This window comes from Pseudomonas sp. JH-2 (assembly GCF_036231725.1).
GTDB classification, from domain to species: domain Bacteria; phylum Pseudomonadota; class Gammaproteobacteria; order Pseudomonadales; family Pseudomonadaceae; genus Pseudomonas; species Pseudomonas delhiensis.
In genome coordinates this window covers 1-57671 of sequence record NZ_JAZAQP010000024.1, presented here as the reverse complement: position 1 = coordinate 57671, position 57671 = coordinate 1, and the positions used below count along the sequence as shown (strand labels likewise).

General features: G+C 56.6%; 49 protein-coding genes and 1 pseudogene (1 of these 50 running past the window's edge). 36 read left to right on the top strand and 14 right to left on the bottom strand.

Annotated features, from left to right (window positions below; all coding sequences use genetic code 11):
- Both VV867_RS17500 and VV867_RS17495 read left to right on the top strand, forming a co-directional pair.
- On the top strand, nt 1–975 hold the 3' portion of the coding sequence (locus VV867_RS17500; RefSeq protein WP_328567125.1) for a DEAD/DEAH box helicase. The gene continues 909 nt to the left of window position 1, outside the view; 975 of the gene's 1884 nt are visible here — the last part of the coding sequence; its start codon lies beyond the left edge, outside the window; the stop codon is at nt 973–975.
- Nucleotides 976–1007: 32 nt separating this feature from the next.
- A complete protein-coding gene (locus VV867_RS17495; RefSeq protein WP_328567124.1) occupies nt 1008–2351 on the top strand; it encodes a hypothetical protein in 1344 nt (447 codons plus the stop codon).
- 302 nt (nt 2352–2653) lie between these two features.
- Here VV867_RS17495 and VV867_RS17490 read toward each other — a convergent pair whose 3' ends face one another.
- Both VV867_RS17490 and VV867_RS17485 read right to left on the bottom strand, forming a co-directional pair.
- A complete protein-coding gene (locus VV867_RS17490) occupies nt 2654–2851 on the bottom strand; it encodes a hypothetical protein (protein WP_328567123.1) in 198 nt (65 codons plus the stop codon).
- A 302-nt stretch (nt 2852–3153) separates the two neighbouring features.
- Complete coding sequence (locus VV867_RS17485) at nt 3154–4026, bottom strand: helix-turn-helix transcriptional regulator (RefSeq protein WP_328567122.1); 873 nt, start codon at nt 4024–4026, stop codon at nt 3154–3156.
- A gap of 208 nt (nt 4027–4234) precedes the next feature.
- On the opposite strand from VV867_RS17485, the gene VV867_RS17480 reads away from it, so the two are divergent.
- The 21 genes and pseudogenes from VV867_RS17480 to VV867_RS17380 all read left to right on the top strand — a co-directional run.
- On the top strand, nt 4235–7972 hold the full coding sequence (locus tag VV867_RS17480) for an ATP-binding protein (RefSeq protein ID WP_328567121.1): 3738 nt from the start codon (nt 4235–4237) through the stop codon (nt 7970–7972).
- Entirely contained in the window at nt 7963–8625 is a 663-nt protein-coding gene (locus tag VV867_RS17475) for a hypothetical protein (protein WP_328567120.1), read from the top strand. The genes VV867_RS17480 and VV867_RS17475 overlap by 10 nt, the downstream gene beginning before the upstream one ends.
- Nucleotides 8622–9896, top strand: coding sequence for a hypothetical protein (locus tag VV867_RS17470; RefSeq protein ID WP_328567119.1), 1275 nt, complete (start codon nt 8622–8624; stop codon nt 9894–9896). The genes VV867_RS17475 and VV867_RS17470 overlap by 4 nt, the downstream gene beginning before the upstream one ends.
- A 37-nt stretch (nt 9897–9933) precedes the next feature.
- Entirely contained in the window at nt 9934–10767 is an 834-nt protein-coding gene (locus tag VV867_RS17465) for a DUF7281 domain-containing protein (protein ID WP_328567118.1), read from the top strand.
- A 230-nt stretch (nt 10768–10997) separates the two neighbouring features.
- Nucleotides 10998–11246 (top strand): hypothetical protein, encoded by a 249-nt coding sequence (locus tag VV867_RS17460; RefSeq protein WP_328567117.1) that lies wholly within the window; start codon nt 10998–11000, stop codon nt 11244–11246.
- Nucleotides 11243–12091, top strand: a complete 849-nt coding sequence (locus tag VV867_RS17455; protein ID WP_328567116.1) for a DUF1819 family protein — start codon at nt 11243–11245, stop codon at nt 12089–12091. The genes VV867_RS17460 and VV867_RS17455 overlap by 4 nt, the downstream gene beginning before the upstream one ends.
- A complete protein-coding gene (locus VV867_RS17450; protein ID WP_328567115.1) occupies nt 12082–12660 on the top strand; it encodes a DUF1788 domain-containing protein in 579 nt (192 codons plus the stop codon). The genes VV867_RS17455 and VV867_RS17450 overlap by 10 nt, the downstream gene beginning before the upstream one ends.
- Before the next feature lie 14 nt (nt 12661–12674).
- On the top strand, nt 12675–16337 hold the full coding sequence (gene brxC / locus VV867_RS17445; RefSeq protein ID WP_328567114.1) for a BREX system P-loop protein BrxC: 3663 nt from the start codon (nt 12675–12677) through the stop codon (nt 16335–16337).
- A 9-nt stretch (nt 16338–16346) separates the two neighbouring features.
- Nucleotides 16347–18083 carry a DUF262 domain-containing protein gene (locus tag VV867_RS17440; protein ID WP_328567113.1) on the top strand — a complete coding sequence of 579 codons (1737 nt, stop codon included), beginning with the start codon at nt 16347–16349 and terminating at the stop codon, nt 18081–18083.
- A gap of 24 nt (nt 18084–18107) precedes the next feature.
- Nucleotides 18108–18737 (top strand): hypothetical protein, encoded by a 630-nt coding sequence (locus VV867_RS17435; protein ID WP_328567112.1) that lies wholly within the window; start codon nt 18108–18110, stop codon nt 18735–18737.
- On the top strand, nt 18734–22330 hold the full coding sequence (pglX, locus tag VV867_RS17430; protein ID WP_328567111.1) for a BREX-1 system adenine-specific DNA-methyltransferase PglX: 3597 nt from the start codon (nt 18734–18736) through the stop codon (nt 22328–22330). Before VV867_RS17435 ends, pglX begins: the two co-directional genes overlap by 4 nt.
- Nucleotides 22331–22360: 30 nt before the next feature.
- Nucleotides 22361–22924, top strand: coding sequence for a hypothetical protein (locus VV867_RS17425; protein WP_328567110.1), 564 nt, complete (start codon nt 22361–22363; stop codon nt 22922–22924).
- A gap of 5 nt (nt 22925–22929) precedes the next feature.
- Nucleotides 22930–24330 carry a hypothetical protein gene (locus VV867_RS17420; protein ID WP_328567109.1) on the top strand — a complete coding sequence of 467 codons (1401 nt, stop codon included), beginning with the start codon at nt 22930–22932 and terminating at the stop codon, nt 24328–24330.
- A 1082-nt stretch (nt 24331–25412) separates the two neighbouring features.
- The gene (locus VV867_RS17415) at nt 25413–25988 is read left to right on the top strand and encodes a Pycsar system effector family protein (RefSeq protein WP_328567108.1); all 576 of its coding nucleotides are present in this window, start codon (nt 25413–25415) and stop codon (nt 25986–25988) included.
- Complete coding sequence (locus VV867_RS17410) at nt 25985–27346, top strand: nucleotide-binding domain-containing protein (RefSeq protein WP_328567107.1); 1362 nt, start codon at nt 25985–25987, stop codon at nt 27344–27346. The genes VV867_RS17415 and VV867_RS17410 overlap by 4 nt, the downstream gene beginning before the upstream one ends.
- A gap of 208 nt (nt 27347–27554) precedes the next feature.
- Nucleotides 27555–27962 carry a DUF6088 family protein gene (locus VV867_RS17405; protein ID WP_328567106.1) on the top strand — a complete coding sequence of 136 codons (408 nt, stop codon included), beginning with the start codon at nt 27555–27557 and terminating at the stop codon, nt 27960–27962.
- Nucleotides 27943–28905, top strand: coding sequence for a nucleotidyl transferase AbiEii/AbiGii toxin family protein (locus VV867_RS17400; RefSeq protein WP_328567105.1), 963 nt, complete (start codon nt 27943–27945; stop codon nt 28903–28905). Before VV867_RS17405 ends, VV867_RS17400 begins: the two co-directional genes overlap by 20 nt.
- A gap of 96 nt (nt 28906–29001) precedes the next feature.
- Nucleotides 29002–31623, top strand: a complete 2622-nt coding sequence (gene pglZ / locus VV867_RS17395; RefSeq protein WP_328567104.1) for a BREX-1 system phosphatase PglZ type A — start codon at nt 29002–29004, stop codon at nt 31621–31623.
- Nucleotides 31607–33661 (top strand): protease Lon-related BREX system protein BrxL, encoded by a 2055-nt coding sequence (brxL, locus tag VV867_RS17390; RefSeq protein ID WP_328567103.1) that lies wholly within the window; start codon nt 31607–31609, stop codon nt 33659–33661. The genes pglZ and brxL overlap by 17 nt, the downstream gene beginning before the upstream one ends.
- A gap of 422 nt (nt 33662–34083) precedes the next feature.
- Nucleotides 34084–34290: an IS66 family insertion sequence element accessory protein TnpB gene (gene tnpB, locus VV867_RS17385; protein WP_328567102.1), complete on the top strand. Its 207-nt coding sequence runs from the start codon at nt 34084–34086 to the stop codon at nt 34288–34290.
- Between the two features lie 195 nt (nt 34291–34485).
- A pseudogene (locus VV867_RS17380) lies at nt 34486–35046 on the top strand (transposase); the annotation flags it as partial.
- A 462-nt stretch (nt 35047–35508) separates the two neighbouring features.
- Here the strand turns inward: VV867_RS17380 and VV867_RS17375 are convergent.
- Nucleotides 35509–36873, bottom strand: coding sequence for an NAD(P)/FAD-dependent oxidoreductase (locus tag VV867_RS17375; RefSeq protein ID WP_328567101.1), 1365 nt, complete (start codon nt 36871–36873; stop codon nt 35509–35511).
- Between the two features lie 206 nt (nt 36874–37079).
- On the bottom strand, nt 37080–38054 hold the full coding sequence (qhpR, locus tag VV867_RS17370) for an AraC-like transcriptional regulator QhpR (protein ID WP_328567100.1): 975 nt from the start codon (nt 38052–38054) through the stop codon (nt 37080–37082).
- A 523-nt stretch (nt 38055–38577) separates the two neighbouring features.
- On the opposite strand from qhpR, the gene VV867_RS17365 reads away from it, so the two are divergent.
- The 13 genes from VV867_RS17365 to VV867_RS17305 all read left to right on the top strand — a co-directional run bounded on the left by VV867_RS17365 (nt 38578) and on the right by VV867_RS17305 (nt 51644).
- On the top strand, nt 38578–39885 hold the full coding sequence (locus VV867_RS17365) for an amine dehydrogenase large subunit (protein WP_328567099.1): 1308 nt from the start codon (nt 38578–38580) through the stop codon (nt 39883–39885).
- Nucleotides 39879–40439 carry a MauE/DoxX family redox-associated membrane protein gene (locus VV867_RS17360; RefSeq protein WP_109933373.1) on the top strand — a complete coding sequence of 187 codons (561 nt, stop codon included), beginning with the start codon at nt 39879–39881 and terminating at the stop codon, nt 40437–40439. Before VV867_RS17365 ends, VV867_RS17360 begins: the two co-directional genes overlap by 7 nt.
- 5 nt (nt 40440–40444) lie before the next feature.
- Nucleotides 40445–41068, top strand: coding sequence for a methylamine dehydrogenase accessory protein MauD (gene mauD, locus VV867_RS17355; protein WP_109933955.1), 624 nt, complete (start codon nt 40445–40447; stop codon nt 41066–41068).
- Nucleotides 41069–41076: 8 nt separating this feature from the next.
- Nucleotides 41077–41598 (top strand): methylamine dehydrogenase light chain, encoded by a 522-nt coding sequence (locus tag VV867_RS17350; protein WP_371921126.1) that lies wholly within the window; start codon nt 41077–41079, stop codon nt 41596–41598.
- A gap of 4 nt (nt 41599–41602) precedes the next feature.
- Complete coding sequence (locus VV867_RS17345) at nt 41603–42052, top strand: c-type cytochrome (protein ID WP_109933375.1); 450 nt, start codon at nt 41603–41605, stop codon at nt 42050–42052.
- Between the two features lie 4 nt (nt 42053–42056).
- Nucleotides 42057–42692, top strand: a complete 636-nt coding sequence (locus VV867_RS17340; protein WP_328567098.1) for a c-type cytochrome — start codon at nt 42057–42059, stop codon at nt 42690–42692.
- A gap of 268 nt (nt 42693–42960) precedes the next feature.
- Entirely contained in the window at nt 42961–44322 is a 1362-nt protein-coding gene (locus VV867_RS17335; RefSeq protein WP_328567097.1) for a DUF1329 domain-containing protein, read from the top strand.
- Nucleotides 44323–44340: 18 nt separating this feature from the next.
- Complete coding sequence (locus tag VV867_RS17330; protein WP_109933378.1) at nt 44341–46188, top strand: DUF1302 domain-containing protein; 1848 nt, start codon at nt 44341–44343, stop codon at nt 46186–46188.
- Nucleotides 46189–46258: 70 nt separating this feature from the next.
- A complete protein-coding gene (locus VV867_RS17325) occupies nt 46259–48619 on the top strand; it encodes an efflux RND transporter permease subunit (protein ID WP_275629635.1) in 2361 nt (786 codons plus the stop codon).
- Between the two features lie 15 nt (nt 48620–48634).
- Complete coding sequence (locus VV867_RS17320) at nt 48635–49576, top strand: WD40/YVTN/BNR-like repeat-containing protein (RefSeq protein WP_109933380.1); 942 nt, start codon at nt 48635–48637, stop codon at nt 49574–49576.
- A gap of 85 nt (nt 49577–49661) precedes the next feature.
- The gene (locus tag VV867_RS17315; protein WP_109933381.1) at nt 49662–50378 is read left to right on the top strand and encodes an NAD(P)H-dependent oxidoreductase; all 717 of its coding nucleotides are present in this window, start codon (nt 49662–49664) and stop codon (nt 50376–50378) included.
- A complete protein-coding gene (locus tag VV867_RS17310) occupies nt 50338–50967 on the top strand; it encodes a hypothetical protein (protein WP_256595830.1) in 630 nt (209 codons plus the stop codon). The genes VV867_RS17315 and VV867_RS17310 overlap by 41 nt, the downstream gene beginning before the upstream one ends.
- Before the next feature lie 134 nt (nt 50968–51101).
- Nucleotides 51102–51644 (top strand): flavin reductase family protein, encoded by a 543-nt coding sequence (locus tag VV867_RS17305; RefSeq protein ID WP_109933382.1) that lies wholly within the window; start codon nt 51102–51104, stop codon nt 51642–51644.
- Between the two features lie 57 nt (nt 51645–51701).
- Here the strand turns inward: VV867_RS17305 and VV867_RS17300 are convergent, their stop codons facing one another.
- The 10 genes from VV867_RS17300 to VV867_RS17255 all read right to left on the bottom strand — a co-directional run.
- The gene (locus VV867_RS17300) at nt 51702–52421 is read right to left on the bottom strand and encodes a hypothetical protein (RefSeq protein WP_328567096.1); all 720 of its coding nucleotides are present in this window, start codon (nt 52419–52421) and stop codon (nt 51702–51704) included.
- A 41-nt stretch (nt 52422–52462) separates the two neighbouring features.
- Nucleotides 52463–53146 (bottom strand): hypothetical protein, encoded by a 684-nt coding sequence (locus VV867_RS17295; protein ID WP_328567095.1) that lies wholly within the window; start codon nt 53144–53146, stop codon nt 52463–52465.
- Nucleotides 53147–53339: 193 nt separating this feature from the next.
- A complete protein-coding gene (locus VV867_RS17290; protein WP_328567094.1) occupies nt 53340–53762 on the bottom strand; it encodes an NTF2 fold immunity protein in 423 nt (140 codons plus the stop codon).
- 9 nt (nt 53763–53771) lie between these two features.
- Nucleotides 53772–54101 carry an RHS repeat-associated core domain-containing protein gene (locus tag VV867_RS17285; RefSeq protein WP_442965038.1) on the bottom strand — a complete coding sequence of 110 codons (330 nt, stop codon included), beginning with the start codon at nt 54099–54101 and terminating at the stop codon, nt 53772–53774.
- 216 nt (nt 54102–54317) lie between these two features.
- Nucleotides 54318–54857, bottom strand: a complete 540-nt coding sequence (locus VV867_RS17280; protein ID WP_328567093.1) for a hypothetical protein — start codon at nt 54855–54857, stop codon at nt 54318–54320.
- Between the two features lie 138 nt (nt 54858–54995).
- Nucleotides 54996–55412, bottom strand: coding sequence for a hypothetical protein (locus tag VV867_RS17275; protein ID WP_328567092.1), 417 nt, complete (start codon nt 55410–55412; stop codon nt 54996–54998).
- 273 nt (nt 55413–55685) lie between these two features.
- Nucleotides 55686–56117 (bottom strand): DUF2628 domain-containing protein, encoded by a 432-nt coding sequence (locus VV867_RS17270; protein ID WP_109933388.1) that lies wholly within the window; start codon nt 56115–56117, stop codon nt 55686–55688.
- Nucleotides 56118–56157: 40 nt separating this feature from the next.
- Nucleotides 56158–56427 carry a hypothetical protein gene (locus VV867_RS17265; RefSeq protein ID WP_141137700.1) on the bottom strand — a complete coding sequence of 90 codons (270 nt, stop codon included), beginning with the start codon at nt 56425–56427 and terminating at the stop codon, nt 56158–56160.
- A gap of 48 nt (nt 56428–56475) precedes the next feature.
- Nucleotides 56476–57105: an Imm43 family immunity protein gene (locus VV867_RS17260; RefSeq protein ID WP_146219586.1), complete on the bottom strand. Its 630-nt coding sequence runs from the start codon at nt 57103–57105 to the stop codon at nt 56476–56478.
- The coding region (locus VV867_RS17255) for an RHS repeat-associated core domain-containing protein (RefSeq protein ID WP_328567091.1) at nt 57102–57671 on the bottom strand (570 nt) is incomplete at its 5' end. The genes VV867_RS17260 and VV867_RS17255, both read right to left, overlap by 4 nt.

Sequence of the window (57671 nt, the reverse complement as noted above, 5' to 3'; positions counted from 1 at the left end):
CGTGACACACAGCTTGTGGATGGGAAGGTCATCTTCAATTACCCCTTGGGGGCTGCGCAGCGTGATGGCTACTTCAAGCCAATTCACTTTGAGCCTGTGCAGGTCGGTCCGCTAGAGGCTGATCGGGCCATTGCCGAGGCGGCTGTGAGGCAGCTCAGAAACGATCTGGATGAAGGGCTTGACCACCTTCTGATGGCGCGCTGTTCTAGCATCGCGCGGGCCGCCATTGTCGCAGAGATTTATCAATCGATAGCCGGTGATTTAAGTCCTGTTCTGATCCATTCCGAATCCGATGAAGCACAAGTGCGGCTTGCTGCGCTGAAAAACCGGGAAGCGAAGATCGTCATCTGTGTAGGTATGCTCGGTGAGGGTTTTGATCTGCCGCAGTTGAAGGTTGCTGCTGTACATGACATGCACCGAAGCCTGGCGATCCTGCTGCAATTTGTAGGGCGTTTTACACGTGTGGCTGGTGAGAGGGTTGGCGATGCAACCGTGGTTGCCAATATTGGCGACAAGAGCGTTTCTGATGCCTTGGAGCGTCTGTATAGTGAAGATGCGGACTGGAACTTCATACTCTCCGAAATGAGCTCAGCAGCTGCTCGGGATCACGCGGAGTTGGTTGCTTTCCTGCACACCTCCAGGCGCCTCGACGATGATGACCCATCCGACTCGATAGTACTGTCACCTCATTTGCTCAAGCCCAAATTCAGTACTGCCGTTTACCGGGCCACTGCGTTCACTGGAGAGCGTTTCCATTCCGGCCTCCCGGCCAACCTCAAGTTACAGGCTGTATGGCAACACGAACAAAGCCCGACCGTGTATTTCGTTACTAGGGCCGAGTCCCGTGTCCGGTGGACAAACACCAAGGGTGTCCTGGATTGCGAGTGGGCACTATTCGTTCTGCACCATGACGTGGAGCGGGGTCTTCCTCAACCAATCATGACTCGCTGTTCCCCGAGCTTGCCGAAGCCGTAGCCGGCGAAGCGGTATTGATCAAGGGGGAGCAGATGTTCCGCAGCCTGGGACATATAAACCGCCTGATGCTGCAAAATATCGGAGTCAAAAAGCATGGACGTCGCAATCTTAGCTTTGCTATGTACACAGGAGGAGATGTCGACGAGGCGCTGGGTCTGACTGAACGGCATAACTCGGTCAAAAACAACGTCAGCGGAACGGGCTGGGAAGAGGGCGCACGTGTATCGATCGGGTGCTCTGTTAAGGGCCGAGTGTGGTCAAGAGATCAGGGCTCTATTCCCGCACTGCTGGCCTGGTGTCAGCGGGTCGGTAGCAAGCTTCTGGATGACACGATCAACATCGAAAACATCATCGCGAACGTGCTTCTGCCGTCTGAGGTTGAAGAGTTTCCGGCAGACAAGATCGTCTTGGCGATCGAGTGGCCCGCCGAGCTTTTGGGGATATCGGAAGACCGGATTGCACTCAGTCCGACGGCCCAAGAAGATTCGCAGCCGTTATACATGTTCGAGCTTTTGTTCGATTCGCTTACAGCGGGATCGCTTCAGTTTGCCTTGGTCGTTGAGGAAGACACCAGGGTTGGGGGATTCGAGCTTCGACTCGACGCTCAACTTGGTTTCAAGGTGCAACAGACTAGCGGAGATCCGCTGACCATCACCATTGGAAAACGCAGCTGCCGGCTTGATGAGTATTTCTGTAGTTACCCCCCATTGGTTCGCTTCATCGACCTCAGTGAGCTTGATGGCAACCTGCTGATACAGCCGAGAAATCCTCGTGAGCTGACCCTCGATGCTGCCCAATTCGAGCCCTGGGATTGGACGGGTTTTGATCTGACCAAGGAGAGCTATTGGAAGGACGGTGTGGGTCGGGAAGACTCGATCCAATGGAAGGTAGCTCAGGCTTACATGAACGGAAACTTTGACATCGTCTTCGATGATGACTCGGCCGGCGAGGCGGCTGATCTTGTGTGCCTGAAGGAGGATGGAGATGTGATTCGGCTGGCCATGATCCACTGTAAATTCTCTGGCGCGGCGACGGCGGGGGAGCGCATCAAGGATGCCGTTGAGGTCTGCTCCCAGGCTGTGCGTTCCGCTAAATGGAAATGGAGGTTCGCAGATCTCTGTCGTCACCTGCTTGGACGGGAAGAGCGTTTGAAATCGTTTGCACGTCCCACCCGCTTCCTCCAGGGGGATGCGGCCAGGCTGGCCGAGTTGCTGAGGCAGAGTCGATTCAAGTCCATCATCGCGGAAGTGCTCATTGCTCAACCGGGAATATCCTCAGCTATCCGCAGCGAAGACCAGGATATGGTCATCGCTGCGGCCATGGTTTACCTGAAAGAAACTATCGGATGCAATTTGCAGATTATCTGTAGTCCCTAGCGGCGAACTGCTATGTTGGTTTAAAGCAGCAGATATTGGAGCAACTCGAAAATGTGAGAGACAATTCCTACAAGGTAAGAAGAAAACTGCCTATGGCTGGCCATTTTTTCAAGCAGACTGCGAAGGAGCGAGAAAATCCAGTCTATCCAAGGCGACCTGAAGCAGGGGGTAGCGATAGCTGGGCACCATTGAGTCGCTCCTCTTAAAAATTCTGGAGACTTTATTGTTTATCTAGCCGGCGGGGTTATGTGTTCCAGGTTCACCGCCTCGAACACTGTTGGTGTGCGGCGCGGAACGCTTGTTCAGCTTTCTTCTGTTCCAACCTGATTCTCGGCGTAGGCAGCTGCCGTAGTGGGCTCGATGATTAGACAGGCATTCAGGCTCATCAGCGTCGGCTTGCCGAAGACAAAGCCCAGATAGCGATCAGCCTCCCTGGCCTGGGCGATAGTGAAGAAGTCGCCGCTCTCTACCGCTAGGCTTAGGGGTTTGCTGAAGACCATGCTGCCGCGTAGGCGCGGCAGATACAGGCAGCAGCTGCTCTTCAGCAAAACTGTCTGCGTTCTGAGCAATCACTTTCTGGCTGCTGCCATCTTTTCAGAGCAATTCTTGATCAGTGCATAGGCATGGCATAAGCGTGATTCAGCCTGTCTGTCATAGTCACTGAGGTGCAAATAGATTTCGGTGCCGAAGCGATCCGGGCGTGCATGCAACCACGTGCGACCTCTAATGCACAGTTTTCTGGGCGTTAAGCGCCATTTTCAGCCTCAATGCCCAGGAAGTCGGGCATTACAGAGTAGAGAGCTTATTGGTACAGCCATGGCTGAATCTCATCCAGATTGGCCACGACAATCTGCTGGGCGCTCGCGCGTGATTGAATCTTGTGTGGATCGATCTGATAGCGCTGCAAAACATACTGAGCAAGTGCTCCTCGGCTGGGGATCAGCAACTGGCCGTTTCTCATCCCGTAGTCCGTTTCGATAATTTCCCTTTGCGCGGGCTTCAGCCTGGGATCAGGCTCAATGATGATGGTGACCTCAGCAGACCAGCCTTCATCCTGGTCTCGTGCCCATTCTGAATTACCGAGTGTGTCCAGATCCCCTCTGAAGCGACTCAACACGAAATCTCGGTAGTCACCATTCTTCTCGCAGTACGCACGTATATGCCAGCGCATCCCGGTGTACACGAGGGTGTGCGGAGCAATTAGGCGCACCTCTGGAATGGGGTTCTTCAGGGAAACATATTCGCATTCAAGACGGAGGCCTTCCCGGCACGCCCTGAGGAGAGGGCGAAGGATCTCGGGGCGAATCGAGCGATCAGCCACCTGTACAACCTCCGTATGAGCATATGCCAGGGCCAAGCCTTCAATATGTGGCGCGCGTTCATGGTTCTGGTTGAGCAAGTGCAGATACGCGCTGGCGCTATCATCGATGAACCGCGGTTTGAAGCCTTTGGCAGGCACATAGCCCTTAATATGCTTGTCATATGTAAGGTTTTTGGGTGCATGTTCGGTGATGTAGGTGTTGATGTCCTTAGAGGCTTGTTGTCGACTGATCCCGAAGCTCTGCATCAGATGATTGGTCGTCAAGCGACCTTCCCACCAAGCCACCGTTTCAATGAGTCGGTAACGTAGGGCCAGATCCCAGCGAACCTGCTCGACCGTCTGTGTTCTTTTCATGCTTTCTCCATGTGCGTGAAAATTTTACCTGTTTAGGTAAACACTATAGATATGTATAGGTAGATTACATATATTGGTGAGGGCTATCAACGACGGTATCGATGCCGGCGTGGCTCGTTGGCTCGTTGCCTGGGAGAGCTTGTCTTGGTTGGGCCTATCGCTTCGTTTGGAATCTCAGGCGATTGGCCGATGCACAAAGGAGTGTTTCATGTCGAAGCTAGTTAGGATCGTACTTATTGATTCGTTGTGCCGTGGTACCAAGGCTGACCTTTGTCTGGATGGCAACACAGCCATCATGGGTACCAATGGCATTGGGAAGACTAGCTTCATGCGGCTGATCCCAATTTTCTATGGCATCAAACCAGGGGAGTTGATTGCCGCGGACTCGAACAAGAAATCGTTTGCCGATTGGTATCTACCCAACCCGACCAGCTTCATCGTCTTTGAATATCTGAATTGGGAGAGCCACCCACGCTGCGTTGTCATGCACAGAAGCAGCGACACCTACGCTTATCGCTTTGTGAAAAGTGGCTGGCGTAACGAGCTCATTTATGAAGATATCGAAGCCGGACGCATGGTCATGTCGTCTGATCTCCAACGTCACATGTCGAAGCAGGGGGTGGATTGCACCGCGCAAATTCCGCCTCTGTATTACGGCCGCACAATTCTTTTCAACACCGACTCCAATAACCTTGAAGGCATTGAAGGTGTCGACAAGCGAAACCTGGTTCGCACGATGCGTTCAGCATTTTCGTTGGCTCCGCGTGGCAAGCATCTATCTGGCCTTGATCGTCTAACTGTCGCGCTTATCGAGAGCAAAGGTACTTTTGACTCCATGAAGTCGACCATGGCCAGTATTTTGGATCAGGACAGTGTCAATCCTGCTGAGATGCTTAAGACTTTTTCGGTGCAGTCGTTTAAGGAGATCCTGGATTCGCGAGACGGATATCTGGCGCTTGAAGAGCTGGGCAGAACCATCGTGGATCTTGATACGACCCGTCACGAGTTTGAAGCGTGTATAGCCGAGATGGGTAAGCTTCGTAGTTGGGCTGCTTTGCTCAATGACGAGCGTGAGGCAGAAAGTAGACTGATCAATGACGAAGTGAGTGTGCTGGCCAATAAGGAGAATGATTTCAACGAGCAGGCCAGTGACTTGCGGAGTAAGGTGGGGCTGAAGGTTAGCGAAGCCAGTGTTGCCGCCACGACGGCTGAACAGTCTCTGAAAATGGTCGAAGAAAAGCAGGAAGGCTTTCAGCAGCATGGCATTGATGAGCTACGGGTTTTGCATCAACGTTTCGAAGGGATGTGTTCTTCGGTCAGTGAGAAGCGCCAGCTTCTGAATAATATTGAGCGAGAGGGGGCCGATCTACGCCGTTTTGCTGAGATCAGAGTCCAGCAAATTAAAGACGACTTTGTCCGTGAAAAAGAATCTCTAGAGACGAACTACAAGACAGCTGTCGATGATTTTGAGTGTCGCTCCGTAGAGATCAATACCCAGAGAGAGCAGGGTAATGATGCCTGCCAGGCAAGGGAGCGAGCTGAAACTCAGGCCCTCACCCAGAATGTGACTAGGCTAGAGGTGCGTTGTGGGCAATTGCGGAGTGAGTATGCGCAGCTGGGTAGGATGAAGGTTTCGCCCGAGAACCAGATCGCTATCGATGAGGCCAACACAACGATACGTGGCCTGAATGCGTCCCTTAATGAAACTAATGACCTAATAGTCCAATGCCAAGGGGACACTCGAAAGATTCAGGAAGGGCTTGATGACTGCGCCCGAGGAGCGCAGAACATTGCCAACAACCGAAATGAAATTGTCAGGCTTCAGGAGGAACTCAAGCGTCAATGCGAGCCTGGTCGTGACTCGTTTCTTGGATTTCTTCGGCACTGTCCGGAGGGCTCGCCCGATTGGGTATCCACTATTTCCAAGGTTGTTCCTGCTGAGATTCTCTTGCGTACAGACCTTTCTCCCCGATTATCGGGAGCGGACGGTAACTCACTTTATGGGTACGAGATCGATCTAGAGCGCCTTGACGATGGCTTGATTGCCAATCTGGAGCAAATGCGCATGCAGATTGCTGAGTTGGCTATTCAGCTCGATGATCTCGACCAAGAACAGGCAAGAATTCAGAAAGAGGCCGACCAGCTCTCTGGGAAGTTGAAACACCAGAAACAGGTATCAGAGCAGCTCAGCAGAAAATGGAGTGAGTGCGACGCTAATTTGAGAACTCAAATCAGTGCTCACGAAGCTTTATGTGAACGGGCTGAAGCCGAGCATCGCGAGAGCCTGGAACGTTTGAATGCTGAGCTGATCGAGGTGACAGCTTTGGCCGAGGAGGCTGCACAGGCGTTAAAGCTTGTAGAAGCAGCATTTGGCCGGGAGCGCCTGGCTATTAAAAATGAAGCCAATCTCCATATGGAAGCGCTTGAAGCCGAGAAGAAAAGCTATAAGCAAAGCTATGACAAGCAGGTAGATGGATTCAGGCGTGAGGAAAAACACCAGATCGAAGCAGTGCATGCGGCGCTTGAAAAAGATCTTGCTTCCAAGGGTATCAATAATCTTCAGCGCAACCAGCTCCTGAGCGAAATTGGCGATTTAGATCAGAAAATCAGACGCTGTAACGACTCGCGTAGCCTCATTGAAAGCTATGAGCTCTTCCTGGCCTATGACCTTCCTCGACTGCCCCAGCTTGGTCTTGAGTTATCAAAGAAGCAGGCAGCGCTGGAGCAGGCTGAGAGGGAAAAGGCGCGCCTTGAGCAGGAGCTTGACGCGCAGCGAAAGTTATATAGCAAGGAGCGCAAGCTACTTAAGGATAGATGGGAGGTCGTTAGTCAAGACCAACAACGACTGGCCAAGGTTATTGGTCGCCTATCGAGTGTTGCGGCGAACACGTCGGAGCCTATACCTAAAGGTATGTCCGTAGCTCAACTGGAATACCAGGCATCGCAGTTGGCCCTTAACCGTAAGCGCCTTGCAGACACAGGGCGTGAATTGCTTCGCACCATCCATGATCGGTTTGTCCGCGGCCCTGTACGTTCTCTTGCCCACACCCACCAAGGCGCGAAGGTCAGTAGGATCTACAGCCAGGCCACGGCAGATGCTGACGATGAATACCAAGCGTGGGTTTACGCAGCGCCGCCACTGTTAGACCTGCTCAATAGTCAGCCCGATCATAAACGGTTGCTGATCATGCAAATCCACAACCTGTCTACCGAACTGGAGAATAGTCGAGGACAGCTCAAGGATCTGCATAAAACGATTTTGAAACTAGGTAAAAGGGCTACGGACAAAGCCGGAGAGACATTAGGTGCTTTCCCAGCGATCAGAAATTTTGAGTTTCATGTGTCATCTCGAATCCATGCGTTGGACTTTTGGGATGAATTAGATACCTATGTGCGTGAGTTTGCACGCTGGAAAGCCCTAGGTGCCGATGTGTTGCCAGCGGCTTCGTTTATTGCCGCGATGAAGCAGGTAGAGCAGAAACTTACAGACGGTGCGTTTGGCGCAACACTTTCCAACTGCTTTGATGTTTCCGTGCGAGTGGATGACCAGGGCAGTCACAAAGTCGCAACCACGAACAATCAACTGGTAGGTATCAGTAGCCAGGGGCTTTCAAGGATTATCGTCTACATGATCTATGTATCGCTTTTTGAGCTGCTTCGGGATACGGCCGACTTTGAGATGTCTATTCCGTTTGATGAGGCCCTCGAAATCGCGCCCGAGAACGTCATCTCGTTGGTTAGCTATTTCAACAATCGGCACATCAGGATGTTGGCTGGCTTCCCGGGTGGCGCGCCTGAGCTACTTCGCCGTTTTCAGCATTGTTACACCTTACGTCGTCATAAAGAGCGGGTCATCGTCACTCAGTACCTGCCGCCACGCACGAATCCACTTCAGGTATTAAATGACGAAATTGGTGAGAGCCAGGAAGCGGGGGTATGCGCATGAGTCGTTTGCGTGAGTGCCTTGAGATACTGCTTCAGGGGGGATTCATCTGCCCATTCAGTCAACCGGATCTTCACCAGGCCATGCTTGATCGGGATCTAGTTGAGCGAGTGGAACAGGGGTTGCTGCCACTGGGGCGGGTGCTGGCACGTATTGGCGATGAGGCCGCACCGGATACGTTTTATGCGGGGTACGCATCGCTCGACTCACCTCAGGATCGTCAGTCTGTGGCCAGTGAGCTGGTGTGGCTTCGTGATCAGATCAAACCCTTACTGGATTTTATTCGTCTCTATAGCCGGGCTGAAGGCGGCGATGTGTACTTGGCTCCAGGTGAGGAGGTTACTTTCTCTAGGCTGATCGAGGCTATCGAGGCCAATACCACTTACGCAGAGATGCTTCGTGATCTTGCGGGACACCAAATCTTCAGGCGTATCAGTTCCGCCCGTGATAACAAAGACAGCCTGGGTAGAGCGCTTGAGGCCTTAACAGATGAAGGCTTCCTTGTGCGCGCAAACACGCAAAGCGCAAATTTTGTAGTAACCGGGAAAATGGGTTATGTCTTCATGGCCCTGGAGTGGGTGGCTGCGTATCACGAAATTGCCGAGCCTGAAAACCGTCATGAGCTAGCTGCCGTGCAGGGAGGCTTGGAGCTTTGAAGGCTGAAGACTGGAAGCGATTTGGGCAGAGTGTCGCCGCCAACGCGGAGCTGCTTGAGTTGCTGGCAAACTCCGACGAGCTCGGAGTCACTGCCCAAGAAAAGGGGCAGAAGAAACTCCTATCATGGCTGATCGCTAAAAATCTTATTGATGTTGATGACGGGGTCTACAGCCTGTCGTCGTTGATGCTTGACCTGGGCGCTCAAATTTCGATGACGGGATTTGAGAGAGCCGCTCTAGATTTGGAAGAAAGCATCATTGCCATTACGAATCTATGCGAATCCTACGAGAGCGCACGTGATAGCGGCAGTGTCGACAGAATGGCACGCATTGAGAAGAAGCTGAGTTTACGGTTACGCCAGATTATCAAAGCAATTCGCGGCGAGATTGTTTCAACAAGAATGTTTGTTGAGGCTGGTTTCAATTTTACTAATAGCCTCTCCGATCAACTGCGTGAAATTCGCCATGTGGCGGATCGTTTGGTGCATATCCATGACCGGCTGAGCTTGTTCACGTACGAGAGCCTAGCACCGCTTTGTCGTGATGACCGCACCTTGCATCGAGTGATTGTGAAGTTTTTCCTCAGCGCACTCTCCAAGCAGCGCGCTCAGCTGCACGACCTCATTTCTCGTTTGAACAAGCTCAGCGTTGCTGTTCGTAAGCGCAAGCGGCAACGCCAACTGATCCTTGTCGTTGATGCCTGGCTGGATAGTGGAAACATCCTAGATCTACTCCCCATGCAGGACGCGACAACGTACTCCGGGAATATCCGTGCTCGTGGCATGAGTTTGTTTGCGCATGCGGTTGCAGGGCACACAGATGCTGACTACGTCGCTCAGCTGGAGTCGATTATCGCCAGCCTTCCTCCTCCCAAGGAGCGGAGTTTACGGGATGTGGTTCAAAGGCCAGAAGGTGAGTACTCGTTAGTGCCCGACGTTGAGTTGGAGCAGGAGGAAGAGGTACCACCTTTTGCTGAGCCTCACCTGATCGCGATGCTAGAGGCCTACAAGCAGGCTCGGGTTCCTCAATCGGCTGTGGATTATTGGCTCTTGAATGGCCACCCGGAGGCTGACCTCAAGGTCTGGCTGTGTGCTTTGGACAACTACCTACTTGTGCTTCAGTCAGAAGTCAAAAATGCGGGTGGAAAGCTGAATTTCAGTATCGTTCCCGAAGAGCTTCCAATGAGCCGATACTCAGCGAATCAGTACATCACGGATATTTGGATCTGCTCAGAGCATTCCCTTGATCAACCTCGCGTCAGAGCCTTGTAGTACTGATGCATCCAGAATGCCTAGGGGGCTCCCATCTATGATCAAGCCGGGTGACATTAGGGCTATCGCCGATGCGGTAGCTTTCGTAAAAGATTACGTCCCAGCCAATAAGCTATGGAAACGCCTTAATGCGCAGTACGAAATAGGCACAAAGCAAGGGGCACGATTTAGTCTGACGGCGGCAGATCACAAGTACCTTCGCGATCTTGTGAGGAACGAGTATGGCTTTGATCTCTTGAAAGAGAGGCCTCTCGACGGTGAGCTAGACAGGATGTCGTTGGCGCAGAAGACCCGTAGCGAAAAACTATCGGGTGAGGAGGTGAGCAGAGATATTATTTTGGTCGGATCTGGGTGTGGCGTCCTGTCACTACCTGAAGGGGATTTCACCCTGCCCACGGGGGCTGTTCTTCAACTTCAGGCAAGCGCGCTCCATGGAGCAGAACAAGTCGTGCTGGTCGAAAACCTCAGCCCTATGTATCACCTTCATCACTATCTCTGGCCAGTAGGGATGAGTCGGACTCCAATGATTTTCCGTGGAAGTCCTCAGTACTCGCCCGCTGCCGTAGCTAAGGCATTGGCTGGTGTCAGGAGAGTCATCTGCTTTCCAGATTTCGATCCACAAGGGCTACTCAACAGTTTCTGTACCGATAAGGCCGATGGGCTGGTAATTCCGACCAAAAAAACGCGCTCCGAACTGATTTGCAGGAGGCTGGATAAACCACACGACTTCACCAGGCAAGTCGAAGCAAGGGATTGGCTGCGCAAGCAGAGATTGGGGCTTGAGTACGTGTCTGATCTGTTGGCATCGGAAACAGGATTCAGCCAAGAGTCTATGGTTGGCCTGGACTTGCAGGTTGCAGACATTGCCTGAGTCGCTGTATTCAGCTTCGCCGCAAGACTCCAGCAGAGCCGCTGCATTTTCTTGAGCCAGGGCATGCCCTTGTATGCTTGAAAAGTTTACCTGTTAATGTAAACACTATAGATGTGTAAATTCTGATTGCATATATTGCCCCTGAGGGCAAGGAACCAGCAGTCAGAGGATCCGAGATGGCGTCATTCACACAGCTATGGGCAGTCATAGGCCTGGCAGCAGGACTGGTCTTGCTGCTCGCCTTGGCTCTGTTCTGTCAGCAACTGCGTATCAGCAGTCTGCGCTCGACGCGCCGGGATTTGCTCCAGCAGGTTGAAGCTTTGTGCGATGGTCAGCGCGATCTTCTAGGCCAGCAGTTTGGGCTGCAAGCGGCGCTGCGTGCAGAGCGTGCGCATGTCGAACAGCTGAAGCGCAAAACCCAGCTACTAGAGGCGGCAATGCAGGATGAGTCCCTGCATGCTGCCAGGAGCAAGGCATGACCATCTCGGGATGGATTTGGCATGTCCTTTGGACACGTCGATTGCTTGACCTATCCGGCACCTACCGGCGGCAGGGACGACAGGAGAGCAACGGCGGTCATGCCTGTAGTGGTGTCGGGTGTGTTCTCGATTCGCCCATCACCTCGCTCTCCTGGATGTGCTCGGCGCTGGGACGTTTGTCGCTGGCGCTCAGTCCGGCCGGCACTCAAAATAGGCACTTTGATGTGGTTGATGAGTTCGAAGCCCTTATGAGCAGTGTTTACCTGGCCAATTTCACCAAATGCTCATTGATTGTGCCCGAGGCCCGCATCGTTGCTGGCCTGCTGTTGCAGGACGTGGAACCTCGGGAATGGGAAAAGCAAGTGCATGAGCTGAATGTGCTGCAAAAGCGCACGGCCAAGACGGCAGCGACCTATGCCAATTTGGCGCGTGCCCGCTTGCAAACGATGGATGCAGATCTCTGGCAACTGGTGCGCGACGGCAGCATGCCTGTCGCTACTCATGCGGTCTTGGCGGCAACTGTGAAATTTTCGCCCTTGTTCGGTGATTTCCTGCGCACGGTTGTGCGAGATCAGTTCCGTCGTTTTGCCACGCACCTGGAGGCTCGTCACTGGGACGCCTATATCGAAGATTGCCAGCGTGCTCAGCCAGATATGCCTACCTTGAGCGACTCTACTCGGGGTAAGTTAAGGCAAAATGCCATACGTATGCTGGCTGAGTCTGGTTTCCTTGAGGACACCCGTAGCCTACGGCTGCGTAGTCAGCCCATTGAGCCTGCTGTTCTGAACTATCTACGCCAACACAATGAGCAGTATGTGCTCGACTGCCTTCAGGTATGCCCGTGAATAACCTCGACGAACGCCTCAATCAAATTCTCGACCGGGTGACTTCCGATGATTTTCTCGGTGGTCAGGGGTTGGGCAATGAGGTGCCGTTCTACGCATTCGATTACCCGCCGCAGGACGAAGAGAAGGTGCGCGAGCACATTCGTTTTTTGCAGGGGGCGATTGCCAAGCGTCGCCCGGAGCTCAAGGTTGCTTTCGTCAATCTGTTCGAGCTGCTCCTAGACATGCTCAACGGTCGAAAGCTGCTGGAAAAATCCATCGATCTGCAAGCGCAGAAGGGTGACGAAGCACTGCAAAAAGCCCTCAAGGCTCCGCTGGATGCGGGAAAGGTTGCCAGGGAACTGGTTGGGCGCTACCCGCCGAACGAGTACAGCATCCTGTTTATCACTGGCGTCGGCAGCGCCTATCCGCTTATTCGCACACACAACCTGTTGAACAACCTCCAGCCTTTTATGGGGCAGACGCCGGTCGTGTTGTTCTATCCAGGCCGTTACGACGGCCAGTCGCTTCAACTATTCGCCCAGCTGGGCGAGAAACCCTATTACCGCGCTTTCCGTCTGGTGAGCTGAAAAGGAAGTCCACCGTGCTGATCAAAAATCTGTTTACCCGCTCCATTCACCGCTCAATCAATGGCGTGATCAAGGCTGACCAGGACGATGCTGAATCGGTCTGGCAGGAGCTTGATGAGTACGTCATCACTCGCGAGCTTGACCAGCACCTGCGCAGCTTTTTCGAAAGCTACCTGGCTGCCCTGGACAATCCCAAGGATGCAGCCGGGCGAGTAGGGGTGTGGATCTCCGGTTTCTTCGGTTCGGGTAAATCGCACTTCTTGAAGATCCTTTCCTATCTGCTGGAAAACAAACAGGTCAGCAAGGAGGGGATCACCCGCAAAGCCATCGACTTCTTCGAGGAGAAGATTGCCGATCCCCTGTTGGCTGCGGACATCAAACGCGCTATTGCGGCAGACACTGATGTGCTGCTGTTCAATATTGACAGCAAGGCTGACGCCAGTGAGGGGCGTGATGCCATCCTTCGCGTCTTCCTCAAGGTGTTCAACGAGAAGCTCGGCTACTGCGGTGATCACCCGCATATCGCCCACATGGAGCGTTACCTCGACAGCCAGCACAAATTCACTGACTTTAAGCAGGCCTTCGCCGCGGCTTCTGGCTCTACCTGGGAGGAGGAGCGAGATGCCTACCACTTCCAGGTTGATGCATTGGCCACAGCCCTGTCGCAAACCCTGGGGCAGGAAATCAAGGATGCCGATGCCTGGATTGAGCGCTTTGAGAGCGACTTCAGCCTGTCGGTGGAGAATTTTGCCGCCTGGGTGAAAGAGTATCTCGACCAGCAGGGCGCACAGCACCGCATCGTGTTCCTAGTGGATGAAATCGGCCAGTTCATTGGCCAGGACACCCACCTAATGCTCAACCTGCAAACCATCACGGAAAACCTCGGCACCGTTTGTGGTGGTCGTGCCTGGGTGCTGGTGACCTCGCAAGAGGACATCGATGCCGTGCTCGGTGAGGTGCGCGCCTCCAAGGCCAACGATTTCTCCAAGATTCAGGGCCGCTTCAAAACGCGCCTGTCACTGTCCAGCGGTAACGTCGATGAAGTCATCCAGCGCCGTTTGCTCGACAAGGAGTCTGAGCCCAAGGATGCCCTGCGCAAGATCTACCGCGAGAAGGCCGACATCCTGCGCAATCAGCTCAGCTTCACTAACACCGGGCGTACCTACAAGGCCTTCACTGACGAAGACAACTTCGCCGCGGTGTATCCCTTTGTGCCGTACCAGTTCCAACTGGTGCAGCGTATTTTTGAAAGCATCCGCAAGGCTGGTGCCACCGGCACTCACCTGGCCCGTGGCGAACGTTCGTTGCTGGATGCCTTCCAGTCGGCAGCCAAGGCGGTTGGCGATAGCGGCATTGGTGTTCTCGTTCCGCTTTATCGTTTCTACCCTTCCATCGAGGGCTTCCTCGAAGGCGTGGTGAAATCCACCATCGACAATGCCGCGAGCAACCCTAGCCTGCAAGACTTCGATCCCCTGGTTCTGAAAACCTTGTTCCTGATCCGTTACGTTGATGAGATCAAGGGCAACGTCGATAACCTGATCACCCTGTTCATCGATCAGATCGACGCGGATCGCCAGGGCCTGCGCAAGCAGATCGAAGACAGCCTCCAGCGTCTGGAAAAAGAGACCTTGGTCAGCCGCAATGGTGATGACTTCTTCTTCCTGACCAACGAAGAACGCGATATCAGCCGGGAGATCAAGGATGTCGATCTCACCAGCTCCGACGAGGCACGCGAACTGGGCCAATTGCTCTTCGACGAAGCCCTGCGTGGCCAGCGTAAATTCCGCTTCGTTGATAACGGCAAGGACTTTGGTCTCAACCGTCAATGCGACCTGCATCCGCTGGGCAACCGCATCGACGGCGACCTCCAGGTCGCTGCGATCAGCCCATTGGTGGATGACCGGGAAACCTGGAACGAACAGCGCTGCATCCTCGAATCCAGCCAGGGCGAGGGGAGCGTGCTGCTGCGTTTGGAGGACGACCGTGACCTGGCTCGCGAGCTTCGCCTGTATCTGCAAACCGACAAATACATCACCCGCAAGAACGATGGCACCCTGCCGCTTAATACCAAGCGGATTCTCCAGGATCGAGCAGAAGAGAACCGTCAACGGCGGCAACGCCTGAGTGCCACGGTAGATCGCCTTCTACGCGAGGCTGAGGTCTATGTCGCGGGCAACAAGCTGGAAACCAAGGCCGCCAGTGCGCCGATGCTGCTGGAGGAGGCGCTCGACTACCTGGTGCGCAACACCTTCAACAAACTAGGTTTTATCCAGCACCTGAGCAGTGACCCGCAGAAAGAAATCCAGGCACTACTCGCCACACCGTTAACCCCTGGTCTGGGGCTTGAGAGCACTGGCGAGGCCAATCCGCGTGCGCTCAAGGAGGTCAGCCAGCACATCGAGCTACTTGCCTCGCAGTCGCGTCGCATCGTCCTGCATGACCTCGCTGAAACCCACTATGGACGCCGCCCTTATGGTTGGCCCGAATGGGAGACGGTATTGCTGGTCGTTCGCCTGATGCTCAAGGGCGAGATCAGTCTGATTGGCAACGGTGGCCCGCTGGCACCGCATCAGGTTTGGAATGAGATTTCCACTCCGGCGCGTTGGCGCACCACCGAGATCCAGAGACGCCAGCAGGTGGGTTCCGGCGAACTGCAAAAAGCCCGTCAGCAATTCAAGGACGTGTTCCAGAAGATTGCCCCGGATGGCGAGGACAATCTCTACAGCCACCTGAAAACCCGTCTGGAGGAGTGGGAGGGTAATCTCAAGCAGTGGCGGGCCCTCGCCCAGGGTGGGCAATACCCGGGCCTGGACGATATCGACCAGGGACTAAAGCTGATCGGTAAGCTCAAGGCGGCCCCAGATAGTTTCGATACCATCCAGTTGTTCCTCAAGGAGCGCTCTGCGCTGCTCGACCTATCCGATAACTACGGCGACCTTGAGAACTTCCACACCAGCCAGAAAACAGCCTGGGACAAGCTGCGTGCAGCTCAAGCAGATTTTCTGCCCAACCGGCCCAAACTGGACAAGGACGAAAAAGCGGCACGGGCGCTGGCACGTATCGATGAAATTCTCAGCGCCAAAGCCCCTTTCAATCTGATTCGAGAGGGCGAGGGACTGATCCAGGCGGTCACGCAGATCAATGATGCCTTTCTCAAGGAGGCCCACCAGCGAGCCGATGCCTGGCTGGAGAAGCAACTGGCCAAGGTCGTGGCGGAGCTGGATGCACTGCAAGCCAGTGCCGAGCAGCGCAACAAGAGCCTGCTGCCCTTGCAAAACCTCCGGCAGAAACTCGCCAAGCAGCGCAGCCTGGCCCATATCAACGACATGTTGGATGAAGCCCGCGACCTAGCCGATGCCGCTATCGACCATCTCCACCTGTTGGCCGAACAAGCTGCGGCCAAAGCCAAGAGCGCAGCCGCTACAACGGGCTTAGGCCCAGTGACATCGGGTGGCGGCAATCCAGGTTTGCCTGTAGCCGAGTCAACTGCGGCTGATGCGCCTGTGGCTGTGGTGGCACCGGCTGTGCCGGTGAAGAAACGCCATATTCTCGATGTGCAGCAGTTCGCCGGAGCAGGCTACATAGAGACCCAAGCCGATATCGACAGCTTCCTCGCCAAACTGCGTAAAGAGCTTGAGCAGGCAATCGCCGACAATCAACGCGTTGAAATTCGCTAAGGAACGGCCATGTACAAGCCAGGCGGTACAATCAAGCAGTTGTTGGACAAGGTCGCCTCCCAGGAGTACATCCTGCCGGCGATTCAGCGTGAGTTCGTATGGTGGCCAGAGCAGATCTGTCGGTTGTTCGACAGCCTTATGCAGGGCTACCCCTTCGGTACCTTCCTGTTCTGGCGTATCGCACCGGAAAAGCGCCAGGAGTACCAATTCTACGATTTTGTCCGTGACTACCATGAGCGCGACAATTACCACTGTGCTCTGCTGAAAACCCTTCCCGAGAGGGATCTGGTCGCGGTGCTCGACGGTCAGCAGCGTATGACAGCGCTCAATATCGGCCTGCGTGGCTCCTACGCTTGGAAGCTCCCAGGCAAATGGTGGTCGAGCAACGACGCCTTTCCGGTTCGCCATCTTTATCTGGATCTGCTGGGCGAATCGGATGCGGAAACCGGCTCCGAATACCGTTTTGAGTTTCTCACTGAGACTGCAACGGAGCTCACGGACGATGGCCAGCTCTGGCTGCGCTGTGGGCGCGTCCTGAGCGAGAGCGAAGACGATCTGATCGACAGCCTGGACGAGCTCGATCTCAATAATGATCAGCGCCGGCAGGCGAAAAAAGTCCTTCGCCATCTCTACCGGACGATTCATCACAAAGAGCTCATCAGCTACTACGAAGAGGGCGAGCAGGATCTTGAGCGCGTCCTGAATATCTTCATCCGTATGAACAGCGGAGGCACACCGCTTTCCTACTCGGATTTGCTGCTGTCCATCGCCGTGGCGCAGTGGTCGAAGCTCGATGCTCGCCAGGAGATTCACCAACTGGTCGACCAGATGAATAAAGAGGGTGATCAGTTCAATTTCAGTAAAGATCTGGTGCTCAAGGCCGGCTTGATGCTGTCGGACATCGGTAGTGTCGGGTTCAAGGTGGAGAACTTCAACAAGGCCAACATGGCCTTGCTGGAGGAGAACTGGTCGCGCATCCGCGAGGCTTTGCTGCTGTCGGTGCGGCTGCTGGCCAGCTTCGGCTTCAACAGCCAGAACCTGCGTGCCGACAGTGCCCTGTTGCCGATTGCCTACTATCTGTTCGCGCGTCAGCCAGGGGAGGGCTACCTGTCCCGAGTCGAATACGCTCAGGATCGAGAGAATGTCCGCCAATGGCTGATTCGCAGCCTGCTCAAGGCCTCGGGTATCTGGGGCAGTGGTCTGGACACCCTGCTGACAGCCTTGCGTGAGCAAATCCGTACCCATGCGCAGACGGGCTTCCCTGTATCCCAGATCGAAAGCGTGATGTCCGCGCGCGGTAAGACGCTTTCCTTCACGGAGGAGGAGCTGGACGAGTTGGTCGAGCTGCCCTATGGCGACAAGCGAACCTTTGCCTTGCTCTCGCTGATCTTTCCGGGCTTCGACCTGTCCAGGCACTTCCATGTCGACCATATCTACCCGCAGGCTCGTTTCACTAAGCCCCAGCTGCGTAAAGCTGGCATCCCGGAGGAGTTGGTAGCGGAGGTGGCTGATAAGGCCAACCGTCTGCCCAATCTCCAGTTGCTCGAAGGCAGCATCAACAACCAGAAGCGCCAGAAGATGCCGCATGACTGGTATGCCCAGTTCAAACCGGATGCCCATGCGCGCCGGCAGTACCTGGCTGGTCTGGAAATCACCGAGCTTCCCGAGACATTGGCCGATTTCCCGGCGTTTTATGAGCAACGTCGTGAGGCGCTTAGGGCTCGTATCGTTTCAGCCCTTCAGTAGCCATATTCGCCGAGGAGAAATGCAATGGGCATGGAAGAGCCGCTGGACGCTATCGACTGGCAGAGAATTATTGATGAGGTAAAGGCAACCTATACCTCGCATCTAGAGCTATACAGCTTCAAAAAATACCCCGCGCTCGATTATGAGGGCTTTAAGGACACCTTCTCTACGCTAGCGGAGGAGGTTGATCTCCTGGCCGCACTGCTCTGGAAATGGGGGCATTGGGGCAAGGATAGCTATCCCTCGAAGCAGAAAGCCTTAATCGGCGAGATCGAGAGTCTGTGGCCTGCTTTTCGAGGCTGGGCGTTATCTGCTGGTGATCAATTCACCCCTGAAACCACTTTTCAATGGTGGGATAAGCGGCTGGGTAGGCTGCGCTATATCACCAGCGCCTACCTGACTCACCTGATCCATCCGATCCAGGTGCCGATCATCGATCAGCACAATTTCCGCGCCATGAATCATCTGCGGCGAACTCCGTCCGCCAAGAAAAAACCATCCAACTGGTGCGATATCGTCCGGCTCAAGTACTTCCTGTGTGAAGCGAGTGAACGATTTCAACGCCCAGAGACTGAATTCGACAAATACCTAATGATGTATGGCCGTGCGCTCAAGCCGCGCAAGGCCAGGTCACCTCGTAAGGAACAGGCATGAATCGCTCCGCACTCAAGAAATATGCACCCCAGGCCCGTCTCGATTTCATCGAGGCCGTCACCCAGCGCGCCCGTCGCCTGGGCCTGGATCCGCAAATGCCGGTCGCTGTCGAACAAACTGGTGATGTGCTGCTGATTGGTGGCCAGCCTTTCCCGGCGAGTATCGCCAGGCAGCGTAGCGCTCTGGCGCAGCGTATCCGCCAGCAAGGCTTCGACGCGGTGATGGAAGCCCTGGCCTACACCTGGTTCAACCGGCTGGTAGCCATCCGCTTTATGGAGCTCAAGGGCTATCTGAGCCATGGCTTCCGTGTGTTGAGCCATCCCGAAGGGCTACAACAGCCCGAGATCCTCGAACATGTCCAGCACCTGGAGCTGCCGGGGTTGGACAGGGAGGAGGCCATTCGCCTGAAGACCGCAGGCAACCAGGACGAGGTGCTGTACCGGGAGATCCTGCTCGCCCAGTGCCATGAGCTGCATCGCTATATGCCGTTTCTTTTCGAGGCACTGGACGACGCCACCGAGCTACTGCTCCCGGACAACCTGCTGCGTACCGACTCGCTGATCGCGCATTTGGTGGGCGATATCGAGGAGGAGGACTGGCAGGAAGTCGAAATCATCGGCTGGCTCTATCAGTTCTATATCAGCGAAAAGAAAGACCAGGTAATTGGCAAGGTGGTCAAGAGCGAGGACATCCCCGCGGCCACCCAGCTATTTACTCCCAACTGGATCGTTCAGTACCTGGTGCAGAACAGCCTGGGTCGTCTGTGGCTGATGGCCAACCCAGGCTCCAGCCTTAAAGAGAGGATGCCGTACTACATCGAGCCGGCGGAGCAGACGCCAGAGGTGCGGGCCCAACTCGATGCGCTGATCAATGTGCGTATGGATGAGGATGGCGGAAGCCTCAATCCCGAGTCATTGACTGTACTCGATCCGGCCTGTGGTTCGGGCCATATCCTGGTGGAGGCCTACAATCTGCTGCGAGCCATCTATGAGGAGCGTGGTTATCGTCTGCGCGATATTCCTCGCTTGATTCTGCAAAAGAACCTTTATGGGCTCGACATTGATGACCGGGCAGCCCAGTTGGCAGGTTTTGCCCTCCTGATGAAGGCCCGCGAGGATGATCGCCGGTTGTTCGATGACGAAGGTAACCCGCCACACCTCAACGTCATGGCCATCCAGCAAAGTGCAGGTCTGCCGGATGAGGAGATGGCCCGGGTCATTCTCAATGCTGCTATCCAGATTGAGGGTGGCGATGCATTCCACTCGGGGCAGCTATTCGGTGGTGGGCAGTTGGAAACCCAGCACAGTTCTGGGTTGACGGTTCTCGACCTGCGCCAGTTGATTCAGTTGTTTGAGCATGGAAAGACCTTTGGTTCGCTGATCAGCGTGCCGGATGTCCTTAAGGCCAAGCTGGGAAAAATTTTTGATCTGCTTGCTACCGTTCGAAGCAAGGGTGATGACTTGTCACGCAGCTATGCCTGTCAGGTGCTGGAGCAGTTCGCCTGGCCTGCAAGCGTGTTAGCCCTGCAATACGATGCGGTGGTAGCAAATCCGCCTTATATGGGTAGTAAGGGGATGAATCGAACCGTTAAAGAGTTTGCAAAAAATAATTTTCAAGATAGCAAAGCTGACCTGTTTGCGATGTTTATCGAGCGAGGCTTTGAATGGTGCAAATCAAGCAGTTTCAACAGCATGGTGACCATGCAAGGTTGGATGTTTCAATCATCATATCAGGCGATGCGAGTGAATTTGCTCACTGGTCGAACCATTCACACTATGGCTCATTTGGGGGCCAGAGCCTTTAGCGAGATTACTGGTGAGGTCGTACAGGCTACAGCTTTTGTAATACAGGGTGAGTATTTGTCGAGCTTCAAGCCTGTGTTTTTTCGATTGGTGAATGGTGTAGGAACTGAGAAAGAGTCTGCGCTGATTACTGGTCAGAACAGATATGAGGGAATTTCCCAAGATGACTTTGCGAAAATCCCTGGCAGCCCAGTTGCATACTGGATTAGTAATAAAATTTTGAAGCCATTTGTAGTTGGTGTACCGCTCGGAGATATGGCCGATTTTCGAGCAGGCATATCTACTGGTGATAATGCTAAGTTTCAGAGATGTTGGCATGAGGTGGATTTCTTTAACATAAAGTTTGACTGTAAAAATAAATCAGAAACGACAGCGTTTAGATGGTACCCATGTAATAGTGGTGGTTTGTATCGTAAGTGGTACGGTAATAATGAGATTGTTATAGATTGGGAAGGCGATGGTGCGCGAATTAGAGCCTGTGAGGGTTCAGCCGTGAGAAACGCTGATACTTTTTTTCGTAGTGGGCTTACGTATTCTAAGCTTAGTACAGGACGTTTCGCTGCGCGATTTAAAGAAGGCGGATTTGTCTATGATGATACAGGACGGTCTATATTCTGTAAGAGGGAGGAGGACGTATCTGTGGTTATGGGGCTTTTGTGTTCAGAAGTCGCCCACACCTATTTGGCAGTAATGGCTCCGACTATGAGTTTCACAAGTGCGGAGCTAGCAAGAATTCCTATTCTTGATTTTGATCGCGAGGCAGTAAGGAGAAATGTTGGGTTTTTAGTTTCGCTTGCCAAAAGGGACTGGGATTCTCAGGAGGTCTCTTGGGGATTTACAGCTTTGGATTTGGTGGAATATTGTAAGGGCTCACTCGCTGTCACGTGGGAAAATAGAAATATTTACTTGAGTGAGTCAATTAGCAGGGCGAAAAAGCTGGAAGAAGAAAATAATAGTATCTTGATCCATGCATATGGCTTGCAAAATGAAATTTCGTCCGAAGTGGATAGTGCTCAGATTACGCTTACTAGAGCAAACCGCGAAAAGGACATGCAGCGTCTGATCTCTTACGCTATCGGCTGCGGTATGGGCCGATACAGTCTCGATGAGCCGGGCCTGATCTATGCCCATACCGGAAATAGCGGCTTCGCGGCCTCTCGTTACACCAAATTCCCAGCGGATATTGACGGTATTATCCCCGTCACCGACGAGTCCTGGTTTGAAGATGATGCCGCCGAGCGCGTGCGTGAGTTCGTCAAGGTGGTTTGGGGGGCTGAGACACTTGTAGAGAATATGGAGTGGCTGGCCGACAGCCTAGGTCGTAAGGCTGGCGAGTCCGCCGACGAAGTCATCCGCCGCTATCTGTCCACCAGCTTCTACAAGGATCACCTGCAAACCTACAAGAAGCGCCCGATTTACTGGCTATTCTCCAGCGGTAAGCAAAAAGCTTTCGAATGCCTGGTTTACCTGCATCGCTATAACGAGGGCACGCTCTCTCGTATGCGCATGGAATACGTCGTACCGCTGCAAAGCCGCATGCAGGCCCGTATCGACAAGCTTTCGGACGATATCGACAGCGCCACCAGCAGCGCCCAACAAAAAGCCCTGCAAAAGCGCAAGGATAAGCTCACCAAACAGCTCGAAGAACTCCGCCGCTTCGACGAAGCCCTGCGCCCCTACGCCGACCAACGCATCTCCCTCGATCTGGATGATGGCGTGAAGGTCAACTACGGAAAATTCGGTAATCTGCTGGCCGAGGTCAAGGCGATTACTGGTGGTAAAGAAGAATAAATACGAAAAATTCGGTCATGGAGTTGGAATATGTTTGCTAGTAAACAAGTGATTGTGGTCTATCCAGAAAACTATGAAGAGTTGGCCATTGCATTGCAGCATGAGATCTCAAAGGTTAATGGCTTTGACAGTGCGGCCTGGACTCTTGAGCACTACAAGCAAAATATGCCAACCCTTTCCGGGCGAAGCTATGTGATATTCATCGGGGATGCCGAAGAGAATCGGTTCTCTAAGATGTACCTTTCGCAAATATCCAATGTTGTCAATGTCAATGGTGCTTGTTTTGGGCGAGATGGAAGTAAGGCTGTAGTGTTCGGAGAAGGTAAACTAGAGCAAAAGAGCGCTTTTGAAGCGTTTAAGAGTAAGTTGGGGTATGGCCAAACTGCATCGGGAGCTATTGGCGCCGCAGTAGGTGGGGCTTTCCTAGTTGCTGCTCCCCTTGTTCCCCTGGCAATAGGTGGTGTCGGATATCAGGTGGTCAGATATTTCAAGAGTAAGAGTGAGGCAAAGGAGTTGCGTTATGAGCAGACAAAGCTTGCAATTTATAATTTTGTTCTGACGGAGCTGGATGCCTGGGTCGGAAATGAGGTCTGATAATAATGGCAGACTTCGCCGATGCATATTATAAGGCCAGTAGAGATTTTTCTGGGGTAGCGGGCGCCCTGGAGTCGGCAGGCTTTGTGAATGACGTTCAGTCAGCCATAGATACTGCCTTGGCGGCTATGAAAAGTGAGTCTGATCGCTTAGCTAATGTTGGTGTGAGTTATGTTAAGGGTAACCTCGCTGAGGTTTGGCATGCGGAAACCCTAAAGGTTTCCGCTGTCGCAAAGGGTAACAATGAGGTGTGGGCTGAAGCGCTAGTTAACTGTAAAACAGGGCAAGATGTAGCTTATGGTAATTCGTCAGAAGCTTACTTGGCTGAGTTGAAGTACTACGGATCGGCTAAGGATACTGCCGGTGCTTTAGGTAATCCAGCATATGTAGGTAACCAGAAAGTCGTTCCCACTGATCAGCTTGAGGGTGTTATTACTGAGTCGCAAAAGCAAGCTGCTCGGAACCAGGACATTCGTCCCGAGGTTGCGGCCGCATATCAAGACACCGCAGATACCGTAAGTGATCGCATTGAGGTGGATGGCATTACGTCCAAGCCCTTAAGCGAGGGAGATGCCAAAAGCATCGCATCAGACTTTAAACGCGACGGTGAAATTGATCCCGACGCTTACGGGCTCAATACTGAGAGCTTCATTGAGTGGTCAGATATTTTTAGAGAGTCAGGAAGTGCAGCACTTAATGCGGCCGCTTTCTCTGCGGCCTTGACTGCGGCCCCCCACGTATATCGCATCGTTGCTCAGTACGTGCAGTCTGGTCAGTTGGACGCAAGGCTAATTCGTGAAGGGGCAAGTCAGGTTCTTGCCAGCTCTTCAGGCGCTGGATTGCGTGGTGGCCTTGCGGCAGTGATTACTGGCTCATGCAAAGCGGGGCTGATGGGGCAGTCTCTTAAGGGGATCTCACCTACTGCTGTCGGTATGGCTACCGCCATGGCGCTCAACTCTATTGAAAATTCTTGGCGATATGTTCAAGGGCAAATCTCCGGCAAGGAACTGGCGTTCAACTCATCAAGAGATGCTGTGGCCCTTATGATGGGCAGCGGAGGAGCGGTGCTCGGCCAGATGATTATTCCTGTGCCAGTGCTGGGGGCTTTGCTCGGAAACCTGGTTGGCTCGACCCTCGGCGCGGTTGGTGTCAGCTATGCAAATAACAAGGTATTAGGAATCTGTGTTGAGTCTGGCTGGACTTTCTGGGGGCTGGTCGATCAGTCCTATGTGGTTCCAGAGGAGGTGCTCAAGGAGGCTGGTTTTGATCTCTTTGCGCGTCAGGTTTTCAAGCCTGAACAGTTCAATGTTACTCGTTTCAACACCCAGTTTTTCCATGAGGCCCGTCTTGGTTTCACCGTATTAAGACGAGGAGTTATTTCTTTCAATACAGTCGGATACCAATAGATTATCTGTTGGGAGTGGCTAATTCTTTGGCCAGAGAGTGGGGTAATTGCTGTGGGTGAGGATGGCTAGACTGATCTAGAAGGTCGGACAAAGGGAGAGGAGTCGCATTATGTGCAATGCGAATAATCATCCTCCTGGCTGCAATTGTGGTTGGGGTGGAGTCTGGTACGGTAGTAGCGGCGGTGGTGGTGGGGAATTTGCTCGCTGGCTGTTTAACAAACCAAAGGCTGAGCGTAAGACAGGGTTACAGCATGCAACCATGTCCGATCTTTCCGGTGGCTTTACCAATCCAAATGCCAAATGCCCAGTATGCGGTGCTTCGGTCTACTTTTATGAGTCCCCATATGGGGGGATGGTTTATTTTGATGAGCTGGGCCCACCGTGGCCCAAGCACCCCTGTACGAGTCGTGCCTCTGAAAGAACTCCACGAGGTGGTATCCGTAGGTGGAGTGAGGTTGGCTGGAAACCCCTGAAAGAAGTAACCATTTCGGTAAGATTGGAAGTGGCGGGAGTGTACTCCATTTCAGGTTCCTCGCAGGGTACAAAGATTTCCCTATGCTTTCGTAGTGACCGGGTTGTTATGGCGGATATCGTTCGCTATCGCCCTGTAGGTGATGGAGTATTTGAGCTTTCAATTCTTGATTATGAGTCGACGGAAAATCGTTGGCTCGTTTGGAATGGTATTGCAGCAGTCAATCCGGATCGACTTGTAGAGCCTCTAACTTACTCAGTTATACAAGCTATTCCTGAGCCTACCCTCAAAAAAGTCAGAAAGGTGGCTGTAGAGCAAGAACCCAATACTGTTGTATGTGCAGTGTGCTCGCGCAAGGTCAGAGAGGATAGACTTGTCAAGCACTTGAAGAAGGTGCATGAGGTTATATTGGTTTGCGTTGGGGGACAGGTGACAGGGCAGATGTATCGCTAAGTTCTAGGCGGCGTAGCTTTATTTTGCCTTAGCTTCTCTTTATAAGAGATTTGACGGTGATGGGAGACCTGATTTCAAGTCGCGGGGGTGAGGAAGGAGTCGTGGCGTCGAAATATAGGTTTCTTAACTATCGAGTGGGTGGCAATAAGGAAAGAATATGTCTGATGATAAACTTAAGGCCTCGTTTGTTGATGAGGATGGTGTGAAGAATCTTTTTGAAATCATCAAAAGGATTGATGGCTATATTGTGTCGACTAATAGCAAGGCGGCGATAGTGATGTCTTACTGTGCTGCGGTGATCGGTTGGTTTACCTTGGGTTTTGAAAGGATATATTCAAATTTTGTTAGCCCCTATTTATATTGGCCTGCCTTGGTATTTGGTGGGCTGTTAGTCCTGGTGTCTAGCTATTGTCTGTATCTGGCTGTCTCCGTGATTTTGCCGAGAACGAACAGCACGGCTGTGGATGAGGATGATGACTCCTTGATTTTTTATGGAGATATAAGCTCTTGTAAGAAAGGTGCTGAAGGGTATTTCACCCGTATTTCTGAGTTAAAGATCGAGGGTTTTGTTCGGGATCAGTGTCGTCAGATTCATGCTGTTGCCGGTATTGCTTCAGCAAAATTTGATGATCTCAAGTTGATCTCTAAATGGCTGAAGTTTTGTGGGTTTCCCTTGCTGTTTCTATTGGTTCTCATGATTTGTATTAATAGTGCGCTAAGGTGGTGTGTATGAAAGGGCAGGAGCTTAAGGATGGGTTTCGACGGATTCTTGAGGGAAATAAGTCGCGCGCTGTCCTGCGTAAGTCTTACGCTTTTGATAGTGCCGAGTTTTCAGAGGCTAGGGCACTGAACACAAGTATGGAATCTTTGGTCGCTCGTGATGAAGAGCATTCTTGGCAGATACAACTGAGGCCGAGGTTTGGGAAGCAGGGGGTTAATAGAAGTAAGATTGGTGGTCATCCGGACTTCGATCACCTGGCGGGTACGGATGGAGTAGAGTTTCATCATACCTGTGCTCTGTTCCTGGATATCAAAAACTCTACCAGATTGACCCTGCTATATAAGCTAGAAGATGTTATTTGGATAAAGAACTCTATCCTTAAGGCAGCTTCGGAGATAGTCAGAAGCCTTGATGGTCATGTACATCGTTTTATGGGGGATGCTCTTCTTGCCTTTTTCGGCCGAAAGGGAGAAAAGATGGAGGACAGTGTTGTTAATGCTATAAATTGTGTTTCTGTTCTTGAGTCTTTGATGGTGAATACAATTATCCCTGTTCTTGTGGATGAGGGGTATGACGCAAAGGACTTGGGCTTTAGGATCGGTTTGGATTTTGGCGAAGATGGAAAGGTTGCCTGGTCTTCGTATGGCTATAATGAAGTGAGAGAGGTTACAGCCACTTCATTTTATGTTGATGTGGCGTCAAAGCTGCAAGGGATGGCAAGAAAAAATAACTGCATGATGGGGGAAGGGCTCTTAAAGTCTATTGATTTTCCGGAGGCTTTTGTTCGGAAGAAGAAGGTTGTAGAGAATGGTCAGCCTGCTGAGGTTGATTATCTGGATAGACGTTACACGGATCGAGACGGTAATACTCTTCGCTATAAGGTTCGAGAACTAAGTAAGGACGGCTATAGAGATTTGTTGCCTTTTGGGGCGGAACTCAAGGCTCAGTTTGAAGGCTCAAGTTGTGTCGGCCATCAGGGAGCTCTGTTTCAGTGCTACGTGAACCCTGGCAACTCTCCAGTAGAGTATTATTCGGCCTCAAGATCTCTTCCCAAAGGAACCGCCTTGGAGTTTAAGTTAACTCTGAGAGGAGGCGCTTTCGGTTTGCATTTGTTTCCCTTGAAGGTCTCATTTACTAAAAGAAATCATGGGGCTGAAGCACAGCTAAGTAAAAGTGCTGGTGTCTTCCCCGTCGGGGATCATTCAGTGCTCTCTGAAAGTGAAGTGGGGCGTGGGCAGTTTTTCTTGGGCAAGACGATTAAGTTTCCAGAGTACACTCTGTATAGAGGGCTGCATACTATGGAGGCGATGGTAAATGATCGATTGGGGAATGTGGTATTTAGAGACTTTATCGGTGTCTATATAGACTGATCTATCGTTGCCGGTATGGGATGCCGTTGTTTGGGGAGCTTTATGCGCGTTTGTAGGCGGTGTTCCAGGGGGCCTACAGGAAAGGGGCGCATGTGGAGCCCGCTTCGTTGGTGGCGTATACTGTCGTTGTGCTGTGAGCATGTTTTTCGTTAAAAATCCTTTTCTAAACAGTGTGTTGCGTATTTTTTATGGGTAGGTGAGAGGCGGCATGATTACCGAGGAGCGCTTGAAAAGGGCTATCGCTTTGCGCAAGGACGATGTGTTCCTGCGTTCAGAGTTCGCTCGTTTTGGCAGCCCGGCCCAGCTCTCCCGTGCCTTTAGGCAACTGATTGCCGAAGGCGTGCTGGTCAGGCTGGGCCTTGGTGTGTTTGCCAAGGCTAAGCCCAGTGCCTTGACCGGCAAGCCCATCCCTGTTCAACCCCTTGAGGTGCTGGCACCGCTGGTCTTGCAAAAGCTTGGGGTCAAGGTGAAGCCCTCCCAGGCAGTGCGCGATTACAACTCGGGCGCTTCTCAGCAACTGGCTGCGGGGATTGTGCTGGACACCGGGCGCCGCCGAATTACTCGCAAACTGGGCTTCGGCAAGCAGACGGTAGCCTATGAAAGCCATCACGCCTGATCAGGCCGAGCTGATCGAGGCGGTATTGGCTGAGCTCGATGTCGGCCTGCTGACTGCCAGCATTCTGGAAAAGGATATCCACGTTACGGATGCCTTGTGTGCCTTACTGGGCATGGAGTATCCCGCTACCCATCTGGTGTTCTGCGGCGGTACCAGCTTGTCCAAGGCATACGGTCTGATCGAACGTATGTCCGAGGATGTGGATCTCAAGGTCGTGCTGGATGAGCCGAGCATCGGTGGCGCTTCCGCAATAAAAAAGCATCTGAGCCAGTTGAAGGTGGAGGTGGCACGGCTGCTGGAGTCCATGGGGTTCGTCGAGGACTCGCAGCAGCGTATTGCCCGTAACCAGAACCGCTATTTCGCTACGCGATGGCAGTACCAATCCCGCTACCAGCATGACGCCAGCCTGAGGCCCTACCTGAGTCTTGAGCTTACGGTTCGTGCCCCGCAGTTTGCTACTACGCGCCAGCCCCTGGATTACCTGGTTGAGCGTTTGGCGTCACGCTCCCGGCCCTTGGGGCAAATAGAGTGTGTAGCGGTTGAGGAAACCTTGGCGGAGAAGGTGATTTCTTTTCTGCGCCGATATGCTCAACACCGTGCGGGTGCCATGCATCAGGACTGGGATCGGACGCTGGTCAGGCATATCTACGATGTCTTTTGTATTTGCAGAGCGGACTCAACGATTACCGAGCGAGCGGTCGCGGGTTTTCAGGCGCTAGTGGCGTTCGATGTTCAGGAGTTTGGCCAGCAGTTTCCGCCGTTCGTGGCCGAGCCCAAGGTAACCCTGTCCGCTGCACTGGAGCAGGCCGAGAAGGATCCCGCTATTCGCGAGGACTATGAGGCACGTTTGCTGCCGCTGGTGTTTGGTTCGGTCAGGCCTGGTTTTGATGAGGCCTATGGCGTGTTTCGCCGACAGGCTGAGTTTTTGCTTGATGTGCTGTGATCGCCTCTATGGCGACGCGGTGTGATTCATTGATTTCTGAACGCATGTGGAAAGTGGTTGTATTCAGTTTGTATAAACCGCTGGGGGCGGTGATTGATGTCTGAGCTATCTGCACAACTCGAAAAAATCGTCGATAGCCTGCAACAGCAGTTCGCCTCCAGCCGTGTGGTGTGGTGGGAGGATCCGCAAGGGGAGTTCAGTGAGCTACTCGAATCCTTGTCCTTGCAGAACGTGCAGATTTTTCGGCGATCCAAGGTACCGGCCTTGACGATCAAGCGACAGATTGAGCTGTTGAGTCCAGATGGTCTGTTTTTGATTTATGAAGATGGTCTGCGTCCCGAGGCGGAGGCCGATTGGTTGCTGGATATCCGCTTGTATGCGGCACCTTTCGCGGCGGATCGTACCTCTATGCTGTTGCAGGAGCTGGGGCTACGTCAGCACAGTCTGCGCGAGCACCTGAAGGCGCGTAGCGCATTTTTTGCCAGCAAAGAGCGGGTGACCAGGATCAAGGGCCTGCTGAGTCCGGAAGATGACGAGGCGGTGCTGGATCTGAAGATCCTCGCGGTGCTTGCCAAGGTCGAGCAGGCAGAGATGTTTGCCGTGCTGACGGCCATCCTGGCCAACCTGGCTGAAGCCGATGACCTTGAAGACAATCCGTTATGGGAGTCGCTGGGCAAATTTGGCATGCAGCCCGTGTTCTGGGGGTTGATGTTGCAGGCCTTTGGGTATCAGCACAGCGAACCCACGTTGCGGCATTTCCTGGTTCGCCTGTTTGCCACTGATATGGGCCATGCCCTGCATGCCCATGTCCCGGATAACCTCAAGCTTCTTCAGTTGAGCCCCTTGCGTGCGGCCAACGTTGCGGTGTTCCTGTCACAGTGGCGTGATAGCACCTTGCGCCAGCGTTCCTATGATCGGTTGTCGAAGTGGATCGCCACAGACTTGCGTCCGGCGGAGCTGTTGGCACAGGTTCCTATCGATTCGCTTATGGCGGTGAACACCTTTGTTGATGTGGAGCGCTTGATTGCGGAGCGGCTGCGTGACGCCGTGCTCAGCAATACCAGCGAGGCGGTTGGTCAGCAGCTCCGCGACAGAGCCAGCAGGAGAATGGATGGTTATTGGGCCAATCCGCGGTGGCCGGATAATGAGGATGCCAATCGATCCATCTGGTGCGCTTACTACCATGCCCTGATAGCTGCTTCTGAGCTGTTCGAACTCAAGCTTCGCTATGCGGCAGGTTTTTCCTTCGACTCCGCGGAAGCGTGCTATAGCGCTTACACCCGCGAGCTCTACCGCTTTGATCAGTTGTACCGTCTCTATCACGAGGCTGCCGATGTCGTGTATGCCAGAAGCCCGGATGCACTGGCTCCGCTTACCTCCCGGGTCGAGCAAGACTATCTGAATGGCTTTCTTCAGCCTTTGGCGCAGAAGTGGGGAAGCTTTTTGGAGGCAGGGCAGATCCAGCAATGGCAACTGCCTGGGGTGCCCAACCAGCAGGACTTCTATGCAGAGCATGTAGATCGTTATCTCAAGGGGGGAGATGACCGGCGGGTATTCGTCGTCATCAGTGACGCCTTGCGTTACGAGGTCGCCCAGGAGCTGAATGAGTCGCTCAATGGCAAGTACCGCTTTGCCGCGGAGTTGGGCAGCCAACTGGGTGTGCTGCCGTCCTATACCAAGCTGGGCATGGCCAGCCTGTTGCCACACAAGACGCTGAGCTACACAGATGCTGGCTTGGTGCAGGTGGACGGTTTAAGTAGCGATGGCCTGGAGTCACGCAACAAGATCCTCTCAGGGGTGCAGGGCCTAGCCTTGCGTGCCGAGGACTTCTTGAACATGAACAAAACCGATGGCCGTGAGCTGATCAAGCCATACAGGGTCGTTTACATCTATCACAACAAGATTGATGCCGTGGGCGACTCATCCAGCACCGAAAGCAGCACGTTTGCAGCTTGCCGTGATGCCCTTGGCGAGCTTGAGTCCATCGTCATGCGCATCATCAACAACCTCAATGGCCATCGGGTGATTGTGACGGCAGACCATGGCTTTCTGTTCCAGGATTCCGCTCCCGAAGCACTGGACAAGAGCAAGCTGGTGGGCAAGCCTTCCGGCAGCATCGTATCCAAGAAGCGCTATCTCATCGGTCGCAACCTTGGGGTTAGCGATCAGGTGCATGCAGGCTACATTCGGGATACCGCCGGCATTGAAGATGACATGATGTTTTGGGCGCCGAAGGGGGTGAATCGCTTCCACTTCGTAGGCGGTGCACGTTTCATTCATGGTGGTGCGAGCTTGCAGGAAGTCGTTGTCCCCGTTCTCAAGGTGCAACAGGTGCGTGGGCAGAAAGCAAAGGACACGGCGGTGCGCAAGGCCCAGGTTACCGTGCTAGGGAACAACTTCACGATCACCACCAATCGTTACCTGTTCAACCTGTTGCAGACCGAGGCTGTTTCCGAGCGAGTACATCCGGCGGTGCTGCGGGTGGGGTTGTTCAATGAGGCCGGAGAGGCCGTTTCCGTAGTGGAGCAGGTCTCCATGGACAGTGACTCGCAGAACCTCGACCAGAGGCAGCGCAAAGTGGCTCTGACTCTGCTGAACCGTCCGTTCTCATCGAGCGAGCGTTATTTCCTCAGACTGCTTGATGCTGAGACCGACGTCGAACAGTTCCGTATTGAAGTGCGTATCAACCTGGCGATTAGCAATGACTTTGACTTCTGAGAGCGGCAGCGCTGAGCTCGATCTGGACGCACGCCTGAACCAGTTTTTTGCTGGCAAGGTCGTTCGCAAAGACCTAACCAAGCGTCTCAAAGAGGGCATCAATGTGCCCGTTTACGTGCTGGAGTACCTGCTCGGCATGTATTGCGCTTCGGATAATGACGAGGTTATTGCTGACGGCTTGGAGACGGTCAAGCGCATTCTGTCCGAGAACTATGTTCGTCCGGATGAGGCGGAAAAGGTCAAATCGAAGATCCGTGAGCGTGGCAGCTTCAAGATCATCGACAAGGTGACGGTGAGCCTGAACGAGCGCCGGGACATCTACCAGGCACTGTTCATGAACCTGGGCGTCAAGGATGCTGAGATCCCCAGCCGTTTCATCAAGGAGTACGAGAAGCTCCTGGCTGGCGGTATCTGGTGCATCGTGACCCTGAACTACTTCTTTGAAGAGGGCGCGAAAGGGTCACCGTTCACCGTGCATGATCTCAAGCCCATTCAGATGCCGAACATGGATATGGAGGCATTGCTGGAGGCGCGTAAGGCATTCACTGAAAACGAATGGATCGATGTGCTGCTGCGCTCGACGGGTATGGAGCCTGCCCACTTCAATGAGCGTACGAAATGGCATCTGCTGACGCGGATGATCGCGTTCGTTGAGAACAACTACAACTGCTGCGAGCTTGGCCCGCGCGGCACGGGCAAGAGCCACATCTACAAGGAGGTCAGCCCAAACAGCATCCTGGTTTCTGGTGGCCAGACCACGGTGGCCAACCTGTTCTACAACATGTCTCGCAGGCAGGTAGGACTGGTCGGGATGTGGGATGTTGTAGCTTTCGACGAGGTGGCCGGGATCTCGTTCAAGGACAAGGATGGCGTACAGATCATGAAGGACTTCATGGCCTCCGGATCCTTTGCCCGTGGCCGTGACTCCATCTCGGCTTCAGCCAGCATGATGTTTGTCGGCAATATCAACCAGCCGGTGGACACGTTGGTGAAGACCAGCCACCTGTTGGCGCCGTTCCCAAGCGCAATGATCGACTCAGCATTTTTTGATCGCTTCCACGCCTACATCCCGGGCTGGGAGGTGCCGAAGATGCGCCCTGAGTTTTTCACCAATCGCTATGGCCTGATCACTGACTACCTGGCCGAGTTCATGCGTGAGATGCGTAAGCGCAATTTCGCTGACGCTATCGATCGTTTCTTCAAGCTGGGCAACAACCTCAACCAGCGTGACACCATTGCCGTGCGCCGGACGGTATCCGGTCTGCTCAAGCTGTTGTACCCGAGCGCCGACTATGATCGTGAAGCGGTACGACGCTGCCTGGAATATGCGCTGGAAACCCGCCGCCGGGTGAAGGAGCAGTTGAAGAAGATCGGTGGCATGGAGTTCTTCGATGTCCATTTCTCGTACATCGATGCGGATTCGCTGGAAGAAACCTTTATCAGTGTGCCGGAGCAGGGCGGGGGCGGGCTGATTCCCGAGGGGCAGGGTAAGCCAGGGGCAATGCACCTTGTTTCGACTGGAGCCAATGGGCATCTGGGGCTCTACCGACTGGAAACCCAGATCACTGCCGGCAGCGGCAAATTGAATATGTCTGGTCTCGGTAGTAGCTCGTCCGCGAAGGAGGCCTTGAAGGTCGCCTTCGACTATTTCAAAGCCAACATCACTCGCGTCAGCGCCGCTGCCAAAGTCGGTGACCACGACTACCACCTGCATGTGGTGGAGCTGCATAACACCGGCGCTCCGAAGGCGCTGACCCTGGCGGGCTTCGTTGCATACTGCTCCGCTCTGATGCAGAGGCCGCTCCAGGCGCAGTTGGTCGTCTTGGGCGATATGAGCCTGGGAGGGAATGTAGTGCCGGTGGAAAATCTCGCCGAGTGCATGCAGGTAGCATTCGACGCGGGGGCGAAGCGGATCCTCCTTCCGATGGCCAGCGTCACTGACATCCCGACCATCCCTGGAGAGCTATTCGCGAAGTTCCAGACCAGCTTCTACAGCGATCCAGTGGATGCGGCGTTCAAGGCGCTTGGTGTGAGCTAAGTGGCGACGGGTATAGGCTTATTACTGATCATCGTGCATTCCAGTCGCTCATGTTTTAGGGATTGTTTTAAGATTTTTTATTTATAATGAATGGAAGGAGTATTTCAGCAGAATTCTCTTGTAGGTTGTGTGTCTACACGGCAATCATACATTTATGAAGTAAGTCTCGTCAGCGAATTGAATTTTATTTCTTTTCCCTACTTCTCATTTCATTAATGGCTCTATTGCTTTTTCTGGAATTTCCCTTTCGTTTGATGAAAATTATTTGGGGGCGAAGTCGAAGGTCATTACATATCTATCATCTGCTCCTGTTCCTCATCCAGCGCTTGTTGTAAAGTAGCCGCTCCATAGACCGCACCTACCAATGATCCCAGGTGGGAGGGATGCTGTGCTCCTGTTTTCCGCTGGAACCCATCCCCATAATGCGTCCCGACGCCAAGGTACAGAAGGTCTACCTCTACCCCAAGCCCGTTGACTTCCGTAAATCCATCAATGGCCTGGCTGCCTTGGTTGAGTGGGATCAGGGTCGAGGTGTTCACCCGGTACTGTTTGTCTTCCTCAACCGGACGCGCAACCAAGTGATGGGGGCGCAATGGCTTTTGTCTGTGGCTCAAGCGTCTGTAGGCTGAGTGCTTCAAGACAAGGGCCGATGCCGGTAAGGAGACCATCGAACTGATGGTCGATGAACTGAACTGGTTGCTCGACGGCATCGACCTGTGGCGTAATCGGCCACAATCAGCTATTGGGGCCGCGCTACGCGGCCTGAGCCGGTATAATCCGGTGCCATGAAGTCTGGCGCTGATTCCCTTCCTGAGGACCCGTAGTTGCTCAAGCAGTTACTTGCGCAGGCGTTGTTGGCGCGAGTCGGATCAGCGCAAGATCGAACAGCGAGGCCGAAGAGCCCGGTAGCTCTCGACGAGAGCGAAGCTGAAGAAGTCGTTACCCCGTCAAGCGGCTTGGCAAGCGCAAGCTGTTGCCGGCCGACCTGCTGTGTGTGGAGGTCACCCATGAGTTGCCCGAGCATGAGTGCATCTGTGCTTGCGGCGCCTGTAAGCAGGAGATTGGCGAAGAGAGCAGCGAGCAGCTCGACATTATTCCGATGCAGGTGCGGGTGATCCGTCATATCCGCAAGGCCTACGCCTGTAAGGCCTGCGAAGCGGCTTCGATAACCGTCGACAAACCGGCCCAACTAATCGAGAAAAGCATGGCCAGCCCGAGCGTGCTGGCCATGCTGCTGATCACCAAGTACATCGATGGCATCCCGCTGTATCGTTTCAAGAAGATGCTCAGTCGCCACGACCTCGACATCTCCCGCCAGACCCCTGGCGCGCAGGGTGATCCAGTTCGGCGAGCAGTTGTAGCCCCCTCTCAACCTGATGCGCGACTAGATGCTGGGCTACCCGGTTCTGCCCTGCGACGAAACCCGCCTGCAGGTGCTGCACGAAGGAGGATCATCATGCTTTTGGGGCATGTGTGATGGAATTTCCGCTGGTTTGGGTGTGCAAAACCCATCTGGAGCCCGCATTCCTGAGTTGCCAAAGCCGTAGATTCTTGTCAATTTACGCCTATCAGTATTGATTTTAAAGTAAAAAATTAATTTAAAATCAATACATTAATGCCTTGGTGGTTTTCCTGGAAGCTTGCATGGGGTACAAGGGATCGAGTGTTCGAATCCCCCGCCATGCCGTGACATGAATTGCCGCAGGCCCGGAACTTACCCGGCAGGGGAAACGGGATCGCCCCTCCTTGCGACAGGATCACACCGCCGGGTTGCCTATAGCTCGTCGACATAACTTGCCATCGACGGCGAAGCATCGAGAAACCGCCCCCCCGGAACAGCCACCCGCTCACCTCTCCCTCAACCCCCGCTCCTCCCACCAATCCCACGCCTTGAGCGCCTGCCGAGCCACCCGGCCGCCCAGGAAGAAGAGCGTATCGCCGGCCATCGGGATGGATTTCCTGTTCACTATCCAGAAGTCCGTCAGTTCGGTCTTCTCGCCGTTGAGCAGGTCCGCGATGGTTCTGCCGTTGAGGTGGGTCAGTGCGACGCCGTGGCCGAAGCAGCCGCCCGAGTAGATGATGCGTTCGTCGCCGACGAAGCTGATTTCAGGGACCATGTCCACGTTCACCGAGACCGGGCCGCCCCAGCGGTAGGCGATGCGTACGTCCTTCAGTTGAGGGTAGATCCACTTCAGGTGGGCTTCGCAGTGCTGCCAGCTCATGGGAGAGGGGACCTCGTCCATCGGTGGCGTTCTGTAGACGATCGCGTCGCCGCCGCCCATGAGGATCCGGCCGTCCACGGTGGGGCGGAAGTAATGCAGCATCTGCCGGTTGTCGCCGAACGACTGCCGGTCCTTCCAGCCGATGCTTTGCCACTGCCGGTCGCTGAGTGGCTCGGTCACGATCTGGTAGGTCCAGAGCGGGAACTGCCGGGTCTTGAGCGCGCGGGTATCCGGCACCTGCCGTGAGTAGGCGTTGGTCGCCACCACTAGCTTGTCGGCTGTGACCTTGCCCTGTGGTGTTGTGAGGCCGATGGCGGAGGCCGTTCTTTCGATGTTCGTCACGGGCGTCGTTTCGTAGATCGTGACGCCCGCCGACTCGGCCAGCCCCTTGAGGGCGCGCACCTGTTTGCAGGGGTTGAGGTAGCCGGTGCTGGATTCATAGATGCCGCTGTTGAAGCGTTCGGAATGGAAGTCCTGATGAACCTGTGACTTCTCCCGCCAACGCATGTCGCCATCGAGGCCCAGTTCCTGGAACAGCTGATAACTCTTTTTCAGGCGATTGGCCTGCTGCTCCGAGTAGCTCATGCGAACCAGGCCGTTGTGGCGGTAGTCGCAATCGAGGCCGTTTTCCTCGATCAGGCTCCTGGTATGGGCCACCGCTTTCTCCAGGTACCGGTGCGCCTCGATCATCTTTTGTTTTCCCCAGCGCAACAGCACCATTTCGGGCTCCAGGCCGAACATCCTGGTGCTGAAGCCGGCGTTGCGGCCGCTGGCGCCGAAGCCGACGACGGCGGCTTCGAGCACCACCACTCGGGCGTTGGGGTTGTCCTGCTTGAACTGCCAGGCGGTATTCAGGCCGGTGTAGCCGGCGCCGATGATCGCCACGTCCACCTTGAGGTTTTCTTTCAGGGCAGGGTTGGGCGAGTAGTGCCCGTAGTCGTGTTGCCAAAAGGACTTGCTGCCCAGAAGCGGGTCGCTGTTGCCGGTCATGCTCTTTTCTCGTCTGCCGGGGATTGGGAACGCGACGTCGTTTGCAGGGCCTGGCCAGGAGGCCGCGCGGGGCCTTCTCCGGCGCAGTGCAGAGGCCGTCGGTTTCGAAAGGACGGCATCAGGGTAGTGGCGGGGCGAGTCGATGAATTGTCAGCCGGTGCCAGCCATTTGGGCCGCGCGCGCCAAAGTCGGGAAGGGGAGCGCGGTCAGGCGCGTGGCCGGCTGCTGGCGCGGTATTGCTGGGGCGAGCGGCCGGTCCAGCGTCGGAAGGCGCGGGTGAAGGAGCCGGATTCGGAATAGCCGACCAGCAGGGAGATTTCCGTCATGGAGTAGTCCGAGTCCGTGATGTACGCCAGGGCGAGTTCCCGGCGCACGTCTTCGACCAGCGACGAGTATTCGATGCCATGGTCCTTGAGGCGCCGCTGCAGGGTACGTCGGCTCAGGTTCAGCTGCTCGCAGATCTCGTCCAGCGAGGGGGCGCCGCTGCTCATTTCGGTCGCGATCATCCGGGTGACCTGGGCGAGTAGTTCATCGGACACGGCGCGCTGCTCGCGCTCTCGTTCGAGGTAGGGCTCGAGTGCCTTGTACAGCCGCTCGTTGCCACGCACCACCAGCATTTGCAGGGTCTGCAGGGGCAGGTGGATGCGGTTCGTGGGCTGGTTGAAGTAGAGCGGGCACTGGAAAATCCGCTTGTGCACCGAGGTGTCCGCGGGCCGGTCGTGTTCGAAGTCCATGCGCAGTGGCCTGATGGTGCTGCTGGTGATCAGGTTCAGCATGCGCAGGACGCAGGCGATCGCGAATTCCGCGTCCTGCCGCCGCTGGAGGACGGTCGGAGCGGTGACCTGATACTCCACGGTGACTTCGCGCGAGTCGCAGGCAAAGTCGAAGATCGACTCCTGGGCGAAGACGACGATGAACTGCTGCAGGGTCTTCAGGGCCTTTTCGACGCTGGGCGCGCAGTACAGGGCGTGGCCGAGGGCACCGAAATCGTCGGCTTCGGTCTGGAACCCGAGTTCGAGCCCGACGTTGGGGTTCGACTGCCCCGCCGCCTCCCAGAGGGCGACGTACTGTTCGCCGGGTATTTCTATGTCCCCGCGCTCCAGTACCCGGGCATCGATGCCAAGCGGGGCGAGGTGGGGTTCGAAGCAATCCCTGAAGCGACGGAAGAAGTTCTCGGACATCACCGTACGGGCGGATTTCATAGGTGCCACAGCCTTATCGTTCTTGTCGTTCGTCTGTCCGTTTCGAAGGTCCCGCCGCCGACCGCTTCGGTCGACCGGTCGGTGATTTCCCGCGCCTGGCGTTGCCGGGCCAGGTGGTTGGGGAATCATCCCACGTGCTGTTTACGATAATCGCTTCGGGCCATGCCTGGTAAGCCCGGCATCACCGGGCAAGGGCGCCTGTCGTCGCGCCCAGGGGCGGCTCCCCCCGATTGGCATCGGATGTCAACGACTCTGTCACCTGCTGGCAAGCCGCGGTGGCGCCGCTTTGAATAGTTTTTCCAGCCAGATACGCACAGAAACCAGCAGCGTATGGAACCGCGGCGCAGCGCATCGCCACCGATGCAGTCAACCGCGATTTTTCCGCTGCTGGCCAGATGACCGACGAAGCGACCGACCCGCTCTTGCCGACGTACAGGCGCAGGGCAGGGTGGCGCTCGCCCGTCGGATCGAGCGCTTCCGCAACCCAGGAGACTGACGCCAGATGCCAACCCGCCTGCCAGGGCGGGGCGAGCCCGACCGCCCCGCCGCCCATGAGCCATCGACGAGCCGGGGCAAGCGCCCGCCCGCCCTGTGGAAGCGCTCGCTGCGCGCCCTGTTGGGTGGCCTCTCGCTGGCTGCCCTGGCACTGCCGGCGCTGGCGCAGTTCGTCCCCGAGCAAGCCCACGTCGAAACCCTGGGCGCGCACCAGGGCCAGCACTGGTTCTGGATCTGGGGCAGCAACGCTCCCAACATGGTCGACGGCCGCGCCTTCCTGTTCGCCGACGACGGCCGCAACCTCGGCCAGGTGAGTACCGGCATATGGAGCAACGGCCTGGTGCTGTCGCACAAGCGCGACGAGTTCTACGCCAGCGAGATCTACTTCAGCCGCGGCGTGCGCGGCACCCGCACGGACGTGGTCACCGTCTACGACGCCCACACCCTCAGCCCCAAGCGCGAGATCGCCATCCCGCCCAAGCGCATGACCGCGCTCATCTCCACCGGGCTCAGCGTGCTATCGGACGACGAGCGCTTCCTGCTGGTGCTCAACTTCACCCCGGCGCAGTCCATCTCCGTCGTCGACCTGGAGCGCAACCGCTTCGTCGGCGAGGTCGCCACCCCCGGCTGCGCCTCCATCTACCCGGCCGGCCCGCGGGACTTCTATTCCATCTGCGGCAACGGCGGCTTCTTCCACCTGCGCCTCGACGACAATGGCCAGGCCGCCCTGCAGGAACGTACCGCGCCGGCCTTCGACCCGGTGAAGGACGCGCTGCTGACCACCGCTTCGCGCCTGGGTGATACCTGGTACTTCGTTTCCCAGAACAACGATGCCTATGGCATCCGCATGACCGCCCAGGGCGTCGAGGCGACCCGGCACTGGTCGCTGCTCAGCGATGCCGAGCGCGCCGACGGCTGGGGCGTGGCCGGCAACCACGGCGCCGCGCTGCACGAGCGCAGCGGCAGGCTGTTCGTGCTGATGCACAAGGACAAGCCGGAGAACTACCAGAAGCCCGGCACCGAGGTCTGGGTGTTCGACACCCGCACCCACGCGCGCCTCGCCCGCATCGAGCTGGAAGAGCAGAGCACCGCCATCGGCGTCAGCCAGGGCGAGCGGCCGCGCCTCTACAGCCTCGACTGGATGGTGCCCATGCCTGGACTGTTCACCGCCTGGGTCTACCTGACCGAAGGCGAAAAGGGCCTGATGCCGCTGCTGCGCCAGGGCATCAACCTCTACGACGCCGACAGCGGCAAGCACCTGCGCAGCATCGGCGACATTCCCCTGGGCTTCCTCAATGCGGTGGCGCCATGGTGATCGCGACCTGCCTGCACGACCCGCTGGTGCACCTGGGCAGTGCCTGCGCCCTGGCCTTGCTGCTGGGTAGCGCCGGCCTGCACAAGCTGCGCGATCCGCAGGGCTTCGCGCGCGTCCTCGATGATTACGCCGCGGCGTTCGCCGGCCTGCTGCCCACCAGGCTGCGCGCCGTTCTCGTCGGCCTGCTACCGGGCCTGGAACTGCTGGCCGCCGGCGGTGCGCTGGCCAGTCCCTGGCAGCCCTGGGCGGCGGCGCCTGCCGCGATTCTGCTGGCGCTCTATACCGCCGTGCTGGCCGGTGTCACCTGGCGCGGTGTAGCCATCGCCGATTGCGGCTGCCACTTCGGTGGCCGGCCGCAGCCGCCGGGGCGGGCGCTGGTGCTGCGCAACCTGCTGCTGCTCCTGCCGGCGCTGAACCTGCTGGCGCCCATGGGCGAACGCCCGCTGGTGTGGTTCGACGCCGTCACCCTCGGCTTCGCCCTGGCCAGCGGCGTGGCGCTCTACCTGCTGGCCAACCTGTTGATCTCCAACCGTGCATCCCTGGGGGAACCGTGATGGACATGACTTACGCATTGATCGTCTCCAGCGGCTTTTCCTGGCTGCTCAACCTGGCCCTGGTCCTCGCCGTCTGCGCCCTGGCGCGGCAGGTCGGCCTGCTGCACGAACGTATCCGCCCGGTGGGCGCGCTGTCCCTGGGCAAGGCCATCAAGGCCGGGGAGGCGGCGCCGATTTTCACCCTGCCGAGCCTCACCGGCGGCTCGGTGAGCCTCGGCGGCGCCAATGCCCAGGGGCAGTCGACCCTGCTGTTCTTCCTCTCCGAGACCTGCCCGGTGTGCAAGACCCTGCTGCCGGTGCTCAAGGCCATCCGCCAGCAGGAGCGCCTGCGGATAGTGCTGGCCAGCGACGGCGAGGTCGCCGCGCACCAGGCCTTCATCGAGGCGCAGCGCCTGCAGGCGTTCCCCTACCTGCTGTCGCGCGAGGTCGGTCTGGCCTACCAGATCAGCAAGCTGCCCTACGGCGTATTGATCGACACCAGCGGCACCGTGGTCACCCACGGCCTGATCAATACCCGCGAGCACCTGGAAAGCCTGTTCGAGGCCCAGGTGCTCGGCTTCGCCTCGATCCAGGCCTTCGAGGCCGCGCGCCACGCGGCTGGAACTCCCCTCTACAAGCAGGTGCACTGAGCATGGCGATCAAATGGTTCGACGAAGCCGCCGAGCTGCTGACCCGCAAGGTCGCGCGCGGCACCTCGCGGCGGGGCTTCCTCGGCGGCCTGGGCACGCTGCTGGCCGGTGCCGGCGCGACGACCCTGCTGCCGGTTTTCCGCAGCGGCGCCTTCGCCCAGCCGGGGGCTTCCAGCCTGGTGGAGAACGGCGACCCGAGCAGTTGCGACTACTGGCGTTACTGCGCCATCGACGGCTTCCTCTGCAGCTGCTGCGGCGGCACGGTGAACAGCTGCCCGCCGGGCACGGTGCGCTCCGACATCACCTGGATCGGCACCTGCCGCAACCCGGCGGACGGCAAGGACTACGTGATTTCCTACAACGACTGCTGCGGCAAGAGCAATTGCGGGCGCTGCGTGTGCCAGCGCGACGAGGGCGACCGCCCGCTGTACCGCCCGCAGAGCTCCAACGACCTCAACTGGTGTTCCGGCAGCCAGGCCGACATGCCGTACCACTGCTCGCTGTCGGTGGTGATCGGGGTGAAGGAATAAGCCCATGGCCGGCCGCTCCCCGATCCGCGCCGCTCTCGCCGCACTGCTGCTGGTGGGCCCGGCAAGCGCCTGGACCACCGAGCCGCGCCAGCTGGACTACATGCTCAACTGCCAGGGTTGCCACCTGCCCGACGGCAGCGGCAACCCGCAGCGCCAGGTGCCGGCGTTCCCCGGCCAACTGGGCAAGTTCCTCGGCGTGCCGGGCGGGCGGGAATACCTGGTGCAGGTGCCCGGCTCGGCGCTCTCGGGCCTTTCCGACGACGCCCTGGCCGGCGTCCTCAACTGGATGCTGGAGCGCTTCGACAGGGAGCAGCTGCCGGCCGATTTCCAACCCTACAGCGGGGCGGAGCTGCACGGCTGGCGGCAGCGCGTGCCGGCCGATGTCGGCCAGGTCCGCCGCGACCTGCTCGAACGCATCGCCCAGCAAGAAAAACAGAAGCGCGAAGGAACCTGAACCCATGAAGGCATGTACCCGTGTCGGCCTGCTTCTGCTCGCCGCAACGCTCCACATTCGCGCCGAAGCCGGTACCGGCGTCGAAACCTGCGCCGCCTGCCACGGCGACCAGGGCCAGGGCAACGCCGTGCTCGGCGCCCCGCGCCTGGCCGGCCAGCAGGTCGACTACCTGCTCCAGCAACTGCGCGCCTTCAAGGCCGGCCAGCGTGGCTACGACCCGCAAGACAGCCAGGGCGTGCAGATGCGCGCTGTGGTAGCCAGCCTGGACGAAGCCGACTTCAACCGCCTGGCCCATCACTACGCACAACAGCAGGCCGCCAAGGTCAGCGCGAGCAAAAGCGCGGGCACCGCCCATGGCGAGTCCCTCTACCAGGGCTCGTGCGCGGCCTGCCACGGCCTGCAAGCCGAAGGCTTCGCCCACCTGAAGACCCCCAGCCTGCGCATCCTCGATGCCAGCTACCTCGACCGCCAGCTCACTCACTACACGGACGGGACACGCGGCAGCGATGCCCATGCGGACCCACTGGGCATCTGGATGCGCGGCATCGCGTTGCAGATTCGCAGCGCGGAGGACCGGAGGGCGATCATCGATTACCTCGCCAGCCTGTCGCTGCCGGCGGCCGAACAGGCGAGGCGCTGAGGGATGCGCTGCGCCCGTGAGCCGGAAAGGCAAAGGCCTTTGGGGATTGGCGGGAGAGGAGGGCCGGTATCGGCGGCATCAGCCGCGCTTTCCACTGCCGGGCCCGCTCGCGATTGGCACCAGATGCCAATTTCCCTGGCCTCTACTGGCAAGTCGCTCCGCGCCGCTTTGGATAGCTTTGCACTCCAGGCGAGCCCGATGTCGAGCCCCTCTGGGGCACCTCGAACTGCTTCCCGATAAACACAAAAAGCTCCTCCAGGAGAAGTTCATGAGAAACCTCCCGCTTTCGCTGTTGGGCGGTGCGCTGTTGGCGCTCCTTGGTACTGTTCAGGCGCAGGGCGCCGCTGCGGCTGGCCCGGGCGAGCTTGGCAGCGCGCTCACCCCTGTCGGTGCCGAGAAGGCCGGCAACGCCGACGGCAGCATCCCGGCCTGGAACGGCGGGCTGACCCAGGCGCCGGCCGGCTGGAGCCCTGGCCATGGCGACCCTTATGCCGCCGACAAGCCGTTGTACCACGTGGATGCGAAGAACCTCGCGCAGTACCAGGCGCTGCTGCCCGAAGGGCAGGTGGCGCTGATCAAGGCTTACCCGGGCTATCGCCTGGACGTCTATCCCACCCATCGCAGCTGCGCCGTTCCCACCGAGGTGGCGCAGCGCACCAGGGAACTCGCCGGGCAGGCGCGCATCGGTAGCGACGGCTGGCGCCTGGAGCAGGCACCCGGCGCGGCGGTGCCGTTCCCGCTGCCGAAGAGCGGCATCGAGGTCATGTGGAACTACAAGCTGCGCTACATGGCCAAGGGGCGGCGGGCGCAGATCTCGTTCCTGATGCGCGAGAAGGGCGGCTCGCTCACCGAAGTCAAGCAGTGGGCCTATGAGTACTACCCGTGGAACGACCCCGCGGTGAAAAGCCCGGCCGACACCGGCGGCATCGAGGCCAAGTTGCTCTACGACGTGCTCTCGCCCTCGTCGCGCGCCGGCGAGATGTACCTGGTGCACGCCTACCTGGACAAGCCGCAGGACTCCTGGATCTACTTCCCCGGCCAGCGCCGCGTGCGCCTCGCGCCCTCGTTCGCCTACGACAACCCCATCGCCGGCTCCGACAGCCTGTACTTCGTCGACCAGATCAACATGTTCACCGGCGCCCTGGACCGCTATGACTTCAAGCTGGTCGGCAAGAAGGAAATGCTGGTGCCGTACAACTCCTACAAGCTGGTCGACAAGGCCAACAAGTACGAGCAGCTGATCGGCCAGGACTACCTGAACCGCGACGCGCAGCGCTACGAGAAGCACCGCGTGTGGGTGGTGGAAGCCACCGTGAAGGCCGACAAGCGCCACTCCTTCGCCAAGCGGGTCTTCTTCATCGACGAGGACAGCTGGAGCCTGCTGTACGTCGACATGTACGACGCCAAGGGCAACCTCTGGCGCTTCCAGGAAGGCAGCCTCTGGGCCGACCCGGAAATCCAGGCCTGCACCAACTTCGAATACGTCAGCTACGACCTGATCGCGCGCCGCTACATCGCCGACGGCTTCACCCAGGAAGGGGAGGCCCTCGACCTCCCCGCGGGCCTGCAGGGGCGGGTGAGCGACAAGATGTTCAGCGCCAACGAATTGCGTCGCCGCGGCGAACGCTGATCAGCCCGGAGAAACCTCATGAACAAGAACGACAAGTGCGGCGCGCAAGCGCCGCAGGGGATGCTGCGCGCCCGCAATACCTCGACCCTGGCCCTGCTGGCGGCTTCCGGCCTGCTGTGGGCGCAGCCGGGCCAGGCCTTCGTCTTCGGCTCCGAAGCGGGCGTTTCCGGCAGCTTCGACTCAACGCTTTCCTATGGCTTCGCCACCCGCCTGCAGTCGCCGGACTGCAATCTCGTCGGCAGCGACAGCGGCGGCTGCAACAACGGCGCCAACACCGAACTTGGGCGCTACTACAACCTGTCCAGGGGCAACGGCTACGCCAATGCCGACATCAACTACAGCAACGCCGACGACGGTGACCTGAACTACCACAAGCACGACGTCTATTCCCAGGTAATCAAGGGCACCCACGAGCTGAGCCTGAAGTTCGGCGACGGCTGGAGCGCCCTCGGCCGGGTCGCCTGGGCCAGGGACTTCAAGATGGACGACACCCGTCGCACCGACCTCGAAGACACCGCCAGGCGCGATGCCACCGAGCGCTTCGACCTGCTCGACCTGTGGCTGGCCAGGAGCTTCGACCTCGGCCAGATGCCGGCCAAGGTCAAGGTGGGCAACCAGGTGATCAGCTGGGGCGAGGAAATCTTCGTCACCGGCGGCATCAACCAGATCAACGCCCTCAGCCTGCCCAAGTACCACACCCCGGGTACCCAGTTGAAGGAAGTGTTCATCCCGGCGCCCATGGCCTCGTTCAACCTGGGCCTGAGCGACACCCTGAACCTGGAGGGTTACTACCAGTTCAAGTGGAACGCCTACGCGCTCGACCCGGTGGGCACCTACTTCTCCGCGGCGGACGTAGCCGGGGAAGGGCGCCGCGCCATCTACTATCCGACCAACTATGTCGAGGGCATCCTGCCCGGCACCTGCGCCGCCACCCCCAGCGGGCGTTGCGGCGACCCGCTGAGCAGCGGCCTGAGCACGGCCGACCTGGTAGCCGCGGGCCTGGCGGTGCCCTACGCGGGTGAGCGCGAGGCGAAGAACGGCGGCCAGTACGGCCTGGCCCTGCGCTGGCGGGCGGAGGGCATCGACACCGAGTTCGGCCTGTTCTACGAGCGCTACCACGACAAGCTGCCCTTCATCGGCTACACCGCGCGCAAGGACCCGGACAACCTGGTGGTGGACGACTACTTCATCAACTACGGCGAGGACAAGGACCTCTTCGGCCTGTCGATGAACACCATGCTCGGCCCGGTGGCCGTGGCCGGCGAGCTGTCGTACCGCCCGCACGACAGCGTCGCCATCGACCCCACCGTGCCCTTCGGCAGCGCCTTCACCGGCAGCTACAACAAGTACAGCGTGTTCGACACCGGGGTGAACAAGGGCTTCGTCGAAGAGCGGAAGTGGCAGGCCGACCTCAACGCCATCTACACCTTCTCCGCCAACGACGTGCTGGGCTTCATCCCCACCAGCCTCGGCGCTTCCGACGGCTTCATGATGGCCGAGGCGGTCGTCACCTACTACCCGGGCCTGGATACCTCCGGCAAGGTGCCCTACGCGCTGCCGGACTACGCGCTGCCGGACAAGGCCTCCTGGGGCTACGTCACCGAGTTCGGGATCAACTACCCGGACCTGTTCGGCAGCGGCGTCACCGTCACCCCGCAGCTGGACTTCAGCCAGGACGTGAACGGTACCTCGCCCAACGCCTCGCCCTTCGTCGAGGGCCGCAAGTCGCTGACCACCTCGCTGCTGTTCAACTACCGCGACCGCTGGAAGGGCGGCCTGCAGTGGGTGCAGTTCTGGGGCGGCGGCGCCAACAACCTGATGGCTGACCGCGACTTCCTCGGCGGCAGCGTTTCCTACTCGTTCTGATCCCTGGCAGTAGACCGCCGGCGACGGCCCCTGGCCGGCGCCCGCGGCACTCGTTGCATCGAGGCATTCCATGTTGGCTTACCTGGTGTCGGCGCTCGAGCGCCTTCTCTTCCGCCATCGCCTGGCGACCCTCGGCCTGCTGGCCGTAATCACTCTGGTGATGGGCTTCTACGCCTCGCGCCTGGAGATGTCGGCCGGCTTCGACAAGCAGCTGCCGCAGCAGCATGCGTTCATCAAGACCTTCAACCAGTACCGCGACGTGCTGTTCGGCGCCAACCGCATCATCGTGGTACTGCACGCCAGGCACGGCGACATCTGGAACAGGCAGGCGATGACCCGCCTGTACGACCTCACCCAGGCGCTGTTCTTCATGCCGGGCATCGACCGCCGCAGCGTGACCTCGCTGTGGACGCCGAACACCCGCGCGGTGCAGATCACCGAGGAGGGCATGAAGGCCGAGGACGTGGTCGGCGGCGACGTCACCGTCGGCACCCTGGACGACCGCGCCATCGCCGGCATCCGCGAGCGCACCATCATCGGTGGCTTCGTCGGCAGCCTGGTGGCCAACGACTACTCCGGAGCCATGGTGGTGGCCGAGCTGGCCGACCCGGACCCGCAGACCGGCAAGCGCCTCGACTACCTCGAGTTCAGCCAGCGCCTGGAAGAGCAGGTGCGCGCCAGGTACGCCGACGCCGACTATGACGTGCAGATCATCGGCTTCGCCAAGCAGATGGGCGACATCGGCGCCGGGGCCAGGAGCGTGGTGGCGTTCTTCGGCCTGGCCTTCGTCCTCACCGTGCTGGCGGTGTACTGGTACACGCGCTCCTGGGTGCTGACCTTCCTGCCGCTGTGCTGCTCGCTGGTGTCGGTGGTCTGGCAGTTCGGCACCCTCACGCTGCTCGGCTTTGGCCTGGACCCGCTGGCGATCCTGGTGCCCTTCCTGGTCTTCGCCATCGGCGTGAGCCACGGGGTGCAGCAGGTCAACTACATCGCCAAGGAAGTCTGCGCCGGCGCCGACGGCCTGACCGCCGCGCGGCGCAGCTTCGTCGGCCTGCTGATCCCCGGCACCCTGGCGCTGATCACCGCCTTCGTCGGCTTCGCCACCCTGGTGCTGGTGCCCATCCCGATGATCCGCGAGCTGGCGATCACCGCCTCGGTGGGGGTGGCCTACAAGATCGTCACCAACCTGGTCATGCTGCCGCTGCTGGCCAGCTACTTCCGCTTCGATGCCGCCTACGTGGCCCGCGTCGAAAGGCTGCGCCGCGCGCGCGACGGGCTGATGGTCCGCCTGGGGCGCATCGCCGAGCCGCGCAACGCGGCCATCGGCGGCGTACTGTGCCTGCTGCTCATGGCCGTGGCCGTGTGGCAGAGCCAGGGCCGCCATATCGGCCACGTGCTGCCGGGGGCGCCCGAACTGCGCGCCGACTCGCGCTACAACCAGGACGTACAGAGCGTCGTGGACCACTTCTCCCTGGGCCTGGACCTGTTCACCGTCGCCGTGGAGACCCCGGCCGGCGGCTGTTACCAGCACGACGTGATGCGCTACGTGGAGCGCCTGACCTGGTACCTGGGCAACGTGCCCGGCGTGCTCTCGGCGCAATCGCTGCCGGCGCTGACCAAGCTGGCGGCCTCCGGGGTGAACGAGGGCAACCCGAAATGGGCGGCGCTGCCGCAGGACGAACTGTCCCTCGCCGAAGCCGTGCGCCAGGTGCCCGAAGCCCTGCACCTGTACAACGCCGACTGCACGCTGCTGCCGGTCAACCTGTACCTCGCCGACCACAAGGCCACCACCCTGACCCGCGTGGTGCAGGCGGTGGAAAGCTACCGCGCCAGCCACCCCATGGCGGGCGTGAACGTGCGCCTGGCCAGCGGCAACGCCGGGGTGCAGGCCGCCACCAACCAGGTGGTGGAGGCCTCCGAGCTGCCGATGATGCTCTACGTCTACCTGACCATCCTGCTGCTGGTGTTCCTCGTCTACCGCGACTGGCGGGCCATGGTCGCCTGCTGCCTGCCGCTGACCCTGGCCACCTTCCTCGGCTACTGGTTCATGAAGGCGCTGGACATCGGCCTGACCGTGGCCACCCTGCCGGTGATGGTGCTCGCCGTGGGCATAGGTGTGGACTACGCGTTCTACATCTACAACCGCCTGCAGATGCACCTGGCCGCCGGGCAGAACATCGTCGACGCCTTCAAGCAGGCCCTGCGCGAGGTGGGCGTGGCCACGGTGTTCACCGCGCTGACGCTCTCGGTCGGTGTCGCCACCTGGGCCTTCTCGGCGCTGAAGTTCCAGGCCGACATGGGGCTGCTGCTCACCTTCATGTTCATGGCCAACATGCTCATGGCCATCACCCTGCTGCCGGCCATCGCCGTACTGCTGGAAACCCTGATCCCGCGGCGGGGGCCGGTGCGCGCGCCCCTGATCGCCCATTGAATGGAGGACGCGCGAATGTCCAGCATCCAACCCCTGCGCCCGCTCCTGGCCGCGCTGGTACTGAGCCTCGCCGGGCAGGCCTGGGCCGCCGAAACGCAAAGCCCGGCCATCGCCCTGGACGCCGCGCAGCGCACGCCGCTGGTCGCGGTGGCCGGGGCCGGCCAGCGCCTGGTGGCCGTCGGTGACCATGGCGTGGTCGTGCTATCCGACGATGGCGATGCCTGGCGCCAGGCGCGCAGCGTGCCGGTCGACGGCCTGCTGACGGCGGTGAGTTTCGTCGACGACCGCCAGGGCTGGGCCGTCGGCCATGGCGGCGTGCTCCTGCACAGCGAGGACGGCGGCGAAACCTGGGCCCTGCAGCAGCGCCTGGACGACAAGCCGGTGCTGCTCTCGGTGTGGTTCGAGAACGCCCGCCACGGCATCGTCGTCGGCGCCTACGGCTACGCCGCGCAGACCGAGGACGGCGGGCGCAGTTGGCGACGCCTGGCGGTCACCGCCGAAGGTGACGACTTCCATCTCAACCACATCTTCGCCGGCAGCAATGGCGGCCTGTTCATCGCGGCGGAACAGGGGCACGCCTATCGCTCGCTGGACCGCGGCGCGACCTGGCAAGCGCTCGACACCGGCGCCAGCGGCTCGCTGTGGAGCGGGTCGGGGCTGCGCGACGGCCGGCTGCTGCTGGCCGGCATGAGCGGCCGGGTGCTGCTCGGCGATCGCCTGGGCGAGCACTGGCAGGCGCTGGACAGTGGCAGCCACGAGGCGATCACGGCCGTTGCGCAGTTGGCCGATGGGCGCGTGGCGCTGGTCGGCAATGGCGGCCTCGTCGCGCTTTCCGACGCCAGCCTTGCGCGCTTCGCTGCCGCACGACGGGAAGACCGCCTGAACCTGTCGGCACTGGCGCCGCGGGCGGATGGGCATCTGCTGCTGTTCGGGCCCGCCGGGGTGATTACCCAATAGAAACGGGCCGCCCTGGTGTCCGCTGGCGCGTTCGCCGGACACCAGGGCGGCCACCCAGTTGTCAAAAACGGAAGTCTGGAAAGCAATGAAAGTCTTGATAGTACATGCCCACAACGAGCCGGCCTCTTTCAACGCCGCGCTGAAAAACCTCGCGGTCATGGTGTTGGGCGAGCAGGGGCACGAAGTGGTCGTTTCCGATCTTTATGCCCAGAAGTTCAACCCGGTTGCCACCGCCGAGGATTTCGGACATCGAGCCAATGGCGAATATCTGGTCTATGCGCTGGAGCAACGGCACAACCACAACAACGGCATGTTGGCGGCGGACATCCAGGTGGAGCTCGAAAAGATAAAGTGGGCCGACCTGATCATCTTCAACTTCCCCCTCTACTGGTTCGGCATGCCCGCCATCATGAAGGGGTGGATCGACCGGGTCTTTGTGTCCGGGTTCTGCTATGGCGGGCGGCGGATCTACGACCGAGGCGGCTTGAAGGGAAAGAGGGCGATGCTCGCCTTCAGCCTGGGCGGGCAGCGCCATATGTTCGGCAAAGGCGCCGTGCATGGCGAGATGGAAGCCCTGCTGCGCCCCATCCACCAGGGAATGCTCGCCTATGTCGGGCTCGAGGTCCTGCCGCCATTCATTGCCTATCACGTCCCATACATAAGCGCGGCGGAGCGCCGGGAGTACTTGAATGAGTACGCCCGGCACCTCGTTACCCTCGAGCAGCGCGAGGCGCTGAAGTTCCCAAGGCTGGACGACTTCGATGAGTCGCTTCGTCCCCTGGGGGAGGAACGGGGCTGCTGAGCCGCCCGCTTTGCGGGCTGGCCATTTTCAGGGTTTGAAAATACCTGTCGAATTCAAGTTGGAGAACCTCATGCCCTCAAAGGAATTCATCGAGGGGTTCCGCCAGGAACTCGCCAATCGCTCGTTCGCGCTGATAACCGTAAGGCGGATGGCGGCGCGTTGCAGGGGAAGTGATTGGCATATGTTCTGGCAGGCCTATTGGGACCTGGAAATCCTGAATGCTCGTCGATACGAAGCCGCGGCGCTGCGCTGGGGGCTGGACCCCACCCCGGGATTACCGACGAAGCTGAAGGCCTGGATCGTTTCGTCGGTACCCCGGTGCCTGATGGTTGGGCTGGTGAAGTTCGTTCACGGAAAGACCATCGCCTATGTCGATCGGCTGCGCGACCTGCGGCAGTCGGGGCCGGCCGAGACCGTGGCATTTCTGGATTTCATGGTGGAGCAGGAAGAACTTCAAGTTGAAATGATGCGGCTGGCGCTGGCCGGCCGACATTCGGAAATGCGTGCCTGCGCGGAAGGTTTTTTCCTGAAGCATGAAGGTTCCACTTCCAGGCCCGGACAGGGTGCCAGGCAGGTATCCGCAAGCTGAATGCGAGTCCAGTGACGTGGCTCGGGGAAAACGCCTACGCTATTACTTCCCACGCCCCTGGGGAGGGGGGAAGAAAGGCCACACCACCAGTGGTCTCCATCCCTCGCCGTAGCACGCAACGAGGAACCCTCGCCATGAAAGCGCTGAAGCTGGAGAAGGCCTTCACCCTCCTGGAGCCCGGCCCGCTGGTATTGGTCACCACTTGCGACGACGGCCAGCGCAACATCATGACCCTGTCCTGGACCATGGTGGTCGACTTCACTCCACGCTTCGCCCTTACCACCGGGCCCTGGAACTACTCCTACACCGCCCTGGAGAAGACCCGCGAGTGCGTCATCGCCATTCCCTCCGTGGACCTGCTCGACACCGTGGTCGGCATAGGCACCTGCTCCGGCGCCGACACCGACAAGTTCGCCCGCTTCGGGCTGACCGCCCTGCCAGCTAGGCATGTCGGCGCGCCGCTGATTGGCGAGTGCCTGGCGAACATCGAGTGCCGGGTGGTCGACGTGATCGAGCGGCACAACATAGTGGTACTCGACGGCATCGCCGCCTATGTCGATTCCAGGCGCGAGGAGCGTCGTACCCTGCATGCTGTCGGTGATGGCACCTTCGTGGTGGATGGCGAGATGCTGGACCGGCGCAAGGCGATGCGCTCGAAGTTGCCGCCTGGTGTCTAGGTGGTTGGGTGTGGCTACGGCAGAGCCATGGGGCTTGGCATCGAGTCCGAATCTTTCCTAGCCGAGTGTCCGTGACAGCCAGGCGATCAACCTGGCCAGCCAGAAGCGCTGGCGCCACGCGCGAATCTGCGGCAGGTTCTCGAAGATGAATGGTTTGACGCGACTGCGTTCCTGGCTGGCCAGTGATGTGAGCGCAGGAATGGCATTGCGCAGGTAGTACACGTAGTACAGGGAGGTGACTGCGAAGAATCCATAGAGCCAGAGCGCGACATGGGCCTTGTCAGCGGGTTCGCCTAGCATTGCCATCACCGTGGCGGAAAGCGCGGCTGCGATACCGCCGGTCCAAGCACCAAGGCTTTTGTCGTCGTCTTCGGAGTAGCTGACCTGTTCGTGACGGACCTGAAACGGTGAAGTGAACTTGCGGCGGAGCCCTACCAGCCAGTAGGCCGCTATCGTCAGCCCACTGGGGACGAGGGCCATACCGAGTGCCTGCAACTGCGGTTGTCCACCCAGGCGCTGAAAAGCCGCGATCCCCATTACCAGGCCCAGCATCGGGCAGACTGCGAGCCAGTTGATGAGTGCGGTACTGGCAAAATCGAGGAAACGCTCGCTGACGCAAGATACTCGCAGAAAACGCACGAAGGCCCACATGCAAATCAGCAGGTAGGGCAGCAGAAGCATCGGCATCAGGCCGACGGCTGCGCCACCTATCAGCACCCAGCAGAGCAAGCCGGAAAGCAATTGCCTGAAGAATCGGTTCGGGTCGGGTGTGAGCATCCTTTCTCTTCCGTCAGGAGGTATTCGATTATGTTTGGAGGCTACAGTTCTCGTTGAATGATGGTGTCTTCTAGAAATACAGAAATCCAAGTATCCATTACTTTCCAAAAATTGAATCCGGTTTCTATTTTGTCAGGGGCCTCATGCCACCAGATCGAAGCATGCCCACTCTTTTTTTGAGGGTTTATGCAAAGATAGTCGCCTGCACCATTGTGAAGTAGACCTGTTAACTTTGAAATAAAGCTTGGGCTGTCTCCATCGTAAAGGTCCGATATGTTGACCTGTAGCTCAATAGGGAGAGGGCCCATGGATTGGGAAGGATAGAAAGTGAATCCGTTATGCAGGTTTAGATAGAAATACTTAATATCTTCAGGTAGTTCCTGGGTTTTGGCTTTTTGAGGCCTATTGTTTGAGATTGGAGGTGCTCCTAAATAAAAATAAAATCCATCAGTGTCTCTGAATATATAGATGAGTTTAGGCTCGTCGTCTGAAAGCAAGGCTGTTCCTATAAGGACTTTTTTCAATAGGTTGAAGGTCCATGGGAGGTGATCCTTGAATCTTTCCCACTTCGCAGGTATCCACGGAGAGTATGCATGTGTTACGCCGAAACCTTTCCACTCGGCAGGGTATGAGTGACTCGCAGGAACTTTTTCTGGCGACATGAATATTCTTGATTTTGGGAAGCTATGGCTCAGTTCAGCTTCTAGTTTGCCTGTGTTTATCATGGCCCACTCCTGTATTTGGTGTTTCTAGTAAGCCGTAAAGCAAAGCGGCCTTGACTATTTTTTGCACTGTTTGCATTCTCTTGCCCCGCCGGGCTTGGACGGGCCCATGATGGCGGGGGAGAAGGGGGTGATGGAGGTAGCGCAGTGAGGATACTTCATTGGATAGAATTCCTTGTCTAATAAATAGTAAATATTATATGGGTACTGCAGTCCATTTTTCTTTATGATTGAGTAGTTCTCTTTTCTTGACTTTCCATCCTTCTGGAGTCTCCTGCATGGTTATTCGATATTGGTTTTTGAATCCTGCAGAGCGGGTGTGGGTGTATACTATATTTCTCTTCGAATTTTCGATATTAATTACCTGGTCTGTGTCAAAGTCATAAGTCGTAGGATCTCCTGTGCCGAGATCAATGAGCCTTCCATAGTTTTTCCCCTCTTGAATAACGTACTTCTCTAATATCTCGTTAAGTTTGTGTCTGGCCTTGTTGTCTAGGTTTTCCGTTTCATCGCCATTTAAGATAAGTTTTGTTTTTTCAGTGTGGTATTCGGATTCCCAAAGCTTCATGGCATCCATGACTTCTTTGATTCGGGCTCTGGCTTCGTTTGTTTTGTCCATGCCTGTTCTCTAGTTTGAAAATATTTTATTAATTATCTTCGAATCGTTCTGGTATTCGTCGTAAATTATAGATATTGGACGGGTTCCGCCATTTTTGTATATGAAGGAGATATCAACATCTACTGCGCCGTTTTTCTTTATATAGGTAGCGATATCGCTCTCGAGTGTACTTGCCGCATATTGATACAGGTTGGTTCCGCCCGCTAGAGCTCTAGGATCCTTCCCCACAAACCGCCCCACCACCGGATCGTAGTAGCGGAAGGTGTTGTAGTGCAGCCCCGGCTCCGCATCGAAGTACTGCCCCTGGAACCTCAGGTTCTGCTTTGTATAGCGTTCCACTTCCCCCAGGCCTTGTAGGTGGCTTGCCGTCCTCGTCGGAGATGTCCAGCTGTGTGCCGATCTGGTCGGTGTGGAAGTAGTAGGTGCGCTCGTCACCGCCTTGCCGGTTGGTGCTTTTCGTCGTGCCGTCGCGCTCCATGGCCTTGGCTACCCGGTGGCCGCCATGGTAGGTGCGGCGGCGGATTAGGTGGTCTGGTTGCTTCGTCGCTGTTCTTTTTATCTTGTTGGTGGCGGTAGAGGTACGCCACTGAATATAAAGCCTTTGGATTCGTCCCAGTTTACGCCTGTATTGAAATAGATTATGAGGCGTTTTCTTATTTTTTCTGGATCTCCAACCATTCCGCAAAGTTCGTTATCATATATTTCGGAAATATCTGTTGTGATGGATAAGTTGTCTTTTATGATTTTTGCTTGGTAGCTCGAATAGTTATCTGTCAGTTCGATTAGCTTAGCTCCGCCCTTGGGACCTTGACCAAATATGGCGCTCAGCATCTTCTTTTTGATCGGTCTCTTGTTGGGTGACACCTTGCTCGCGTCAACGATTGAGGAAAAGATTGGCTTGATCTTTTTTTCTGTTACGAATAAGCAAAAAATAATATTTTCTTTGTTGAGGTCTATATTTTTCCATGTATCGCTGTCTCGGCGGACATCGAAGAATTCCATTAGTGAATTTTTCCGCATTTGGGCTAGGGAATAAATTCCTTCGTCGATCTTTATGCTTAAAATCTGATCTTCTACCCATTTGACTGATTTCAATTTCTCACAACTCCTGTTTGTGTGTTTGTCCGGGTGTCTTCTATAAGGAGCTTGTCATGATTATTCGTATGAGTTAGGCAGTTCAGATTTTCTGCATACAGTTGAAGAGAATAAGAAGGTGCGCTGTTTGATTTATTGCTAAAGTTGCTCTATGCTCGCTTTTTCTATTTTTGTCTTGTGCAGCGTAACAAGGGCGTTTTCGGAAACCACCAGGCGAAAATCATCAGCAATCCCAAAGTCTTGCTGTCCAGCCTTTCCAGTTATTTTTAGCCAATAGAATTTAGGGAGATTTTTTCCTTTGTAAGTCTTATTGAAATTTTCGGATTTGGTTATCTCCGCTGTATCAAATTTGAATCCGGACAAGGCGCTTTTTTCAAGCTGGCTTTTGAGGTTTTCAGAAGCAATAAAGCAGGGGAGCGACTCTATAAGGTCATCACCCAGCCATCCGTCAAATTCGTAGTCTAGTCTGGTGACAAGAGGCGGGTGTACTGATGTATCAATTAGCGAGTTTCTGCCGATCCCGCCGCTGACTTCAGGTTCTATGTAGTAGTACATTTGTCAGTCTCTTATTGATGGATTAAATAGATATAAAAATTTTCCATCAATTTTTCAAATCGACAGGGTATGAATAACTCGCAGGAACTTTTTTGATATAAATATTCTTGATTTTGGGAAGCTATGGCCCCGTTCAGCTTCTAGTTTTCCTGTATTTATCATGGCCCACTCCTGTGTTTGGTGTTTCTAGCAAGCCGTAAAGTAAAACAGTCTTGACTATACCAAGTCCGGTATAATCTTCAGCGAATTATTAGAGAGCAAACTGAGGCATGGCTATAGCATCCGCTGGCCTTCGAAGGGATTCCAGCCTTGCTGGCCTTTGACCTGCTTGAGGTAGTAGGCGTAGTTGGTGATGACGGCGTAGCAGGCGGCGAAGCCCATGCCGATGCCGTTATCCAGCGCGCGGGGGATCTCGATGCCGGTCAGTATCTCGAACAGACCCTCCAGGATGCCCACCGCGAAGATGATGCCGAGCATCGCCAGGTTCTTTTTCCACAAGCCGAGGACGAACCAGTAGATGGGGCCGAAGAAGAAGGCCAGGAGGCTGGCGTTGATCAGGATGCGCTTGCCGAAGGGCAGGGCGCGCAGGGCCTGCTTGTAGGTTTCGCTGCGCGGGCCGCCGTGCTGGTCATAGAAGGCGAAGCGTTCCTGCCATTTCGGCTTGAGGTTGCCTTGGCTGGGTTGGGTTTGCGGGATGCTTTCCATGGGACCTCCTGTCATGGTTATCCGTGTGGGTGGCTGTGGCTCAGGCCTTCTTCAGCCGCGCCGCGGCGAGGAAGGTCACCAGTACCGTGGCGAAACCCCAGAGGGCTGGTCCTACGGTTGGAATGGGGCGCAGCACGAAGAAACCGACTACTGCCGTCGCTACGGCGGCAATCACGGCGATTTTCTTGTCAGCGGTGATGCTGAACTTGTTGTTGCACTGTTTGCATTCCCTTGCCCCGCCGGGCTTGGACGGGCCCATGATGGCGGGGGAGAAGGGGCTGATGGAAGTGGAACAGTGAGGGCATTTCATTATGAAATCCTTTTCTTAAATAATAGCTTTGAACTGAGTTGGCAGTTTCTAGTCAGTGATTTCCCCCCATGGGTCATAGCGATATTTTTCATCTATTGGTTGGAATGTTATGTTTGAGGCTTGTTGCTGTTCTAGTTTGTTTTTAAATCTTTCGCTGCAGGCGAGGCTCATTGTTTCTGTGCAGCGAAATAGATCTAGCTTTGTGCTTAGTGGAGAGAATTTCTTTATCCAGCTATAAACCGGTGTTGGGGGGAAGAGATTGTTTATCATCGGCCTTCCAGTCTCGATATCCTTCTCTTCTTGGAAAATGGATCTCTCTGTGTCAAGAAGAGAGAGGTTCTGGGCGGGAAGAAATACGTAATAATTCTTTGGAGGGCGCTCTCCGTTGGAGAATTTGATTTCAATCGGGATTTTTCTATACTTGACGTTCAGTTCATTACAGGCTTCTATGAATTTTTCTGATACGAAATAAGTATTGGTTCCGTAGAAGTCTGCATTAAATTCTTTTATATGTCTGTCAGTAATTTTTATTTTGTAGTCTTTTTGGATTGTAATTGACTCTGGGTGGGGTTCGTACGTGTTCCACTCCCATTCTGGATGGTTTATCTCCATTGGGATGTGTTCAGAGTTTCCTTTGTTGGCAGCGTAAGTTATGAAGTAGTAAGTGGGATTATTCATAGAAGTCTTCCAGTTATTTTGTCGATGACAAACTTTCCACTCTCTAGCCCTTCTTTTGCCATGCTCTGAATTCTGCCTACTCCCAAAGCTAGCTGAGTGTCACTTAGATTTCCGGTGCTAAAGAGTCTATTTAGCTTGTCCAGTTCGGTTTTTATTGTGCCAGTGTAGTTTGAGTGATTTGACCAGTGGCCGGGAAGTCCAATTTTTTTAGCTAAATCAGAGCTTCCCGGCAAGAAGATACCATTGGATGCCCCGTCTCCATCGAAGCCCATACTTTTTAGACGGTTAAACATAGGGGCATAGTCTGCATGTTTCATTAACTCTTCAGGGATAAGATGGTGATTGGCCATCCCATCCCCTGGTCGTGCCCCCATATTGTTGCCAAGCTTAGTAGAGCACCACCCCAGCGGGTCTATCCACTGAAAGGGATTTGGTCCATATAGGTATATGTTTATTCCTCCGCCCAACCCAATCGGATCCTGCCCCACAAACCGCCCCACCACCGGATCGTAGTAGCGGAAGGTGTTGTAGTGCAGCCCCGTCTCCGCGTCGAAGTACTGCCCCTG

Bases quoted from the DNA above. Each gene is read 5' to 3' on its own strand.
- VV867_RS17495 (WP_328567124.1), top strand. From the start codon at position 1,008: ATGTTCCGCAGCCTGGGACATATAAACCGCCTGATGCTGCAAAATATC.
- VV867_RS17490 (WP_328567123.1), bottom strand. From the start codon at position 2,851: ATGGTCTTCAGCAAACCCCTAAGCCTAGCGGTAGAGAGCGGCGACTTC.
- VV867_RS17485 (WP_328567122.1), bottom strand. From the start codon at position 4,026: ATGAAAAGAACACAGACGGTCGAGCAGGTTCGCTGGGATCTGGCCCTA.
- VV867_RS17480 (WP_328567121.1), top strand. From the start codon at position 4,235: ATGTCGAAGCTAGTTAGGATCGTACTTATTGATTCGTTGTGCCGTGGT.
- VV867_RS17475 (WP_328567120.1), top strand. From the start codon at position 7,963: ATGCGCATGAGTCGTTTGCGTGAGTGCCTTGAGATACTGCTTCAGGGG.
- VV867_RS17465 (WP_328567118.1), top strand. From the start codon at position 9,934: ATGATCAAGCCGGGTGACATTAGGGCTATCGCCGATGCGGTAGCTTTC.
- VV867_RS17455 (WP_328567116.1), top strand. From the start codon at position 11,243: ATGACCATCTCGGGATGGATTTGGCATGTCCTTTGGACACGTCGATTG.
- VV867_RS17450 (WP_328567115.1), top strand. From the start codon at position 12,082: ATGCCCGTGAATAACCTCGACGAACGCCTCAATCAAATTCTCGACCGG.
- VV867_RS17440 (WP_328567113.1), top strand. From the start codon at position 16,347: ATGTACAAGCCAGGCGGTACAATCAAGCAGTTGTTGGACAAGGTCGCC.
- VV867_RS17435 (WP_328567112.1), top strand. From the start codon at position 18,108: ATGGGCATGGAAGAGCCGCTGGACGCTATCGACTGGCAGAGAATTATT.
- pglX (WP_328567111.1), top strand. From the start codon at position 18,734: ATGAATCGCTCCGCACTCAAGAAATATGCACCCCAGGCCCGTCTCGAT.
- VV867_RS17425 (WP_328567110.1), top strand. From the start codon at position 22,361: ATGTTTGCTAGTAAACAAGTGATTGTGGTCTATCCAGAAAACTATGAA.
- VV867_RS17420 (WP_328567109.1), top strand. From the start codon at position 22,930: ATGGCAGACTTCGCCGATGCATATTATAAGGCCAGTAGAGATTTTTCT.
- VV867_RS17415 (WP_328567108.1), top strand. From the start codon at position 25,413: ATGTCTGATGATAAACTTAAGGCCTCGTTTGTTGATGAGGATGGTGTG.
- VV867_RS17410 (WP_328567107.1), top strand. From the start codon at position 25,985: ATGAAAGGGCAGGAGCTTAAGGATGGGTTTCGACGGATTCTTGAGGGA.
- VV867_RS17405 (WP_328567106.1), top strand. From the start codon at position 27,555: ATGATTACCGAGGAGCGCTTGAAAAGGGCTATCGCTTTGCGCAAGGAC.
- VV867_RS17400 (WP_328567105.1), top strand. From the start codon at position 27,943: ATGAAAGCCATCACGCCTGATCAGGCCGAGCTGATCGAGGCGGTATTG.
- pglZ (WP_328567104.1), top strand. From the start codon at position 29,002: ATGTCTGAGCTATCTGCACAACTCGAAAAAATCGTCGATAGCCTGCAA.
- brxL (WP_328567103.1), top strand. From the start codon at position 31,607: ATGACTTTGACTTCTGAGAGCGGCAGCGCTGAGCTCGATCTGGACGCA.
- tnpB (WP_328567102.1), top strand. From the start codon at position 34,084: ATGCGTCCCGACGCCAAGGTACAGAAGGTCTACCTCTACCCCAAGCCC.
- VV867_RS17375 (WP_328567101.1), bottom strand. From the start codon at position 36,873: ATGACCGGCAACAGCGACCCGCTTCTGGGCAGCAAGTCCTTTTGGCAA.
- qhpR (WP_328567100.1), bottom strand. From the start codon at position 38,054: ATGTCCGAGAACTTCTTCCGTCGCTTCAGGGATTGCTTCGAACCCCAC.
- VV867_RS17365 (WP_328567099.1), top strand. From the start codon at position 38,578: ATGCCAACCCGCCTGCCAGGGCGGGGCGAGCCCGACCGCCCCGCCGCC.
- VV867_RS17360 (WP_109933373.1), top strand. From the start codon at position 39,879: ATGGTGATCGCGACCTGCCTGCACGACCCGCTGGTGCACCTGGGCAGT.
- mauD (WP_109933955.1), top strand. From the start codon at position 40,445: ATGACTTACGCATTGATCGTCTCCAGCGGCTTTTCCTGGCTGCTCAAC.
- VV867_RS17345 (WP_109933375.1), top strand. From the start codon at position 41,603: ATGGCCGGCCGCTCCCCGATCCGCGCCGCTCTCGCCGCACTGCTGCTG.
- VV867_RS17340 (WP_328567098.1), top strand. From the start codon at position 42,057: ATGAAGGCATGTACCCGTGTCGGCCTGCTTCTGCTCGCCGCAACGCTC.
- VV867_RS17335 (WP_328567097.1), top strand. From the start codon at position 42,961: ATGAGAAACCTCCCGCTTTCGCTGTTGGGCGGTGCGCTGTTGGCGCTC.
- VV867_RS17330 (WP_109933378.1), top strand. From the start codon at position 44,341: ATGAACAAGAACGACAAGTGCGGCGCGCAAGCGCCGCAGGGGATGCTG.
- VV867_RS17325 (WP_275629635.1), top strand. From the start codon at position 46,259: ATGTTGGCTTACCTGGTGTCGGCGCTCGAGCGCCTTCTCTTCCGCCAT.
- VV867_RS17320 (WP_109933380.1), top strand. From the start codon at position 48,635: ATGTCCAGCATCCAACCCCTGCGCCCGCTCCTGGCCGCGCTGGTACTG.
- VV867_RS17315 (WP_109933381.1), top strand. From the start codon at position 49,662: ATGAAAGTCTTGATAGTACATGCCCACAACGAGCCGGCCTCTTTCAAC.
- VV867_RS17310 (WP_256595830.1), top strand. From the start codon at position 50,338: ATGAGTCGCTTCGTCCCCTGGGGGAGGAACGGGGCTGCTGAGCCGCCC.
- VV867_RS17305 (WP_109933382.1), top strand. From the start codon at position 51,102: ATGAAAGCGCTGAAGCTGGAGAAGGCCTTCACCCTCCTGGAGCCCGGC.
- VV867_RS17300 (WP_328567096.1), bottom strand. From the start codon at position 52,421: ATGCTCACACCCGACCCGAACCGATTCTTCAGGCAATTGCTTTCCGGC.
- VV867_RS17295 (WP_328567095.1), bottom strand. From the start codon at position 53,146: ATGATAAACACAGGCAAACTAGAAGCTGAACTGAGCCATAGCTTCCCA.
- VV867_RS17290 (WP_328567094.1), bottom strand. From the start codon at position 53,762: ATGGACAAAACAAACGAAGCCAGAGCCCGAATCAAAGAAGTCATGGAT.
- VV867_RS17275 (WP_328567092.1), bottom strand. From the start codon at position 55,412: ATGTACTACTACATAGAACCTGAAGTCAGCGGCGGGATCGGCAGAAAC.
- VV867_RS17270 (WP_109933388.1), bottom strand. From the start codon at position 56,117: ATGGAAAGCATCCCGCAAACCCAACCCAGCCAAGGCAACCTCAAGCCG.
- VV867_RS17265 (WP_141137700.1), bottom strand. From the start codon at position 56,427: ATGAAATGCCCTCACTGTTCCACTTCCATCAGCCCCTTCTCCCCCGCC.
- VV867_RS17260 (WP_146219586.1), bottom strand. From the start codon at position 57,105: ATGAATAATCCCACTTACTACTTCATAACTTACGCTGCCAACAAAGGA.